Raw genomic sequence first — 53,137 nt, 5'->3', positions numbered from 1 at the left:
TCCATCAGCAGAATGTGGACGACGTCGCTGCCGTCGTCATCGACCGCTTCGACGTCGCTGAGTTGGCTCGCGTCGACCGCGGCTTCCAGTACGTCAAATCCGTTTTCGGTCAGTATCCTCTGTAACCCGTCCAGAGCTATCCGATTGGGCCCGAGCAGGGCAATCTTGATGCGAGGTATCATTTGGGTCACCCCTCCAATATGAGTTCCGCGCCATCGATCCCCGCAAAAGATTGGCGTTTCTGATCACTTATCATCGGCCGCAAGGCGGCTAGTTAATGATTAGATAATCAACCGGTACAATTAGACGTCAATTCAGCCAAAAGTACTATCCATTATGGACTAATCTGTTATTGCGCCTCCCTCAGAATGTATATATCCTTCGGTGTGCAGCTCTGTGCGACCCTGAGTTTGCCGACTTTTGGTGGCTTCCGTCTAGCCCCGATGGCTAATGATCTGAATTCTACGCGACTTCCCGAATGGAGCGTGATCAATCGTTCCTTAGATGACGCCCGATGTTGAAATCGCGGCGTCGGGATTTGGGGGGCGTCGATGCGTATCCTGATCACCGGAAACATGGGGTATGTTGGCCCTTCGGTCGTGCGACAGTTGCGGCGAATCTATCCCAAATCGCGGATCGAGGGATTCGACTCGGGCTTTTTCGCCCATTGCCTCACGACACCACACGACGTTCCCGAGCGCCGGCTCGACGCCCAGCATTTCGGCGATGTGCGATCGTTCGACGCCCGGCTGCTCGATGGCTGCGACGCGGTGATCCTTCTGGCGGCGGTTTCCAACGACCCGATGGGCGCCCGGTTCGGTCGAGTGACCGAGGAAATCAATCAGGACGCCGCCGTTGCTATCGCCCGGCAGGCCAGCGCCGCGGGTGTTCGAAACCTGGTCTTCGCGTCGAGTTGCAGCGTTTACGGCGTCGCTGAGGGCGGCCCCCGCAACGAGGATGACCCGCTCAATCCGATGACTGCCTACGCTTCCTCCAAAATCGGGGCGGAGCGGGCGCTGGCGACGCTGGCTGGCGACATGACCGTTACTTGCCTGCGCTTCGCGACCGCTTGCGGCATGTCGGATCGGCTGCGGCTCGACCTCGTGCTCAACGATTTCGTCGCCTGCGCGCTCACGACCGGACAAATCTCGGTACTGTCCGACGGGTCGCCCTGGCGGCCGTTGATCGACGTGCGGGACATGGCGCGGGCGATCGAATGGGCCGCGACCCGGTCGCCCGACAATGGCGGCCGTCTGCTGACTGTCAATGCCGGGGCCGATAGCGCCAATTACCAGGTTCGCGATCTCGCCGAGGCCGTCGCGCGACAGGTGCCCGGCTGCAGGGTGTCGGTCAATCGCGATTCGCCGGCGGACTCGCGGTCCTATCGCGTCGATTTCTCGCGTTTCGCGGCACTGGCGCCACACCATCAGCCGCGGATGAGCCTCCAGGATTCGGTCGCCGGCCTCGTCGCCGGATTGCGCGACCTGCATTTCGCCGATGCCGATTTCAGGAATTCATCGCTGATCCGCCTCCACACGCTGAAGGCGCTGATCGCCGAGGGGCGGCTGACAAACGATCTGGAATGGGCCGACCGCCTCGCGCCGGTCGTGCGAAACCCGAGCGAGGAGGTCTTGGTATGAAGGCCGTGATCCTGGCGGGCGGCTTCGGCACTCGTCTCAGCGAAGAGACCGCCGTCACGCCCAAGCCGATGGTCGAAGTCGGCAACCGGCCGATCCTCTGGCACATCATGAAGATCTATGCGCATTACGGTATTCGCGACTTCGTGATCCTGGGCGGATACAAGGTCGACTATATCCGTGCCTATTTCCTCAACTATCAGGCCCGCAGCTGTGACGTTTCGATCGACCTGGGCAGCGGCAGGATCGACTGGCTGAGCCGGTCGGACGACGACTGGCGGGTGACGATCCTCGATACCGGTATCGACACAATGACCGGGGGACGGCTGAAGCGCGCGCGGCATTTGCTCCAGGACGGTCCGTTCTGCCTGACTTATGGCGACGGTGTCAGCGACGTGAACATCGCGGAATTGGTCGCGGCGCATGCGGCATCGGGCGCCTGGTGCACGCTGACCGGTGTCGTCCAGCCCGGCAGGTTCGGCGCATTGCGGCTCAGCGATGACGGTAGCGAAGTGCATGGCTTCAGCGAGAAAGGCGCCACCGACGGCGGTGTCATCAACGGCGGCTTCTTCGTTTGCGAACCCGAAATTTTCGACGTGATCGACGGCGACGAGACGGTGTTCGAGGCTGACCCGATGAACCGGCTGATCGCACGCAACAAGCTCGGCTGCCATATTCATTCGGGCTTCTGGCAGAATATGGACACGTTGCGCGACAAGCACGTGCTGGAGACGCATTGGCACGGCGGTAATGCCCCCTGGAAGATCTGGCCCGATGCGCCGGCGCCGGGCGTCGCTTTGTTGAAGCGCACGGCATGATCCTGGTCGACACGGCGCTGGCGCGGCTCGAGGCGACCGGCTGGCCGATCCGGGTGGGGCTGGTCGGGACCGGCTTCATGGGGGCGGGGATCGTTCGCCAGATCGTCACGGCTACACCCGGCATGCGCATTGTCGCGGTGGCCAACCGTCATATCGAGAGCGCGATCGCCGCGATCGCCGATGTCGGGTTGACCCCGGTCATCTGCGATACGCGCCGGGACATCGAGCGGCGCATCGCCGCCGGCGGGGTCGCCGTCACCCAGGATGCCGAAGCGCTGGCGACCGCTGACGGCATCGATGCCGTGGTCGAGGTGACCGGTTCGATCGAGCATGGCGCGCGCGTGGTCATGGCCGCGATCCACGCCGGCAAGAACGTGATCCAGATGAATGCCGAACTCGACGGCACGGTGGGCCCGATCCTGCGGCGCAAGGCCGAAGAAGCGGGGGTGATCTACACCTTTTCCGATGGCGACCAGCCGGGCGTGCAGATGAACCTGGTGCGCTTCGTGCGCGGTATCGGAGTGACCCCGGTGCTCTGCGGCAACATCAAGGGCCTGCACGATCCGTATCGCGACCCGACCACGCAACAGGCGTTCGCCGCCAAATGGGGACAGAAGCCGGTCATGGTCGCCTCGTTCGCGGATGGCACCAAGATCTCTTACGAACAGGCGATCGTCGCGAACGCCACCGGGTTCCGCGTAGCGCGGCGCGGCATGACAGGCCTCGACTTTTCTGGCGGAGACCCCGAGGCGCCGCTGGTGCCGCTGGAGGAAGCGGTCGAGCCATTGGGCCGCGTGCTCGACGAATACGGGCACGGCCTGGTCGACTATGTCGTCGGGGTAAGGCCCGGGCCGGGCGTGTTCGTGATCGGCACGATCGAGGACCCGCGTCAGCGTCACTTCCTCAACCTCTACAAGCTCGGCACGGGCCCTTATTACTGCTTTCAGACCCCATATCACCTCTGCCATTTCGAGGTGCCGACCTCGATCGCGCGCGCCTGCCTGTTCGGCGACACGGTGTTGGCGTCGATCGACGGACCGCGGGTCGGCGTGGCGGCGGTGGCCAAGCGCGATCTGGTTCCGGGTGACCGCATCACCGAATTCGGCGGCTACGAGACCTATGCCCTCGCCGAGAATTACGACGTGATCGAGCACGAACATTTGCTGCCGCTCGGGCTGGCGCTCGACTGTACGATCCGGCGGCCGGTCGAGCGCGATACGGTGCTGACCTTCGCCGATGTCGATATTCCGCAGGGACGGCTGGTCGACGCGCTCTACGCCGAGCAATCGCGACGATACGCTCCGTCGTTTCTGAGTGCCGCGGAATGATTTTCGAAGAGACCGCGATCAGCGGTTGCTTCGTCATCACGCCCGAGCCGCGCGGCGACGAGCGAGGACGGTTTGCGCGGACCATGTGCCGCACCGAGTTCGCTAATCACGGGCTGTCAGCCGACTTCGTCCAGCAGAATATGTCGGTGACAGCGCAGGCCGGGACTATCCGCGGACTTCATTTCCAACGGCCGCCGCATGCCGAAGCCAAGCTCATCCGTTGCGTGCGCGGCGCCGTGCTCGACGTCGTGGTCGATCTGCGCAGCATGTCGGCGACCCGCTTGACCGTCGTGCAGGTCGAGCTAAGCGATACCAACTGCCGCCAGATCTATGTGCCGCCCGGCTGCGCGCACGGCTTCCAGACGCTCGGAGATGACGTCGAGATGACGTATCTGATGTCCGCGGCGCACGCTCCGGAATTCGAGGGCGGGCTGCGCAACGACGATCCGGTATTGGCGATCGACTGGCCGCTTCCGGTGGCGCAGATTTCACAACGCGACGCGGCGTTTCCGTTGATCGACTCCGATCACCTGCCCCGCCTGTAGTCGCGGGCATCGATCTGGGGGACGTATGGCGGATATCGACGTACTGGTTGTCGGCGCCGGCGTGGTCGGGTTGGCCATCGCCCGGCGGCTGGCGCTCGCCGGCCTCACCACAGTGATCGCCGATTGCGAGGACATGATCGGCACCGGCACGAGTTCGCGTAACAGCGAAGTGATCCATGCCGGCCTGCATTATGACGGCCTTCCTCTCAAGGCGGCGTTGTGCGTGGCGGGACGCCGCCAGCTTTATCGTTTTTGTGCCGAGCATGACGTGCCGCACCGCCGTTGCGGCAAGCTGATCACAGCCTTTTCGCCGGCGGAAGTGCCGACGCTCATGCGGATCGCCGCCGCGGGGGAGCGCGCGGACGTGGACGATCTCGAACTGCTGTCCGGCGAAGAGGCGGCGCAGCTCGAGCCTGCCATCGCTTGTGAAGCGGCGTTGCTGTCGCCTTCGACCGGGATCATCGACAGCCATGCTTTCATGATCGCGCTGCTCGCCGACGCCGAGGCGGCTGGAGCTGTCTTTGCCCGACGCACCAGGGTCGATCGCCTGACCCGTACAATGGCGAGGGACTGGGCGATCCATCTTGCCGGTGAAAGCGGCGCTGCCGCGACGGCGAGGATGGTGGTGAATGCAGCAGGTCACGGAGCGCATGCGATCGCGATGCGCACGGAGGGCCTGCCGTCCGAATGCGTGCCGCAACCCCATTATGCGCGGGGCGTCTATTACGTCTACCAGGGCGCGGCGCCGTTCACGCGACTGATCTATCCGGTGCCGGTCCCCGGCGGGCTGGGCACGCACCTCACGCTCGACATGTCGGGTTCGGCGCGCTTCGGCCCCGATGTCGAATGGATCGATACGCTCGATTATGCGGTGGCGCAGGATCGGCGGGACGCGTTCGCCAGCGCGGCGCGCCGGATCTGGCCGACGCTTGATGCGAAGCGCCTGGTGCCGGGCTATTGCGGCGTCCGTCCCAAGATTTCCGGGCCGGGCGAACGCAATGCCGATTTCATGATCGCGGGCCCACGCGAGCACGGTGTCGATCGGATGGTGCTGTTGATGGGGATCGAGTCGCCCGGTCTCACCGCGTCGCTGGCGATTGCGGATCGGGTCGCGACCGATCTCGGCGTCGGGCGGGCACCGCGCGTCTAGCGAGCCTTGGTAAAGTGACACGACGACGCCAGTGGCTCCAAGGGGGAGATGGATGCGCGTCCAGCGCCGTCGTGCCCGGCCCGCGCAAGCGCGAGCCATCTCGAGTTGATCGGCTGATGAATGAACTCAGCCACCCGGTCTCGTCCGAGACCGTACGGATCGGTCGTTCCCTCTCCGCCCATCACTGGTAAACGATTCGGTCACCGCGCCGGCAACAACTCCGAGCATCATCCTTTGCCGACGATTGCTCCCGAACGGGCGATAGGCCTGCCTATTCGAGTGGGTGAGGGCGGGGACGCGCAATCGAGCGGCAGGTCGTTCGCCGTGATGAGCAATCGCCGTCCGGCCGGCGGCATGACCTGGAAGACCTCTGTCGCGGCGCGGTGCACCGCGGCTTCGTTTTCGAAAAAGATGTCGAAATCATATTCGGGGCCGCGCGCCGGCGCGCCGCTCAGCTTCGCCAAAGCTTCCTCGGTGATGACGAAGCGTAGCGAACAACCGTTCGCGCTGCCGATGAATTCCATGCCCTGGTACTCGGCCGACCAGCGCGCGACACCGGTCAGAAAGGAAAGGTGGGACTGCATCATCATACCCCCAGGGTGGCCGCGACCAGAAGAGGTCGCGCTGTTTCCTGCGCGAACGCTGTAACGGAGGTAAGACGAAGGCGAATCGGCATTGGTGCTACCGCGAAAGAGTGGCCTCGCGGTACTGGATGACCGGAAGAGATCACGACCTTTCAGCTAAACTACTCGCATGGTCTCCATGCGATGCGACCGTGGCTACAAAGTAGTGCGGCTGACGAGCAAGAGCCAAGCAACATGTCTTGATCTATTGACCTTGCGGATGCGGGGTTCCTCTTAGCCCCGCCGGACGCGGGAAAAGGGGGGGGCATGGACACAGTCGCAGAGCGCCGGTGCCGGCATTGCAGTGGCAAGTTCACCGCGACGCTGGCGCGACTGGGACGGATGCCCGTCGCCAATGATTATGTCGATCCGGCTGCGCCGCCGCTATCCGATCCGCGAGTCGAACTGACGGTAATGGTCTGCGGCGACTGCCGGCTGGCACAAACGCTCGACTTCAAGGATTCGGCCGACCTGTTCCGGGCCGATTACGCCTATTTCTCCTCGGCTTCGACGGCATGGCTCGATCATGCGCGACGTTATGTCAATGCGATGATCGCGCGTTTCGAGCTGCTCCCCGGCGCGCGGCATGTCGAACTCGCGAGCAACGACGGCTACCTTCTCCAATTCTCCAGAGCCATGGAGCTAACAGTACTCGGTGTCGAGCCTTGCAGCTCTGTGGCGCAGGCCGCGAGCGTGCTCGACATCGAGACCAGAATCGAGTTCTTCAGCCAGGACTGTGCCAAGCGGCTGGTCGATCAAGGCTGGCGGGCCGATCTGGTCACGGCAAACAACGTCTTCGCCCACGTCCCCGACGTCAACGATTTCGCGCGCGGCATGCGCGACCTGCTGGCGCCGCAGGGAGTCGCGACGATCGAGGTTCAGCACCTGCTACGCCTGATGCAGCGCAACCAGTTCGACACGATCTATCACGAGCATTTCTCTTATTACTCGCTGCTGGCGGCGAAGCGCGTGTTCGAAGGTGCGGGCCTGCGTCTGTTTGATGTCGAGGAACTTGACACGCATGGCGGTTCGCTACGCTATTTCGTGTGCCGCGCCGAGGCGAAGCATGTCGACACGCTCGCGGTGCAGCGCGTTCTCCAGGAGGAACTCGCTTACGGGCTCGACACCGATGCAGTGTACGACCGGTTCGCGGAACGTATCATCAGGGTGCGTCAGGGCTTTCGCGACTTGCTGTTGCGACTGAACGCCGAAGGGCGGTCGGTTGCCGCTTATGGCGCGCCCGCGAAGGGCGTCACGCTGTTGAATTTCTGCGGGGTCGGGCCCGATCTGATCGCGTTCACGGTGGACAAGGCGCCGTCCAAACAGGGACGCTTGATTCCGGGCGTGCGCATTCCGATCCTGCCGCCCGAGGCGCTGACCGAGGCACGGCCCGACTATGTCGTCATCCTGCCCTGGAACTTGAAGGACGAAATCATCGAGCAGCTCGCTGCCACAGCGGACTGGAAACCCGAATTCATCACCGCGATTCCCGAACCGATGATCATCGACCGCGCCGCGCCGGGCGGCCGTCGTCATGTCGCCTGAGGCGGTCGCGGGTTTCGCCCCGCAGGAGGTGTGCGCGGTTGTCCTGACGTACAACCGCAAGGATATGCTCGAACGTTGCCTCGCCGCCCTGGCGGCGCAGACCCGGCGTTGCGACCGCATCATAGTGGTCGACAATGCCAGTATCGACGGCACCGCGGCGATGCTCGGCGACCGCTGGCAACATCTGGTCGATATCTACAGTCTGCGCAGCAATGTGGGCGCGGCGGGCGGGTTCAACATCGGCATGCGCCTGGCGTACGGCCTGGGCGCCGACTTCATCTGGTCGATGGACGACGACGTCATCTGCGAGCCCGATGCGCTCGAACAGCTTCTCCTGGCGCACGACCTGCTCGATCGGCGCCAGATCGCACCGCCCTATCTGGTGTCGGTGCCGCGCTCGACCACCGGTCAGCTCACCGAAGTTCCCCATATCGACCAGCGCAGGAACGTGCTGGGCTTTCCGAACTGGCCTGAGCTTCTCGATCACGGCCTGGCGCCGACGCTCGGCGCGACGTTCGCGTCGATATTGTTGCCGCGCGAGACATTGCGCGTGCACGGCTTGCCGATCGCGTCGATGTTCATCTTTGGCGAGGATCGCGAATTCACCGTCCGCGTCACGCGGCGGACGCCCGGCTATCTGGTCGGGGCGTCACGCGTCCTGCACGCGCGCAAGCTGGAAGGCGTGCTCAGCACGCTCAACGAAACCAGCGCGGTGCGGCTCGGATACCATTATTACCTGCATCGCAATACGACGTCGACGGTGCTCCGCTATGACGATTGGCCGCGTATCGGGCTGCATCTCTGGCGGCAGACGGCGATGCTGCTCAAGCTGCTGGCACGCGGCCAGTTGCGCCGAGCGTGGATCTTGGCGGTGGGGACGGCCGTTGGCGTCTTTTATCGGCCGCGCCCGGAGCGAGCCGACGCTGCACTCGACCCATCCTGTCTGCGCGCCGCTCCGCATGTCGCCGCGGACGAGCCCGAGCGGGACGAAGTCGCGCAGCAGGATGAGATCCGACGATTCGAAAAGGGGTGTGCCGCCGGTTCGAACGCATTGCCGATTGCGGCATCGACCTCGCTCTAGAGCAAAGCCGGGCTCTTTTGAGCTCGGCTTTGCTCCATTTTTCCTTGGATTGTCGTGATTTCGGTGCCGGCGGGAGCGCCCGGCTCGAATTCGCTCTAGCGCGCCAGCAGCTCGCGCCACGCCGCGGCGAAGGCCGGGCGCGAGAACCTGACCAGCGATGCCTGCATACTGGCGAGCCGCGTGCGGCGCTCGGGCTCGGGCATGGCGACGAGATCGATCATTCCGTGGGCGATGGCGTCGAGATCGTCGCTCGGCACCACGACCGCGCCCGCCCCGGCGACTTCCTCGAGCACGCTGCCGCGCGTGATCAGCGGCACGAGGCCGCGGCTGATCGCTTCGGCGACGGGAACGCCGAACCCCTCCAACTGGCTGACCAGTGCAAAGCCGCTCGCATTGGCATAGAGCCAACTGAGCTGGGCGTCCGACACATAGTCGAGGAGGCGGACGCCGGGCGTATCGCGGGCGAGCCGGTCGATCGCTTCCGCGCCCGGTTCCCTGGCGCCGCACAGGACGTAGCCGATGCCGCGTTCCGCGAGCCCGGACCGCGCAAAGGCGCGGATCATCGTCGCCTGGTTCTTGCGGGCGCCGAGGCTGCCGACGGTGAGCAGAAATTGCCGGTCGAGCCCCGGAATGGGTGCCGTCGCCAGGCTGTCGATTTCCGCCCGCAGCGGCGGATAGATGACGCGCATGTCAGGTGCCTCTCCATAGAGGCGGACGAATTCACGCCGCGAATGCTCGCTGATGAACACCATGCGTGGTGCCGCGCGCGCGATGCGGCGATAGGCGCGCTGGTAGAGCCGCGCGACCCAGGGCCGGAACAGGGCCGGATGCGTGATCGGGCCGAGATCGTGGCACAGGACGACGTCGCGTTCGCTGATCGCCGTGTGGATGACGCTGTGCGGATCGAGGTGCAGCGTGGGTTGGTTCGGACGCCGCAAGGGAAAGGGGGAAATCCCTGCCGCGCCCGCCGCGCGCACCTCGATCCGCATGCCCAGCCCGAGCACCCTCTCCAAGAACGGGCTGGGGAGACGATATGTGCCATGCCGCCAATAATAGACCTGATTGATCAGGTTGCCCTGATCGTGAACCAAGTCGCGGCCGATGAAATATTTGCCGGTCTTGTTCTCCAAAGCGCACGAGAATTCGACGTCCCAGAGGCAAGGGACGACCGGGCGGCAGGCCGATGGATCTGACGTGCGTTGCAACATCGATGCCCCTCCAGACGATGCGCCATGCTTCGAACCGACCCTAGTCGGCACCGGTCGGCCGGGGCGAGCGGCAATTCAGACTACCCCCAATGCACCACGCGGATCGGGACGCACGGTGTCGATCCTGGGGCGAACTGCCCTTTCGCTCCGCTTTCGACGCTTGGGCGCGGCGGTGGTCGGCAATTGGAGTAGCTCTTCTCTTCCGTTCGCGAACGGCGGGCACGCGGCTAATGCCGGCGAAAGATTACGCCTCGGGACGATCGTGCTGTGGGAATGGTTGAACGCTTGCTGCCCTGGCGGCGCCATCGCCTCATCCGCGAATTGCTGATGCTGTATGGCATCGACATGCCGCCCGAGGTCGTCGTCGGCAAAGACCTGCAGCTCATCCATCGCGGCATCGGCAGCGTCTTTCATCCCGACACGAGCATCGGCGACCGCGTCCAGATTTATCATCAAGTAACGATCGGCCGCTCCGACGCGCATCTGCCGCACGAGCGGATCAGGCCCATGCTGATCGAGATCGGCGACGATGTTGTCATCTATCCGGGCGCCAAGGTGCTGTGTCGGAGCGGCGTGTTGCGGATCGGCAACGGCACGATCATCGGCGCCAATGCCGTCGTCACGCGGTCGACAGGAGAACGTGAGGTCTGGGCGGGAATACCTGCGCGCTGCGTCGGCCAACGAAAATAGGCGAGTTGGCGCGCAGCGGGCAACCGCCACTCGGCGGTAAAGGCGGGCGCGAGCCGCGACGGCGCTTGCAGCGGGTCATGAGGAAAGTGTGGATGCGACCGGTGCGCCTGCACGTCCGGCCACCGACCGATACGCGATGCGGTTCGCCCCGTCGGGTCGGCGATCCTTGTTCCGCCGAGCAACGGACCGAACTGGCGGCCAGCTGCGCCGTGCTGAAGAGCATCAATGCGTCCGTGGCGGCGCGCTCATGGGTCTACGACCTGATGTGTCTCGGACTGAATGCAACTTATTCGTGTCGAGTATTTCGCGAGATCGCCACTTCTACTCCGAAATGATCATGGCCCTGCAATAAAGCGTCATCCCTCTGCATAGTGGCGCTGGGCGGCGGATCATGTCTCTAATGCGCCAGCTTGATCGTCATGAACAGCTGGGTTCAAGAGGGGGAGGCCGATATGAAGGTTGTCCTGTTTTGTGGTGGGTACGGCACGCGGATGCGCGGCCAGATTCCCAATAAGCCCAAACCATTGGTCGATGTCGGCGGTCATGCCCTGATGTGGCATGTCATGAGCTATTACGCCCATCACGGACACACGGATTTCATCCTTTGCCTGGGTTATGGCGCGGATGCCATTACGGAATATTTTCTGGAGCAGGGCGCAGAAGTCCTGCCCACGATCTCGACTAGACGACGCGCGCAATCCTTTCTGCTGCCGGATGAGGACAAGGGCCATTGGAACGTCACGCTGGTCGATACCGGCATCGATGCGAGTATCGGGCAGCGCTTGAAGGCGATCGAATCCTATGTCGAATCCGACGAGATGTTTCTGGCCAATTATGCTGATGGCCTGACGGACCTTCCGCTTCAGGACATCATCGACTGCCTGGTCCGCAAGCCTGCCTTCGTGGGCGCGCTGGTGGCGGTCAAGCCCACGCTCAGCTTCCATTATATTCGTCACGATTCTGACGGCACGGTAACCGGCGTCGAGTCGTCCACCGACATGGATGTCCGCATCAATGGCGGCTACTTCGTCTTCCGGCGGGAGATTTTCGACTATATTGGTGAGGGCGATGACCTTGTCGAGCAACCCTTCCATCGGCTGATCGGCGAGCAGCGGCTCCTGGCGCATCCCTATGACGGCTTTTGGCGAGCCTGCGACACGTTGAAGGACGTGCATCTGCTGGAAGAGGTGCAGCGCAAGGGCAAGGCTCCCTGGGAGGCCTGCCGCGAGGCTTCCCCGGATTCCCTCTCCGTTCACTTCACGGCCGGGGCTCCGACGCTCGGCGCCGCCAGCGCTTCGCCCGCGGCGTGAAGCGAAAGATCGCCGGTACGGACAAAGGGAGAGACCGGGGGATATGATCAATCTGGCGTTCGCGGATACCGGCGCAAAGACGCAGCGGGTGCTGTGCCTCGGTGCGCATGCCGACGATATCGAGATCGGGTGTGGCGGCACGCTGCTCAATCTCGTCGCGAACGTATCGCGGCTGACGGTGCAGTGGGTCGTGTTCAGCGGGGACGAGCGCCGCGCCGAGGAGGCGCGGCAGAGTGCGGCGGCGCTGCTCGGCAACGGGTGCGAGCAGATCGTGGAGGTGCTGGACTTCCAGGACGGGATCTTTCCGCACGAAACGCCGCGCATCAAGAATGTCTTCGAGAGGATCAAGGCAGGACCCACACCCGACCTCATCCTCACCCACATTGCGAGCGACATGCATCAGGATCATGCGGTGATCGCGGCGCTCACCAACAACACCTTTCGCAACCACCTGATCCTCGGCTACGAGATCCCGAAATATGACGGCGATCTCGGTCGCTCGAACGCCTATGTCCATCTTTCCGAGGAGGTCGCCCGGCGCAAGGCGGCGGCAATCTACGAGGCGTTCCCGAGCCAGCGCCACCGCGCCTGGTTCAATCCCGACACCTTCCTCTCGCTCGCCCGCATCCGCGGGATCGAATGCAATGCGCCTCACGGATTCGCCGAGGCTTTTCGTGCGGAGAAGATCGTGCTCGGCATGTGAGCTTGTGCGTTGGCGTTGGCGGGGCCGCTCGGGCCACCGAAACAAATCCCCTCTAAAGATGGATGATCCCACGCCGCGCCGCATGCGCCACCGCATCCGTGCGCCCGGTCGCGTCGAGCTTGTCGATCAGACGGCCGACATGGAATTTGGCGGTGTCGGGCGAAATGCCGAGCCGCTAGCCGATCGCCTTGTTGGACAGACCTTCGGCAGGCAACGCGATCACGTCGCGCTCGCGCGGCGTCAGGTCGAACCCGTGCGCGCCCGCGTCGGACGCGCTGAGGACCAGATCCGACGCGTCGTCGGCGCCCACAATCCGCAATTCCGGGATCCGGCCCAAGGTTCGCTTGAACAAGGCGGAAGTCCGGGGGGTAGATTCGCGACATCCCTGAAACGGCCCCATTGAGACATTGGTGGGGCCGTCGCCATCCGCTGCTTCGTGAGGGAGCAAATGAACGAGCGACAAAACACGAACGCGGCAATATAGCCTGAAAATCAGTGGCTTAATTGAAGATTGCTGGATGCCCCGTGAGGATTCGAACCTCAATTGACGGAGTCAGAGTCCGTAGTCTTACCTTTAGACGACGGGGCAACAGGCGGCGGGCTCTAGGCGGGCTGGCGCGACCGGTCAAGGCCTTGGGCGCAACCGGCAAGATCGTCGATCGGGCCTTCGCTTGTCGCATCGCACCAGTTCGGTTAGGTTCGGCGCCAAGCAGCGGAGGGCTATGGGCCGGACCGCAAGAATATAAGAGTTACGACGGCATGGGGGACGTTCCCGCCAATATGCCGCACCGGCAGCGCGCCGCCCCGACGGGCAAGCCCGCCGCCCGTCCGGCCCGCATTCCCACCAAACGCTGGGGCGAAGCGCCGCATTATGCCGCGCTCGATCTCGGCACCAACAATTGCCGCCTGCTGATCGCGCGGCCGCAAGGCAACGGTTTTGCGGTGGTCGACGCCTTTTCGCGGATCGTGCGGCTGGGCGAGGGTCTCGCCTCGAGCGGGCGGCTGTCCGATGCGGCGATCGATCGCACCATCGCCGCGCTGAGGATCTGCGCCGACAAGCTGCGTCGCCGCAACGTGCTCGTCGCGCGATCGGTCGCGACCGAGGCGTGCCGCCAGGCGGCGAATGGCGCCGAATTCATCGAGCGCGCTTATCGCGAAACCGGGATCCGGCTCGACGTGATCTCGCCGGAGGAAGAAGCGCGATTGGCGGTGCTCGGCTGCCATGCGCTGATGGAGCCGGGCGACGGGCCGGCGCTGATCTTCGACATCGGCGGCGGATCGACCGAATTGGTGCTGATCGACCTGTCGGGCGATCATCCGCGCGTGCTCGACTGGCATTCGGCGCGCTGGGGCGTGGTGTCGCTGACCGAACATGCCGGCGGCGGCGATAGCGCCGAGGCGCTGGGCGAATCCTATGCGCGGATGCGCGCGCTGGCGACCGAGAGCTTCGCCGCTTTCGCCAGGCGCGTGCCGGCGAAGTTGACGGCGCCGCGACTGCTCGGGACCAGCGGGACGGTGACGACTTTGGCCAGCGTCTTCCTCGAACTCGATCATTATGACCGCGCCAAGGTCGACGGGCTGATCGTCCCGACCGAGTCGATGCGCCGCATCTCGGCCGAATTATCGGGCATGTCGGTCGCCGAGCGTTCGCGCCTCCCCTGCATCGGCGGCGAGCGCGCCGACCTGGTCGTGGCGGGCTGCGCGATCCTCGAATCGATCCTCGATCTGTGGCCGGCCGAGCGGCTGGGGGTCGCCGATCGCGGTATCCGCGAGGGCATCTTGCGCCGCCTGATGGGAGCGCAACGGCCATGAGGGGCGGGGGCGGCGGACATACCCGCGTGCGGACGTCGCGCAATCGCACTCCCCAGTCGACGCGCTGGCTCGAGCGGCAATTGAACGACCCGTACGTCAAGCGCGCCAAGGCCGAGGGCTATCGCAGCCGGGCGGCGTACAAATTGATCGAACTCGACGAGAAGTTCGGGTTCCTCAAGAGCGCGACTCGCGTGGTCGACCTGGGGCTGGCGCCGGGCGGATGGAGCCAGGTGGTGCGGCGCCAGGTGCCCAAGGCGGCGATCGTCGGCATCGACCTGTTGCCGGTCGATCCGATCGATGGCGTCACCATCCTGCAGATGGACTTCATGGACGATGCGGCGCCCGATCGGCTGATCGCGGAACTGGGCGGTGCGCCCGATCTGGTGATGTCGGACATGGCGGCGAACACGGTCGGCCACCCGCAAACCGATGCGTTGCGCACCCTGGCGCTGGTCGAAACCGCGCTGGCCTTCGCGATCGATGTGCTCAAGCCCGGCGGGACGTTCGTGTCGAAAGTGTTCGCCGGCGGTGCCGATTCGACGCTGGTCGCCGAAATGAAGCGCAATTTCGCGACGGTGAAGCACGCCAAACCGCCATCGAGCCGCAAAGGCTCGGTGGAATGGTTCGTGGTGGCGCAGGGGTTCAAGGGTCGCGCGGCGGAATAGCCGCGCTATTCCGCGAGTCAGCGCGACCCCGGCCGGCGGGGCCGAAAGGCGCCCGACCGACGAGCTTCAGGGGCGGGATGCCCCGCATCCCGCAGACCATGCCGGGGGCATGGTCGACCTGAAGCTGCTTTGCCGCGACGGGGAGGCCTTACTCCGGATGTCGTTAGTTAGGCGGAAAGCCGCCACCGCCTTTAAATTCGGGCTCGTGCTGTTGAGCGAAGCGCTCGCGGTTCCGCCGTCGCGAATTGCTCCGCAGCCTTTAGCGGAAGTTAGTAACCGGGTGATACGGTCGGAAGCACAGAACCGGGAAGGGGCTGTCGTGCCGAAAGTTATATTGGATCGCGCCAACCTCATCGCGTTTGCTAGCGTATCCGGCTTCCTCGACGCTGAGCAAATCTTGAACCTCACCGCTCAGGTGGACGAAGCCGTCCAAGCGTTCGGTGATCAAATTGCGCTGCACGGACGCCTATTCGATCTGACTAATGCTAAAGTGGCGTCACCGTTATCGATCGATGCCCTACGCGACAAAACCATCGATCCATCCCGCATCTTGTTGCGGGCCAACCGGGTTGCGTTCTTCGGAGCCTCACCGTTGCTCAAAGTTCAAATGCAGCGCATTTGTGCGCTTCGACCGAACCATGCGATGTTCGACGACCGTCGCCCGGCATATGCGTGGGCAATTGGAGGGCGGTAGCCACATCGCAACACGTCCGCTTCCGGGCGATAGCGGACTTACCCGCGGTCTACCCAAAAGCTCCCGAGGAACGCCCTGCAACTGCCGTTTCGGGTAGACCGCTGAAACCTTTTGGACATCCTTTCAGCGCCATACAAAGCCACCGACAAGGCCGGCGCCCGTCGACCTGCCGGAACGGAGTGCGACGAGAGTGAGCTATGCCTTGCCCCTGACCCATAGCTGGCCCCTGTTCGAGCAACATCAGCGTTTCGACCTCGGTTGCCTGCTTGAGGAGCGGAGCGATGCCCCGGTCGCCTCCGAACATCATCCCGAGCTCCTGGCGGCGCGCGGCATCGGACTGTGGGAATGCACTCTGTCCGACAATGCGCTGAGCTGGACGGACGGGGTGTTCGACCTGTTCGGCCTGCCGCGCGGGGTCCCGATCGAACGGGATGAGATCGCCGCTTTGTATTCCGAACCATCGCGCTGCGCGATGGAACGGCTGCGCGCTTATGCCATCAAGCACCGGCGCGGCTTTACCCTCGATGCCGAAATCGTGCCGGTGACCGGGTCGCCGAAATGGATGCGCCTGATCGCCGCGCCGGTCTGTGTCGGGCGTCAGGTCGTTCGGCTCCATGGCATCAAGCAGGATGTCAGCGCCGCCTACGTCTAACGACAATTCGAAGCGATAGCGTCGCGTCCGCTGCGACGGATTGGCGCGGGGGACGTCCGCCACCGCGCGCATTGCCGCCCACGCCCACTCGCCCTAAGTCGCGGGCATGACCGTCACCCGTTTCGCGCCGAGTCCGACCGGCAATCTCCATATCGGCAATATCCGCACCGCGATCCTCAACTGGCTGTTCGCACGGTCGACCGGCGGGCGGTTCGTGCTCCGGATCGACGATACCGATGTCGAGCGCAGCGAGGAGCGCTATGTCGAGTCGATCCGCGCCGATCTCGCCTGGCTGGGGCTGACACCCGATGAGGAGGTGCGGCAGTCCGAGCGGTTCGCGCTGTACGAGCGCCGCTTCGACGATCTGCGCGCGGCGGGACGGATCTATCCGGCCTATGAAACGCAGCAGGAGCTCGAGCTCAAGCGCAAGATCCTGCTCGGGCGCGGTTTGCCGCCGGTCTATGATCGCGCCGCGCTGGCGCTCAGCGACGCCGATCGGTCCAAGCTCGAGGCCGACGGCATCCGCCCGCATTGGCGCTTCAAGCTCGATCCGGGCGCGATCGAATGGAACGATCTGATCCGCGGTCCCCAGCATTTCGACGCCGCGACGATGAGCGATCCGGTCATCCGCCGCGCCGACGGGTCGTGGCTCTATATGCTCCCTTCGGTGATCGACGATGTCGACATGGGCATCAGCCATGTCGTGCGCGGCGAGGATCACGTCTCCAACACCGCGCTCCAGTTGCAGATGTTCGTCGCGATGAACGCGCCGCTGCCGACCTTCGCGCATGCCGCGCTGCTGACTGGAGCGGAAGGCAAATTGTCGAAGCGATTGGGCTCGCTCGGCGTCGAGCATTTCCGCGGCGAGGGGATCGAGCCGCAGGCGATCGTCGCGTTGCTCGCGCGGATCGGCACCAGCGATCCGGTCGAGCCGTTCGTCGATCCTGCGCCGTTGATCGCCGCGTTCGACTTTTCGCGCTTCGGCCGCGCGCCGGCGCGGTTCGATGAGGGCGAGCTCGCCCAGCTCAACGCGCGGATCGTCCACCAGCTCGATTTCACCGCGGTCGCCGATCGCCTGCCCGCCGGAATGGACGATGCGGCGTGGTATGCGATCAGGCCCAATTTGACGATCATCGCCGGTGCGGCCGATTGGTGGCATGTGGTCGAGGGGCCGATCTCCACCACCGTCGATCCCGAGGATCGCGAGTTCCTGGCCACCGCGCATAGCATCGCCGGTGAGATCGACTGGACCGGGGATCCCTGGCACGCGCTGACCAACGCGCTCAAGGACGTGACCGGGCGCAAGGGCAAGCAGCTTTTCCTACCGCTGCGTCGCGCGCTGACCGGGATGGATCACGGCCCCGACATGGCCGCCTTGCTGCCGCTGATCGGCCGCGACCGCGCGTTGGAGCGGCTCGCGTCCGGGTGATCGCCGAATATCTTGACTGCTTGATGTAATGTTGTATCATCTCTGAGTTGCGGCATCCGAGACCGTGAAAGGAGAGACGATATGGCGACTTATGGCGATCGTTATGGCGCGGGCCCGGCATTCAAGCCGGGCAGCATGACGCTTGCGCTGGGACTGACCGTGGCCCCCATCGCTGCGCTGGTGATGGGACTGCAGATCACCCACGTAATCCCCACGACGACGATCATCGAAGCTTATCCTGTCCCACCCGATCGGCCGCCGCCTCCGCCTGATCCCAAACCGCGGCCCAAGACCGACGCGCCGACTGAACTGGTCTATACTCCTCCCCATCCGCTGGTCCCGGTGCCACCGGTCGATACGCTTCCGACGACCGAGACACCGCAGCCGCCGCCGACCGAACCCACCGTTGGAAAGGCGCCCGATCCCGGCCCGGTGTTCACCCCAGCCGTGGTCGCCAAGCCGGTCATGGTCGATGCGTTTATCGATCCGCGCTATCAGAGCCTGCTCCAGCCGCCTTACCCGCCCGAGGAACAGCGCGCGGGCAATAGCGGTCGCGTCGTGCTCCGCGTGCTGGTCGGTACCGATGGCCGGGTGAAACAGGTCGAGAAGGTGTCGGCCGCGTCGGACGCCTTCTTCGCCGCCGCGCAGCGCCAGGCCTTGGGCAAATGGCGGTTCAAGCCGGCGACCAAGGACGGCGTGCCGATCGAGCAATGGAAGACGATGAGTCTGCGGTTCGTGCTCAACGAGCAGTGACCGTTTCGGTCGCGGGGCTGGCCTGTTGCCAGTCCCGTGACTATATTAGGGCCTGTACTCAGTTACCGTGAGGATCGTGATTGCCCGCAGGAGCCCGTCGACTAGGAGCGCAGCGCAGTCGCGTAGCTGAAGCTACGCGCAAGCAAGCGACGACGCTCGGCGGGCTCCTGCGGGCAACCGCACAGCGGCGGGCCGATTTTGGCGTCCGGACGTCGTCGCGCGTCGGTCACGATGCTATCAGCATCGCTCCCTCCTTGCTCCTAGCCGGACACCAAAATCGGCTCCGTCACGACCTCGCGGTAACTGAGTACAGGCCCTAGGCCGATGGGAAGTTTCCTCGGCCGCTACAATCCGTTTCGCGCGTTGCTCGACCTGCGCCGCTATCTCGGCACGCGCAAGAAATACGAAATCCTGATCCTGTTCGGCTCGCTGATGCTCTGCATCCTGATCGTCGGGGCCTTCGCCGCCGGTTCGACCGTCCAGCGCGAGTGGCGGCGGCCGACCATCATCTACGTCCAATCGTGGCGCGCCGACCGCAGCAATGCCGAGATCGTCGCGCAGCAGAAGATCGACGGCGAAAAGAAGAGGATCGAGGACGCCAAGCAGAAGAAGGAAGACGACGAGAGAAAGGCCGCGTTCAAGCGCCTGAACGATAAATTGTCGCCTTGGCTGTGAGTCCCGACCCGCGTTTCATGAGCGCCGCCTTGGCGCTGGCCGAGCGCGGACGTGGACGGACGGCGCCTAATCCCAATGTCGGCTGCGTGATCGTGAAGCATGGCCGCGTCGTCGGGCGCGGCTGGACCCAGCCCGGCGGGCGACCGCATGCCGAGGCGATGGCGCTGGCGATGGCAGGCGACGCAGCGGCTGGCGCGATCGTCTATGTGACGCTCGAGCCCTGCGCGCACGATTCGCCGCGTGGGCCGGCGTGCAGCGATCTGCTGGTGGACGCGGGGGTCGCGCAGGTGGTGATCGCGCTCGGCGATCCCGATCCGCGCACCGATGGCCAGGGCAGCGCGCGGTTGCGCGCCGCCGGGATCGCGGTGACCGAAGGGCTGATGACCGAGGAGGCGCGGCGCTCGATGGCCGGGTTCTTCACGCGTCGCGAATCCGGACGGCCGCACGTCACGCTCAAGCTCGCCACTTCGCTCGACGGCTGCATCGCGCGCGCCGATGGCGAATCGAAATGGATCACTGGGGACGCGGCGCGCGCGCATGCGCATCTTGAGCGTGCGCGGCACGAGGCGATCCTGGTCGGCCGCGGCACCGCCGAAGCCGATGCGCCGCGGCTCGACGTCCGGCTCGGCGGGCTCGAACAGCATAGCCCGCGGCGCTTGCTGATGACTCGCCATCGCGGCGACCAGGAGCATTGGGAATGGGTCGACTCGCCCGCGGCGATCGCCGGGCTCGAGCAGATCGATCATGTCCTGGTCGAAGGCGGCGCCGGCGCCGCCTCGGCCTTCCTCGCCGACGATCTGGTCGACCGCTTGCTGCTCTATCGCGCGCCGATCCTGATCGGCGGCGGCCGCCCGGCGCTCGGCGACATCGGGCTTGGCCATCTCGCCGAGGCGCATGGCCGCTGGCGGTTGCACGACGCGCGGATGTTGGGCATCGACCGGCTGGAAATCTACGAACGCACCCGCTGACGATCGTCGGCGCAGCTTGGGAAATTAGCGATGTTCACCGGCATCATCTCCGATATCGGCACGATCCGCTCGATCGAGCATCGTGGCGACCTGCGCGCGGTGGTCGCAACCGCCTATGACACGACTGGGGTCGATCTCGGCGCGTCGATCTCATGCTCGGGCGTGTGCCTGACGGTGATCGACAAGGGGCCGGGCTGGTTCACCGTCGACATATCGGGCGAGACCGTCTCGCGCACCGCGCAGGGGCAGTGGAGCGAAGGACGCAAGCTCAACCTCGAACGCGCGATGAAGCTGGGCGACGAGCTCGGCGGGCATATCGTCACGGGGCATGTCGACGGCGTCGCCGAAGTGGTGCGGGTCGAGCCCTCGGGCGATTCGAAGACGATCGCCTTCCGCGTCGCGCGCGACCTCGCGCCCTATATCGCCGCCAAGGGATCGGTGACGGTCGATGGCGTTTCGCTGACGGTCAATACGGTCAGCGACGGCACGGACGGCACCGAATTCACGGTCAATCTGATCCCGCATACCCAGGCGGTGACGACATTAGGCGCGATCGAGGTTGGGCAGGCGGTCAATATCGAGATCGACGTACTCGCACGCTATTTGAGCCGTATGCGGTCGCTTCTCGAAAAGTAGCGTTTCAATGTGATTAGTGGCTGGACTCATCACATTTCAGTGTGATATTTCACCAATCATGAGCACCATGCTGATCGATCGCGTTCGCGATCTCGTCTCCTCGGGCGGTATTTCGCGCTCGGGGCTTGCCCGCGCTGCCGGGCTGCACGCCAATTCGCTACGCATGCTCGACGAGCCGGAATGGAATCCGACCGCCGATACGCTGCGCAAGCTGGAAGTCTATCTCGACCGGCGCGACAAACGCCCGGCGTTGGTCCCGATCGAGGAGATCATCGAGGAAGCGCGCAACGGCCGCATGACCATCCTGGTCGATGACGAGGATCGCGAGAATGAAGGCGATCTGATCATCCCGGCGCAAATGGCGACCCCCGACGCGATCAACTTCATGGCGCGCTATGGCCGCGGCCTGATCTGCCTGACCTTGACCGAAGCGCGGATCAAGCAACTCGAACTCGAGCCGATGGTGCGCAACAACCGCACTCGTCACGGCACTGCCTTCACTGCGTCGATCGAGGCGCGCGATGGGATCACCACTGGTATCTCCGCGCACGATCGCGCGCGCACCGTGTCGGTCGCGATCGACGCGTCGAAGGGTGCGGAGGATATCGTCTCGCCCGGCCATGTCTTTCCGCTGATCGCGCGCGACGGCGGTGTCCTCGTCCGCGCCGGCCATACCGAGGCCGCGGTCGACGTTGCGCGGCTCGCCGGGCTCAACCCGTCGGGCGTGATCTGCGAAGTCATGAAAGACGACGGCACGATGGCGCGGATGGACGACCTGATCGCCTTCGCGCAGGAGCACAAGCTCAAGATCGGCACGATCCGCGACCTGATCGCCTATCGTCGTCAGCACGACCATCTCGTCGAGCGCCGCGCCGAGGCGCGCTTCACCAGCCGCTGGGGCGGCGAGTGGACCGCGCGGACCTATTACAACAAGGCCACTGGCACCGAGCAGATCGCGCTGATCAAGGGGCATATCGACCCCGACAAGCCGACATTGGTCCGGATGCACGCGATGAGCGTGTTCGCCGATTTGTTCGGGGAGGAAGGCAAGCGTGCCGGCCTGCTCGAACGCTCGATGGAGATCATCGGCAAGGCGGGCGCGGGCGTTGTCGTATTGTTGTCGCCGTCGGGCGCGACCGGGTTCAGCCAGGCGCTGGAGCACAAGGCCGGCGCGCCGATGCCCGACGAATTGCGCGACTATGGTGTCGGCGCGCAAATCCTGACCGAATTGGGGGTCGAGGACATGATCCTGTTGACCAACACGCATCACATACTCGTCGCATTGGACGGCTATGGCCTGTCTATCGTAGGAGAACGCGCGATCGACATTGGGGGACTGGATTGATGGCGCGGATATTGATCGTCGAAGCGCGCTTCTACGACCATCTCAACGACATGCTGCTCGCCGGCGCGCGCCGCGCGATCGAGGAAGCGGGGCATGCGCACGAGACGGTGACCGTCCCCGGCGCGCTCGAAATCCCCGGCGCGCTCGCGCTGGCGGCGGAGACCGGGCGCTATGACGCTTATGTCGCGATCGGTGTGGTGATCCGCGGCGAGACCTATCATTTCGAGATCGTCTCGAATGAAAGCGCGCGCGGCATCATGGCGCTGACGATGGACGGCATCGCGATCGGCAACGGCATCCTGACCACCGAGAACGAGGCCCAGGCGATCTATCGCGCCGATCCCGATCAGGCCGACAAGGGCGGCGGCGCGGCCAAGGCGGCGCTGGCGATGCTCGACCTTCGGCAGAAATTCGACTGACATGCCGTCCGGGCCGCCGCCGTCGCGCTATCGCGTGATCGAGCGCGGCGGCCGGCTGCAGGTGATCGACACCTGGGCGGGGCGGCGGCCGCCGGCGATGGCGGCCTATACCGATCCGGTGCCGGTCGAGGACGTCGACCCGTCCGATCCGCCTTTCGGGGACACGGCGGCGGACGATTGGTCCGACACCGCGCCATCGCCTGGTGATTTTGCCGACAGGTCGGCCCAACCGGGAATGACGCTGGACCCGCCGGTCCCCTCCGCTCTTCCGCAACGCGCCCCCAATCTGGTGGCAGGGCCACCCGAGCTGCTGCGGAACGTCGCCGCCACGGTCTGCAGCGATACCCGCGATAGCGACGGCCGATTGGTGCTCAAGACCGCGCGCTTCTACGACAGCCGCGCGCCGCGGGCGATTGCGCTCGATCCCAACGGCGAGCGCGAACTGGGACTGGCGATGCTGGTCGCGTTGGCGCTGGCGGTCGGTGCTGTGCTGTTCACCGTGACGCTCGGTTGGCCGGGGATCGTGGTCGGGGTGATCACAATCATGCTGGTGCGTCAGGTCAACCTGGTCGCGACGCCGTGGCTCGACCGGCTGGCGGCGCGGACCCGCTGACCGGTCACACCGTCCGGATCACACCGCGCCGGTGCAGATAATCCAGCAACTTGCGCCATAGCGGCATCGACATCAGCGCCGGCTGGCCGAGCCAGGGATTGACGAAGCAGAACAGCAAGCCGGTCGCCGTTCCGAGGATTACCGCCCAGCCGCGCCGCCGGATCAGCGCGGCATATTCGGGGTCGAGATCGTCGGCCGCGACCGGCGGCGCCACCGCCATGCTGTTGTTCCACAGATTGCAGATCGCGACGAGCAGCAGCCAGCCGGAATAGGCGACCGCCGGGACCAGCTTGCCATAATAGTCGCTGACCAGGGCGGTGAAGAATGGCATCCCGGCGACCGAGCATAACAGGAATAGATTGGGCATCAGCAATTTGGGCGACCAATGCCGCGCGCAATCGAATGCGCGGTGATGCCCGCTCCAAAACGCACCGATCACGAAGAACGACACGAAAAAGCCGATGAAATGCGGCGTCAGATGGGCAAGCGCCGCCAGGAAGGCGGTGTCTGATGCGCTGTAGGGCAGCGCCGGCACCTTGAGTTCAATGACGAGCAGCGTGATCGAAATCGCGAACACCGCGTCGGAAAAGAATACCAGCCGTTCTAGCGCATGCGCAGGCGCACCGTGATGCATCGGGTGGTCGTTCGGTCCGTCGCTCATTTGTATCCCCCTGGAAATGCTATCTGGCATGGCGCCGCGGCGCTTGCCAAGCACGCATCGCTGCCGCCAATAGGGAGGGCGTTCGAGCATCGCGCGGAAAAGTGGGCAACGGTTTTCCGCGACGCGATGCGACCACAAACGATTAGGGCGGCATGCCGCCCTAAGGAGAGAGCATGTCCGAGCAGAGCGTCTATCCGGTACCGGCCGATTGGGCCAAGCGCGCGAAGGTCAATCGCGCGGCGTATGAAAGGCTGCACGGGCGCAGCCTGGCCGATCCCGGCACCTTCTGGCTCGAACAGGCACGCCGGCTCGACTGGATCAAGCGGCCGGAAATGGCCGGCGACTGGTCGTTCGGCCAGGACGATTTCCGCATCAGCTGGTTCGCGGACGGCGTGCTCAACGCCTCGGCCAATTGCCTCGACCGTCATCTCGCCACGCGCGGCGAGACGGTGGCGCTGATCTGGGAGCCCGACGATCCCACCGAACAGCCGCGCCGCATCACCTATCGCGAGCTCCACCGCGACGTCTGCCGCTTCGCCAATGCGCTGAAGGACCAGGGCGTCGCCAAGGGCGATCGCGTCACCATCTACATGCCGATGATTCCCGAAGCGGCGGTCGCGATCCTGGCCTGTGCCAGGATCGGCGCGATCCATTCGGTGGTGTTCGGCGGCTTCTCGCCCGAAGCGCTGGCCGGGCGAATCGAGGATTGCGGATCGACCCTGGTGATCACCGCCGACGAAGGCCGGCGCGGTGGCAAGAAAGTCCCGCTCAAGGCCAATGTCGATGCCGCGCGCCGCCATGCGCCGGGGCTGAAAAAGGTCATCGTCGTCAAGGCGACGGGCGGCGACGTCGCGATGGGCGACGGCGATCTGTGGTATCACGACCTGGTCGAGCAGGCGTCCGCCGAGTGCCGGCCCGAACCGATGAACGCGGAGGATCCGCTGTTCATCCTCTATACCTCGGGATCGACCGGCAAGCCCAAGGGCGTGCTCCATACCACTGCCGGCTATCTCGTCTGGGTCAGCCTCAGCCACGAACTGACCTTCGATTACCGGCCCGGTCAGATCTATTGGTGCGCCGCCGATATCGGCTGGGTCACCGGGCACAGCTATATCCTCTATGGCCCGCTCGCCAACGGCGCGACCAGCCTGATGTTCGAAGGCGTGCCCAATTGGCCCGACGCCAGCCGCATCTGGCAGGTCGTCGACCGCCACCAGGTCGAGATCATCTACACCGCGCCGACCGCGCTCCGCGCGCTGATGCGCGAAGGCGACGATTACGTGACGCGGACCAGCCGCACATCCTTGAAGCTGCTCGGCACGGTCGGCGAGCCGATCAATCCCGAGGCGTGGCGCTGGTATCACGAAGTGGTCGGCGAGGGGCGCTGCCCGATCGTCGACACCTGGTGGCAGACCGAGACCGGCGGGCACATGATCACGCCCCTGCCCGGCGCCGTCGACCTCAAGCCCGGCAGCGCGACCTTGCCGTTTCCCGGGGTCGATCCGCAGATCGTCGATACCGACGGTGTTGTCCTCAACGGCGCGGCGGAGGGCAATCTGGTCATCGCCAAGAGCTGGCCGGGTCAGATGCGCAGCGTCTGGGGCGATCACGACCGCTTCTTCCAGACCTATTTCACCACCTATCCGGGCAAATATTTCACCGGCGACGGCTGCCGCCGCGACGAGGACGGCTATTATTGGATCACCGGGCGGGTCGACGACGTGATCAACGTCAGCGGACACCGCATGGGCACCGCCGAGGTCGAGAGCGCCCTGGTGCTTCATGCCAAGGTGGCCGAGGCGGCGGTGGTCGGCTTCCCGCACGACATCAAGGGGCAGGGCATCTACGCGTACGTCACGCTCAATGCCGGCGAAGAGCCGAGCGAGGCGTTGCGCAAGGAATTGGTGCAATGGGTACGGACCGAGATCGGCCCGATCGCCTCGCCCGACGCGGTGCAGTTCGCGCCGGGTCTGCCCAAGACGCGATCGGGCAAGATCATGCGCCGCATCCTGCGCAAGATCGCCGAGGGCGATGTGTCGAACCTGGGCGACATCTCGACCCTGGCCGATCCCGCGGTGGTCGACGATCTGGTGACGAACCGGGTCGGCTGATGCCAGTCGAGGCGGTTCGCGGCGACATCACGCGGCTCGAGGTCGACGCGATCGTCAACGCCGCCAATTCCTCGCTGCTCGGTGGCGGCGGAGTCGACGGCGCGATCCATCGCGCGGCTGGGCCGGAGTTGGTGGCCGAGTGTCGCACACTGCACGGTTGCGATCCCGGCCAGGCCAAGGCTACCAGCGGCTACCGCCTACCGGCGCGTTACGTGATCCATACCGTCGGACCGGTGTGGAACGGCGGCGACAAGGGCGAAGCCGAGACGCTGACGAGTTGTTACCGCGAAAGCCTGAGGGTTGCCGAAGGGCTGGGCGTGCGCACGATCGCGTTTCCGGCGATCAGCACCGGCGTTTACGGCTATCCGCGCGAACAGGCGGCGGCGATCGCGGTGCGCGAGACTGTGGCTGCGGCGGACCGCTTTGACCGCATCCTGTTGGTGGCGTTCGATGAGGAGACGTTCGATCTCTACCGAGCGGGCCTGGACGAGTAGTTGGGCGGACTGACGGTGCCATCCTGAAAGTCGTCACCCCGGGCTTGTCCCGGGGTCCACTCCTCCACCATCGAGCTGAGGCGATGCTGCGCGGTGGATGCCGGGACAAGCCCGGCATGACGCTTGGTGGGTGGGTTTCCACCGCCACCTCAAACTCACGGCGCGGTCAGGTCTTGAACAAAGCGACATACTCGGCTGTCTCGCGCCGCAGGATCGTGGCGTTGGCGTAGAGCGGGATTGCGCCTTCCTTCCAACGACCCAACCGAATACCGGCGACGCGCCCGCGCTCGAACGCGACGGTGGCACGCGCTTCCGGCATCTCCAGGAAATGGATGTTGGACGGTGCCGGCGAGGCCCGGCGCTTCGCCAGCTTCTCGTGCTCGAGCGCCGTCATCAATTCGTCGACCCGGGCGTGCGCGCGCGCGATCGCCGCCGGGAACGTCTTGAGACCGTCGAGCGCCAGCAGCGCCGACGCCCAGCCCTGATAAATCATCCCGCCATAAAGATGCCGCCACTCGCGGGCGCGGGCGATATCGGCGGCGGTCCCGGCGAGCACCGCGCCGAACGGTGCGCCGAGATATTTGTAGAGCGAGACGTAGACGGTATCGAACGGCGCGGCATAAGCTTTCACGTCGATCGACGGTGGCGCCAGCAGCAATCGCGCGCCATCCAGATGCAAGCGCGTACCGTGCGCCTTGGCCAGTGCGGCGATCCCCGTCAGGTCGGCTGGCGCGATCATCTGGCCATCGAGCCGGCGCACCGGGCTTTCGAGCGAGATCGCGCCGACCTTGAGCGGAAAAGGCCCTTTCTCGGCCGCGTCGAACGCGGCGGCCAGCTCGGCGATCGTCGGCGCGGCGTGGCCGGGCCCGAGCGGCACCAGATTGATCCCGGACAGCCGCTGCGCGGTATCGCTTTCGTCGCGATAGAGATGGCTGTCGGCCTGGCAGAAGGCATGTGGATGCTCGCCGCACAGCACGCGCAATGCGACGTTGTTGGCGAGCGTCCCGGTGGGCAGGAAGGCGCAGGCCTCCTTCCCGAGCAAGGCGGCAAATGCCTGCTCGAGATCCTCGACGGCGCCGCCTGTCAGGTAGGAATCGCGAATCTTGCCTGGTTTGCCTGCCAGTGTTGCCAACTGGGCGACGGTGTCCGACGGGCTGCGCGACGCATCGTCGCCCACCAGCCAAACGCTGCGCGCGTCGACCGGGGGGAAATCGGCCGGCTTGGCTGCGGCGCCGTAATTCTGAGCGCGCAGCGGGACGGCAATGCCGGCAGCGAGCGCGGCCTGGAGCAGATGGCGTCGATCGAACAGCATGGAGGCTCCCCGGTACAAAACGGTGCGGAAACGTTATTTTGGGTGAATGTACGGCCTCGAATGACGAAGGCGAGCGCGATTATTGGGGAAGCCGATCGCTTCACACGAAACAGGCAATCTCGCCCATGTCGCGCGGGATCGGATAGCCGGTCACCTTGACTCCCGCCGCGTCGAGCCAGGCATGGGCATCGATCGCGCGTTTGTCGTTCGGGCGTGCGCCGAAATGCATCACGCTGGCGATTCCGCGCCGCCGCAGCATCGTGTGCGCGGCCATCGCCTGTTGCAGGCAGACCGAGCGGAACGGCATGAACGGAGCGGCCGAGCGGACTGCCCAGCCGATCGTGCGCGCGGTCGCCGCCTGGTCCGGGGTGGTCGCCGCCGCGCGCTGGGCGACGCGCGGGTCGGCGGGGGTGACGAAGTCGCCCAGCCGCCGCGCGACTCGCGAAAACGGCAGGACGAGCAAGAGCATCCGCGCCGCGAACATGCTGGCGCAGGCCTCCGCGACCAACAATTGGCGCCGCCACCCCACCCCCGCCAGCGTCTTCATTTTGTGCAGAATATCGCGCGCCATGATGCCGATGACTGACAGGGTTTGTTGGCGAAGTCGATTGCGCGCGCTTTGGCCCGCCGCTATATTTGGATAATACACGTAGGGCGGGAGTTTTCATAAAATGAACAAGAAGGTTTTGGGCCGGCTGGCGATCAGCGCCGCGGCGCTGGCGATCGCGATTCCGGCAGTGGCCAAGATGACGGCGACGCCGCGCTACGGCGCGTTCGGCATCGACCTCACCACGCAGGATAAAGCGGTCAAGGCCGGCGACGATTTCTGGACCTACGCCAATGGCGCCTGGGCCAAGCGGACCGAAATCCCGGCCGACAAGGGCTCGGTCGGTTACGGCAACATCCTGAGCGACGAGGCCGAGGTCAACGTCCGCAAGATTCTCGACGACATGGCCGCCAATCCCGCCAAATACGGCGCGACCGGCAAGCAGGTCGGCGATTTCTACGCGAGCTGGATGGACGAAGCCGGCATCGAGGCCAAGGGCACCGAGCCGCTCAAGCCCTATCTCGGCAAGATCGCGGCGGTCAGCGACCTGACCGGCCTGCAGACCCTGTTCGCGTCGACCGGTTATGCCTCGCCGGTCGAACTCGGCACGATCCCGAGCCTGTCGGATCCCGAGCATTATACCGCGGTCGCGGGCCAGGGTGGCCTGGGCATGCCGCGCGATTTCTACCTGCTGCCGGGCGAGAAGTACGACGCGTTCCGCAAGGCGTATCGCGCCTATATCCAGCAGATGCAGGAACTGGCCGGCATTCCCAACGCGGGGGCCAAGGCCGATGCGATCTTCGCGCTCGAAACCGCGATGGCCAAGGAGCAATGGTCGCCCGAGCAGAGCCGCGACATCGCCAAGCTCAACGACCCCGAGGATCTCGCCGGGCTCAAGGCCAAGGCACCAGAGTTCGACTGGGCGCTGATGCTCAAGACCGCCGGGCTCGAATCGTCGCCCAAGGTGCTGATGACCAACAACACCGCGCTGACCGCGATGGGCAAGATCATGACCGCGACGCCGCTGCAGACGTGGAAGGACTATCTCGCCTTCCACTTCGTCAGCGACCACGCGACCTTCCTGCCAAAGGCGTTCGACGACGCGCGGTTCGACTTCTATTCGAAGACGCTGTCGGGCGTGCAGGTCAAGCGCGACCGCTGGAAGCGCGGCGTGCAGATGACCAATGGCGCGCTCGGCGAGGCGGTGGGCAAGCTCTATGTCGAGCAATATTTCCCGGCGTCGAGCAAGGCCAAGATGGCCGAGCTGATCGAGAATCTGCGCGCGGCTTATGGCGAAAAGATCGCCAAGTCGGCCTGGATGGATGAAGCCACCCGCAAGGCGGCGCTGGTCAAGCTGACCGCGTTCGAACCGCGCATCGGCAACCCGGACAAATATATCGATTATTCGTCGCTCCGCGTCGATCGCGGTGACCTGCTCGGCAATGCAATGCGCTCGGCCGAGTTCGATCATCAGCTCGACCTGCAGCGTTTCCCCAAGCCGGTCGACCGCAGTTTGTGGGGCATGACGCCGCAGACGGTGAACGCTTATTACAACCCGCTCGCCAACCAGATCACCTTCCCGGCGGCGATCCTGCAGCCGCCCTATTTCGATCCCAACGCCGATGCGGCGGTCAATTACGGGGCGATCGGCGCAATCATCGGCCACGAAATGGGCCATGGTTTCGACGATCAGGGCAGCCAGTTCGGCCCGACCGGCAAGTTCGAGAATTGGTGGACCGACGGCGCGAAGAAATCCTACACAGAACACACCGCCGCGCTCGCCGCGCAATATGACGGTTATGAAGCGATCCCGGGGACCAAGATCAACGGCAAGCTCACGCTCGGTGAGAATATCGGCGATCTGAGCGGCGTCGAAACCGCTTACGCCGCTTATCAGCTCTATCAGGCGAAGCACGGCAAGGCGCCGGTGATCGGCGGCCTGACCGGCGACCAGCGTTTCTTCCTCGCTTATGCCCAGGCCTGGCAGGCGAAGCTGCGCGAGGGTCTGCAGCGCCAATTGCTGCTGACCGACCCGCATTCGCCGGCCAAGTACCGCGTCAACGGGATCGTCCGCAACGTCGACGCCTGGTACAAAGCGTTCGACATCAAGCCCGGCGACGCGCTGTATCTGCCGCCCGAAAAGCGCGTCCATATCTGGTAAGCATTCGAGATATCGAGCTTAAAGGGGGCGTCCGCGATCCGATCGCGGGCGCCCCTTCTTTATTGGACAGGCCGCCAGTCGCGACGAGGTATCCCGAATGTCGAACAAGGATCGCACGATCATGATCCAGCGCCGCACGCCCGAATCGGCGGCGATGGTGGCGAACACCCAGCGCGCGATGGCGATCACGCCCGTCCTCAACCGCCTGACCTATGCCGATGGCGACGAGATCCGGCGAGTGTTCGGCGACTTGATCGGCCGCCCGGTCGACGACAGCTTCATGCTGATCCCGCCTTTCTACACCGCGCACGGCAGCGAGATCCGGGTCGGGCGCAACGTGTTCATCAACCAGAATTGTACGATCTACGACCTTGGCGGAGTCGATATCGGCGACGATGTGCTGATCGGACCCAATGTCAGCATCATCACCTCGGGCCATCCGCTCGAGCCCTCGCGGCGCCGCGACGGCGTGACCGCGGCGCCGATCGTGATCGAACGCAATGTGTGGATCGCCGCCGGCGCGACGATCATCGGCGGCGTCACTGTCGGCGAGAATTCGGTAGTCGCGGCGGGAGCGGTTGTGACCAGGGATGTTCCGCCGAACAGTCTGGTCGCCGGCGTGCCGGCCAAGGTCATCCGTTCGCTTGACGGCTGAGCAGGCGTCGTCGATCCGATAGCGATGCAACGCCGGAGATTAGCTCTTCAAGCCGGTGGCCGTCGCGCCGTGATCGCAATCCACGGTCCCTGACCGCCTTCGTATCCGCCGCCGATATAGTCGGTGACGGACAGGACATCCCAATCGCCCGAACGAGCATAAGCCGCGGTCAGCGCGGCCCGGTCGGGATAGTTGAAATATCGCCCCAACCCGTCGCGACCGGCGGTCCCGCCGGCTTTGTAATTGGCGAAGTGCAGCCCTCCAGGTTTCAGCGCGCGAAGGATCAGCGCGAGGATATCGGCGAGTGCCGGGGAAGGTACATGGAGCAGGCTGGCATTGGCCCAAACCGCATCATAGCTGCTCACGTCCGAAAGCTCGTCAAACCGCATGACCCGGACCGGTCGCCCCAATCGCTCGGCGGCCTTGGCGGCCATTGCCGGCGTCCCGTCCGTCGCATCGACGTCGAAGCCGCGCGCCAACAGCGCTTCGGCATCCCTGCCGCCGCCGCATCCAAGCTCCAGGACGCGAGCGCCGACCGCTAGAGCGTCAGCGAAACCGTCGAGCCACCGGCTGACTCCGTCTTTGCCGCTCGCGACATAAACCGGCGCTTCGTCGGCGTAGAAATTCAGTGTCGCCTGGTCATAGGCGTTCGACGGGTCAACCGGTTGATCCATATCGCCGGAATAGCAAGCGGAGGGTGCTGCGCAAATGACTCGGTCGGGGGAGAGTCCTTCGTCTTTCTGAATCAGGTGCTTGACTCATATGTAAGTCATGACTTACCGTAAGTCATGGCTAACCGAATCGCCGTCGCGCTCAACGCGCTCGCCGACCCCACGCGCCGGGCGATCTTCGAGCGCGTCGGTGCCGCTCCCGGCGCGGTGGGCGAGATCGCCGCCGGGCTGCCGGTGTCGCGGCCGGCCGTGTCGCAGCATCTCAAGGTGCTGAAGGAGGCTGGGTTGGTGACCGACACGCCCGACGGCACGCGCCGCGTCTACCGCCTCGATCCGCGCGGGCTGGGCGCCTTGCGCGACTGGCTCGACCTTTTCTGGGGCGACCAGCTCAGCGCCTTCAAGGATTTTGCCGACCAGCAGGAGAGCCCCGAATGAGCATTGCCCCGATCGTCCAGTCGGTGACCGTCGCGGTGCCGCCCGATCGCGCCTTTGCCCTGTTCACCGGGTCGATCGGCCGCTGGTGGAAGCGCGGCATGACGATCGGCGCCAAGCCGCACGAGGAGGTGGTGATCGAACCGCGCGCCGGCGGGCGCTGGTTCGAGCGCGACGAGGATGGCGTCGAGACCGAATGGGGCAAGGTGCTCGCCTGGGAACCGCCCGGTCGCGTGTTGCTCGGCTGGCAGATCGATGCCGCGTTCAAACACGATCCTAATCTCACCACTGAAGTCGACGTGACGTTCGTGCCCGACGGAATCGGCACGCGCGTGACGCTCACCCACAGCCGGCTCGAACGCTTCGGCGAGTCGGCCGAGCGCATCGCCGCGCAGCTCGGCGGCGGCTGGCCGGGCCTGCTGCAATTGTTCGCTGACCTTACCGAAAAGGACGCATGATGACCGACTTCGTGATCCACGGCATTCCCGGCAGCCCCTATGTCCGCGCGCCCTTGCTCGCGCTGGAGGAAAAGGGCCTGCCCTGGCGGCTTGATCCCTTGCCGATGGGCGGCAATCGGACGCCCGATTACAAAGCGCGGCTGCATCCCTTCGCCAAGATCCCGGTGCTCGATCATGGCGATTTCCGTCTCTACGAAACGCGCGCGATCCTCGATTATATCGATCAGGTCGCGCCGGAGCCGGCGCTGACGCCGGTCGATTGCAGGCTGCGCGCGCGGATGAACCAGGTGATCGGGATCGTCGATTCCTATGTCGCGCCGCGGCTCAGCGGGGCGGTGACCTTCCCCCGCCTCGTCGCGGCGCGGTTCGGCATGGCGGTCGACGACGCCGCGGTGGTGGCCGCGATCCCGGCCGCGCAGGAAGTCGTGGATGAGCTAGCGCGTCTGCTCGGCGACCAGGCCTATATCGCGGGGCCGGCGCTGAGCCTGGCCGATCTGATGCTGATCCCGCACCTCGCCTTCATGCCCGATTTCACCGAAGGCGCGGCGATGATCGCGCCCCATGCCAATCTCGCCGCCTGGATCGAGTGGGTGAAAGCGCGGCCGAGCATGGCCGCGACCGATTGGGCCGTGCTGCTCGATCGGTTCCCAATGCCGGAAGCAGCTTAGTTCCAACGGCTGCGTCGTTCGCCCTCTCCCGCAAGCGGGTGCGCCGGGTCGGTCATGCCCCCGGCATGACCTGAACAGCGCGGGGCGCTGTTCACCCGGTGCAGGTTGGGTGGGGGTCTTCTTCCTTCTTCCAAGCGGTTGACGCCCAAAAAGAAGAAAGAAGACCCTCACCCTCCCACCGCCTTACGGCGGCGGGCCCCTCCCTCTCCCGCAAGCGGGAGAGGGCTAAGTACGCAGGTGGCGGAGCCAGTAGCCGCCCACGCTTAACAGGCGGGGCCGGGCGAGTTCAGTTCGGCACGCCCCACAGGGTGGCGCGGTCACGCGCGAGCGATTTCATGAATTGGTCGAGATCGATCAGCCGCGTCTCGATCTCGCCGGCGTCGACGCCGCGCCACACCGAAATATCGTAGCCGGCCCTGGCTTTCTTGAGGTCCTGGCCGGCACGATAACGGTCGGTGATGTAGAGCAGTTCGAGCAATTCGGTGGGCCGATGGCGTTTGTCGGCTTTGATGACCCCGTATTTGACGAAATATTCCGTCATGATCCCGTCGTTCGATGTGCTGACCATCACCATACCCCTTTTGTATTACGGAGATGGGGGCGCGTGACGGCGAATCCAGACCTGACGTCGGCCTTCGGCAACTTAGAGCGTGATGACGTGAGTTTGACTCGCCGTGATTGCCCGGGCGCGCCCGGGCAACCGCAAAGCGGCGGGCGCCTTTTAGCGCAGCGCAGCGTCTCTCGTCGGTCACGATGCATTTTGCATCGCTCCGCTCCTCGTTCCTCGCCCTGCGCCAAAATCCGCTCCGTCACGGCGGGGCAAACTCACGTCATCACGCTCTAAACCTTCGAAACACCCATTGCGATCAGGCTGTTGGCGGTGTCGACCACGCTGTCGGCGGCGGCGCGCGGGCGCCAGCCGAGCTTTTCCATCGCATGGGTCGGCTCGGCGTGGCGGACCTTGCCGAGCTCGCCGACCAATTGCCGCACCGCGGGGTCGAACAGCGACACGATCCGCATCACCCAATTGGGCATGCGCCGCTTCGGCACCTTGCCGGCATGATCGGGCAGCCGCTCGCGCAGGATCGCGGCGATCTCCATCAGGCGGAGGAAACCGTGCGGCGCCACCGCCATGAAACGCTCGCCGCTGATGTCGGGCGCGGACAGCGCGCGGACATGCAAGTCGGCGACGTCGCGCACATCGACCAGGTTCAGGCCGATATCGGGCAGGGCTGGATAGGCACCCTCGAGCACGCGCTTCACCACTTCGAGCGACGGCGAGAAATCGGTGCCGAGCAACGGCCCCACGACCAGCCCGGGATTGACCGTGACGAATTCCAGGCTACCGCCCTCGGCCGCGATCCAGTCGCGCGCGGCGCGCTCGGCGATCGTTTTCGACTTGGCATAAGCGGAGACCTGCTTGGCAGTTACGTCGGTCCAGTCGGCCTCGGTGAAACTGTCTTTGCCCTCCGCGCGGCCATAGAAGATCGCCGCCACCGAAGAGGTCATCACCAGCCGCGTGACCCCGGCATCGCGAGCGAAACGGAGCGCGCGCAACGCGCCGTCGCGCGCCGGGACGATCAACTCATTCTCGTCCTTCACGTTGTGCAATGGGATGGGGGAGGCCATGTGGACGACATGGCTGCACCCGGCCATCGCCTCGGCCCAGCCGGCGTTGCCGGTCAGATCGGCGGCGAAGAAGGACAGGCGGTCATTGTCGACCTTCAGCCAGTCGCGGACCTCGGCTTCGCGGCCAAGGCTGCGGATGGTGGCGCGGACCGTCCAGCCTTGCTCGATCAGCTGGCGGATGGTGAAGCCGGCGATATAGCCGCTGCCCCCGGTGACCAGAACCACGCCTGCCATATGTCTCTCCTGTTGCACGTCTGGCTAGCAGATTGGTTTCGATCCGCAACGTGTCAGCGATTGACCGGCGCCTGCCCAAGGGGGAGAGCAGGGCGATGAAAGCGCTGCTCGTCTCCGAACTCGGCCCCGATTTCGCCGGCTGCGCGCTGGCCGAGATGCCAGATCCGGTGCGGGCGCCGGGGCACGTGCTGATCCGGGTCCGCGCGGCGTCGCTCAACTTTCCCGATCTGCTGATGACCGAGGGCAGATATCAGCTGAAGCCCGATCTGCCGTTCGTTCCCGGCATGGAAGTCGCGGGCGACGTGGTGGACGCCGATCGCGACAGCGGATTCGCGCCGGGCGACGCGGTGGTCGCGGGGACGCGGCTCGGCGGGTTCGCCGAATTGGTTGCTGTCGATGCACGCAGCGTGCGGCGGCTTCCCGCCAATCTCGATTTCGCCGCGGGCGCGAGCGTCGGGGCTGCCTATAACACCGCTTATGTCTCGCTGGTGCGCTGCGCCAATGTCCAGCCCGGCGAGTGGGTGCTGGTCCACGGCGCGACCGGCGGGGTCGGGCTGGCCGCGGTCGATCTGGCCAAGGCGCTCGGCGCGCGGGTCATCGCGACGTCGCGCTCGCCGGACAAGCTCGCGACATTGGCGGCGGACTATATGGTCGACGCTGCCTTGCCGGCGCCGGGCTTTCGTGAGGCGGTCAAGGAGATCACCGGCAGTGGCGCCGATGTGATCTTCGACCCCGTTGGCGGCGACGTGTTCGACGAAAGCACACGCTGCATCGCGTTCGGCGGGCGGTTGCTGGTGATCGGCTTCACCTCGGGGCGGATCGCGAGCGTCGCCACCAACATTCCGCTGATCAAGGGATTCTCGGTGATCGGCGTACGCGCCGGCGAATATGGCCGCCGCTTCCCCGCGAAGGGCCGCGAGAATCAGGACGCGATCTGGGCGCTGGCGGCGGAAGGCCGCATCCGCCCGCGGGTCGATAGCCGATACGCGCTGGCCGACTGGCGCGCGGCATTCGAGGCGATGCGCGACAGCCGGATGGTCGGCAAGATCGTGATCGAGCCGTAATTAGGTGAACACAAGAAACCCCGGCGGTCGCGAAGACCGCCGGGGTTCGTGGTCGGCCCCGACACCCTGTGAAGGGGGGTTGGTGCCGAGGCCGTACGCCTGTGGCGCTTACGCGCCTCAGCCGCCCAGCAGTTTGAGCACGCCTTGCGAGCTCTGATTGGCCTGGGCGAGCATCGCCGTCGACGCCTGGCTCAGGATCTGGGCCTTGGCGAGGTTGGTCGATTCGGCCGAGAAGTCGGCATCCTGGATGCGGCTGCGCGCATCGGTCAGGTTGGTCGAATTGTTGGTCAGATTGTTGACCGCCGACTGCAGACGGTTCTGCGCGGCGCCGAGGCCGGCGCGGGTCGTCGACACTTCGGCGATCGCATCGTCGAACGCGCTCAGCGTCAGGCCAGTCTTCATCTTGTTGGCGGTGAAGTCGACGACGGCCGACAGCTTGGTCGTCGCGGCGTTGAGCTGGCTGAACGACATCTGGACGGTGTCGCTCGAATTGGCGCCCGCCTGGATCGTCACGTTGTTCGTCGCGGTCGCGAACAGATTCTTGCCGTTATAGCTGGTGTTGGCGACGATCGAGCTGATCTGCGCGCCCAGGGCATCCTGCTCCGCCGTGATGTTGGCGGCGTCGGTGGTCGAATAGGTGCCGTTGGCGCCCTGGACCGCGAGCTCGCGCATGCGCTGGAGCATGTTGGTGACTTCGTCGAGCGCGCCTTCGGCGGTCTGCGCCATCGAGATGCCGTCATTGGCGTTGCGCACGCCCTGGTTCATGCCGCGGATCTGCGAGGTCATCGAGGCCGAGATGGCGAGGCCGGCGGCGTCGTCCTTGGCCGAGTTGATGCGCATGCCCGTGGACAGGCGGTTCATGGCCGTCGACAATGCGTCGTTGGCTTTGGTCGAAGCATTCTGCGCTCGAAGCGCGGAAATATTGCTACCGATAACGGTCATAATGGTCTCCGTTGCTGACGCTCCCCGCCACCCCCAAGGCAGAAGGTCGAGCCGTCGACAGCAACGAACGACCGCTTTCGCGACCGTTTAAGTAAATTTTTTCGTCACCATGAAAATCCCGGCGGCGGTTGGGCCGCCGGGATCTTCTGGTACGCTTCACTCGAAGCCTGTCCTGCCCAGCCCTCGGGGGGATGGGACTGGGCAGGATCCTTCATTAGCCGAGCAGCTTGAGCACGCCCTGCTGCGACTGGTTGGCCTGGGCCAGCATCGAGGTCGACGCCTGGGCGAGGATCTGCGCCTTCGCCAGGTTGGTCGATTCCGACGAGAAGTCGGCGTCCTGGATGCGGCTGCGCGCGTCGGTCAGGTTGGTCGCGTTGCTGGTCAGGTTGTTGACCGCCGACTGCAGACGGTTCTGGCTGGCACCGAGACCCGCGCGGGTCGTCGACACTTCGTTGATCGCGTCGTCGAACGCGCTCAGCGCCAGGCCGGTCTTCATCTTGCTGGCCGCGAAGTCGACCACGGCCGACAGCTTGGTCGTGCCGGCGTTGAGCTGGGTGAAGTCGACCGAGATCGCGTCGGCCGTGTTGGCGCCGGCCTGGACCGAAACGGTGTTCGACGCAGTGGCGAACAGGTTCTTGCCGTTGAACGCGGTGTTGGTGATGATCGAGCCGATCTGAGCGGACAGAGCGTCCTGCTCCGCCGTGATGTTGGCGGCGTCGGTGGTCGAATAGGTGCCGTTGGCCGACTGCACCGCGAGCTCACGCATACGCTGCAGCATGTTGTTGACCTCGTCCAGCGCGCCTTCACCGGTCTGCGCCATCGAGATGCCGTCATTGGCGTTGCGCACGCCCTGGTTCATGCCCTTGATCTGGGCAGTCATCGAGGCCGAGATGGCGAGGCCGGCGGCGTCGTCCTTGGCCGAGTTGATGCGCTGACCGGTCGACAGGCGGTTCATCGCCGTCGAGAGGGCCAGGTTCGCCTGGTTAGAGGCATTCGTCGCACGAAGCGCCGAAACGTTGCTTCCGATAACAGTCATGTCCGTGTCTCCACTTGCTACGACGATCCCCGCCTCTCCCCCGAATAGTGCGAGGGGCCGAGCCGTCTGAACCGGAGAACGGCAGGTATTTGCCGGGCTTTAGGCAAAAAATTGCCGGTCCTTTGCCGGTCACCCCCATTTCGGGTCGCCGCGCGGTAATTTTTTGCCGCCGTTGCCGGATGGTTTACGTCTCGTTTACCAAGTTCCGGGCATGTCCCTCTTCGACGAAGGGGGAATACATGCGTTCGATCTTTCCATCCGACCTGGTGATGCGGCAAAAATATGCCTTGGTCTCTTCGCTGCGTGCGCAGGGCCTGGCGGTTGCCGAGGGCGATGCCCGGCCGCAGGCGAGCGACGTCTTCCTGGTGATGGAAGGCGAGACGCCGCCGATCGCCGACCGCACTCTGGTCATCGGCAGCGAAGGGCGCGGGTTCCGGCGCGGAACGGGCGGTACGCCCACGCGCCTCTCTTTCGGTCCGGCCGACAATGCGATCGGATCGGCTTTCGCTTATGCTTATGCCGCCGGCCCCGAGGCGCCGACCGCCGCCGACCCCGAGAGCCTGGCGCTGTTCGCGCTGGCCGAGCGCGTCGCCGATGCCGACATCACGGTATTGATCAACGGCCCGACCGGCACCGGCAAGGAAGTGCTGGCGCGCACCATCCACCTGAAATCGCGCCGTCGCGACAAGCCGTTCGTCGCGATCAATTGCGCGGCGCTCCCGGAAACCATGCTCGAAGCCTTGCTGTTCGGCCATCAGAAGGGCGCCTTCACCGGCGCCAGTGCGGCGGGCGAAGGCTTTTTCCGCGCGGCCGAGGGCGGCACCCTGCTGCTCGACGAGATCGCCGAGATGCCGCTTCAGCTCCAGTCCAAATTGCTCCGCGTGCTGCAGGAGCGCGAAGTCATCCCGATCGGCGCATCGACGCCGATCCCGATCGACGTCCGCATCATCGCCTGCGCCAACCGCGACCTGCACGAGGAAGTCGCCGCCGGCCGCTTCCGCTCCGACCTTTATTACCGTCTGTCGGTATTCCCGCTGACCACGCGCTCGCTGGCCGATCGCCCGCAGGATATCCCCGCGCTCGCCGCCGCGATGATCCTACGCCATTCGGGCACGCGCCAGTCGATCCCCTGGCCTGACCAGGGCGCGATCGACACGCTGATGGCGCACGACTGGCCGGGCAATGTCCGCGAACTCGAAAATGTGATCCAGCGCGCTTTGCTGTTTGCCGCCGGCGACACGATCGGCGCCAACCATATCGTGTTCGACCGCCGTCCCGAGCCCAAGGCCGATCCGGTCCCGGGGCGCAGCGCCGACACGCTCGCCAATGTCGTCCAGTTCAGCGAGTTCCAGGCGATCCGCGAAACGCTTGCCGCATGCGGCGGCAGCCGGATCGAGACCGCGCGCCGGCTGGGCATTTCCGAACGCACGCTTCGCTACCGTCTCGCCAGAGCGCGCGAGCAGGGTGAAGATATTACGAGGATGTGGGCATGAGCGGCATCAATGGCATTGGCGGCGCGATGAGCGTCGACCGGGTGATGGCGCTGCGCGCGCAGATCCTGGAGCGCAATACGGCGCTGGCGCGTGCCGGGGCGGCGGGGCCGACGGCCGCGCCCGCCACGGTCCAGCCGGCCGGACCCGCCAGTTTCGCGGACTCGCTGACCAGCGCGCTCAACAGCGTCAACGACAGCCAGAACCGCGCGTCGGACATCTCCGCTTCGTACGAACGCGGCGAGACGATCGACATCGCCAAGGTGATGCTGGCCCGCCAGGAGGCGTCGGTCAGCTTCGAAGCGACCTTGCAAGTCAGGAACAAGCTCTTGTCCGCTTATAAGGACATTATGAGCATGCCGGTTTGAGATAGGCCATGAGCAACGAACTCACCCAATCCGCCCCGCTCGCCGCCGAGCGTTTCGCCAATCCGCTGAAGCAGGTCCAGGGCTTGCTCGGTCAACCCGCGATCCGCCGCAGCTTGCCGATGATCCTGATGGTCGGGCTGATCGCGTCCGCCGCGCTCGCCTGGTTCATGCTGTCGACGCCGACGCAGAAGACTCTGTTCACGGGCTTGCCCGACAGCGACAAGTCGCAGGTCATGGCCGCGCTCAAGACTGGCGGCATCACTGGCCGGATTGATGAATCGACCGACGCGCTGACCGTCAATGAGGACGAATATTCCAAGGCGCGGATGCTGCTCGCCGGCCAGGGGCTGCCCAAGGCGGCGCCGGGCGGCTACGCGATCCTCGACAATCTGCCGATGGGTGTCAGCCGCGCGGTGGAAGGCGAACGGTTGCGCCAGGCGCGCGAGACCGAGCTTGCCCGCTCGATCCAGGATATCGACGCCGTTGCCGAAGCGCGGGTGCATCTCGCCGTGCCGGAAAACACTGTGTTCGTGCGCGACAATGCCGCGCCATCGGCCAGCGTCATGGTCAAGCTCCAGGCCGGCCGCGCGCTCAGCGACGCGCAGGTCTCGTCGATCATCAATCTCGTCGCCTCGTCGGTGCCGGGGATGAAGCCCGACGACGTCACCATCGTCGACCAGATGGGCGCGCTCTTGTCCAAGCCGGGCGCCGGCAGCGACAGCAACGACGCCGCGGTGCGCTACCAGCGCCAGGTCGAACAGAAATATCGCGAGCAACTGACCCAGTTGCTGACGCCGTTGGTCGGCGCCGGCAATTTCACCGCCGAAGTGACCGCCGACGTCAATCTCGACGACACCAGCTCGACGCGCGAAAGCTATGACAAGGCCGGTGCGCTGCGCGCCGAGCAGGGCAATTGGACCAACAAGGACGCCCCCAGCGCGCAAGCGCCGGGCGGAATCCCGGGGGCATTGTCGAACACCCCGCCGCCGCCGACCACGGTCGCGACGCCGACGCCCACGCCGACCCCCGCTCCCGGCGCGACGCCGGCGGCCGGAGCGGCGGGCGCGCCTGCCGCCGCGGCCGGTGCCGCCAACTCGCCGGTGATGCCCGACACGGCCAAGGCGAGCGACAGCTATGCCCGTGCCTATGATCTCGGCCGCGAAGTCTCGGTCACCCGCAATGCCCCGGGCGCGCTCAAGCGCTTGTCGGTGGCGGTCGTGCTGCGCGACGTCGAAGGATCGAAGCCGCGCTCGCCGGTCGAGATGCAGCAGATCACGCAATTGGTGAATTCGGCGGTCGGCGCCAACACCGCGCGCGGCGACCAGGTCACCGTGATCAGCCGCCGCTTCGCCGCGGCGCCCGATCTCGGCGGTGGCCAGCCCTGGTACGAAAGCGGCTGGCTGGCGATGGTCCTGCGCAACGTTACCGCGATCGTCATCGCCTTGCTGGTGCTGATGCTCGGCGTTCGCCCGCTATCCAAAGCGCTGATGAAGAAGCGCGACGATGCCGGGCGCGGTGGACGTGACCTCAATGCGACCTTCGGGATCGGTTCGCCGATGGCGGCCGGCACCGGCAGTGGCCCCAACGGCCAGCCGGTCAGCATCGACGCGCTCGAAAGCGCGCAGAATTTCGACGACCGGATCGGGATGGTCCGCGGCTTCACCCGCGACAACCCGACGCGCGCCGCGCTGGCGGTGCGTGACATGATCAAATCGGACGCCCGCTGATGAACGCTCCCGCCTCTTTCCGCGCCTATTCGGGCGTCGAACGCGCCGCCGTGCTGATGATGCTGGTCGGCGAGGAGGAGGCCGCGGCCATCCTCCAGAAGCTCGACCCCGAGGAAGTCCGCCAGCTCGGCAAGGCGATGTTCGCCGTCGCCGATGTCGGCGAGCCCGAGGTGCAGATGGTGCTCGACGATTTTGTCGGCAAAGCACGCGATCGCACCGCGATCGGGTTCGACCCGAAGCCGCTCATCGAGACGATGATGACTCGCGCGCTCGGCCCCGAAAAGGCCGACAGCGTGCTGGCGCGGATCACCCCGCCCGACGCGCAATGCCAGATCGACCTGCTCGACTGGATGGACGCGGCCGAGATCGCGGCGATGATCGAGAAGGAACATCCCCAGATCGCTGCCGTGGTGATCGCCAATCTCGACCAGGACGTTGCCGGCCAGGTGCTCGAATTGCTGCCCGATGCGGCGCAGCCCGAAATCCTCCACCGTGTCGCGCGGCTGGGGCCGATCACGCCCGAGGCGGTCGATACGCTCCGCACCATGCTCGCCAATCGCAGCGGCGCCGGTGGCCAGTCCGCAGGCGTGATGCTCGGCGGCACCAAGGAAGCCGCCCGCATCCTGTCGGGCGCGCGCAAGACCACCGAACAGCGCGTCATGCCCAAATTGTTCAAGATCGACCGCGAAGTCGCCAAGGCGATCGAGGAGGCCTTGTTCGTGTTCGAGAATCTGCTCGACATGGACGACAAGAATCTCGGTACGCTCATCCGCAATATCGACAGCGACTTGCTCACGCGCGCGCTCAAGGGCGTGGACGAGGCGACGCGCAACCGCTTCCTCGGTTGCATGTCGTCGCGCGCCGCCGACGGTATTCGCGACGAGATGGAAGCGCGCGGCCCGATGAAGCTCAGCGAAGTGCTCGACGCGCAAAAGGCGATCATCCAGCTCGCTCGCGCGCTGGCCAAGGACGGCACGATCATGATGGGCGGCGACGACGATTATGTCTGACCGCCCGCTCAACGACTTCGTCGCCGGGTTCGCGAGCCGCCACGACCAGGCGGGCGCCGCGCTGCGCCGCGCCTTCGCCGCCAAAAGCGAGGCGTTCTCGCCGCGCGACATGACTCCCGAGCCGCCGCCGGCGCCCGATGCGCGGCCGCGGCATTTCGAGCCGGCGGATCGCCAGGAGGATCCGACCGAGGGCTGGGATCCGTTCGACGCCACGCAACAGCCGTCAGGCTTCGTCGATCCGATCGCGACGGCCAGGGCTGCCGGCTATGACGAAGGCGTCGCCGCAGCGATGGCCCAGGTCGCCGCCAATGCGGCACGCGACCGCGCGCTGATCGATGACCTGATCGCCGCGATCAACGACGATCGCCGCATCGATCGCGACCGGCTGGCCGGACATCTCCGCCAGACCGTGATGCAATTGGTCCGCCACATGGTCGGCGAGGCCGGCGTCGACGCCGATCTGCTCAATCGCCGCGTCGCGGTCGCCGCCGGCATGCTCGCCGACGACGCCGAATCGGCGGTGCTGCGGCTCAATCCCGAGGACATGCCACTGGTTGACGGCCATCTGCCGGCCAACATCTTCGCCGCCGGCGATATCAAGGTCGAACGCGGCCATTTCGTGCTCGAATCCGCGGCGACGATCGTCGAGGACGGGCCGGACCTGTGGATCGAGCAACTCGCCCAGGCAATCGACCGCGCGGCGTTGCCGGAATGATGATCGTTTCGCAAATCCTCCCCGGCACGGGGAGGGGGACCGCGCGCGCTAGCGCGTGGTGGAGGGGGTTCTCCTCGCCTACATCGCTTGGGGCTCGCCCCCTCCACCAAGCCGCTGCGCGGCTTGCGTTGGGGCGAGATCGTGTCCCCCGGACACGATCTTGGTTCGCCGGGGGCGAACCAAAGTCCCAGCGCCCTCCCCGTAAACGGGGAGGATTTTAAGATGCTGAACCGCTTCGCCGAAGACTATCTCGAAAGCCTTGGCACCGCCGACTTCGTGCCGCAGCCCAAGATATCGGGCCGCCTGGCGTCGTTCGACGGGCTGCTGATGGAAGCGGTCGGGCTCAACCTGTCGGTCGGCACGGTGTGTCAGGTCGGCGCCGCCGGCGGCGCCAAGGTCGAGGCCGAAGTGATCGGCTTCCGCAATGGCCGCACCTTGCTGATGAATCTCGGCGGTCCCGCCGCTTTGCTCCCGCAATCGCCGGTCCGCCCGGTCGGCGCGCCAGGCGCCGCCGAAGTCGGTGCCGCATTGCTCGGCCGCGTGGTCGATGGCGCGGGCAAGCCGATCGATGGGCTGGGGCCAATCCGCGGCGCCCAGCATTGGCCGCTAGCCGGCAAACTGCAAGGTCCGCTCGATCGCGGCCGCGTGCTCCAGCCGATGGACGTCGGCGTGCGTGCGATCAACGGACTGCTGACGATCGGCCAGGGCCAGCGCGTTGGCATCATGGCCGGATCGGGCGTCGGTAAATCGGTGCTGCTCGGGATGATGGTCCGCGCCGCGCAAGCAGACGTCGTCGTCATCGGCCTGATCGGCGAACGCAGTCGCGAAGTTGCCGATTTCCTCGAGACCAAGGTCGCCGGAGAGGCGCGCGCGCGCTCGGTCGTCGTCGCGGTGCCCGCCAACCATTCGCCGGTGCTGCGCATCCGCGGCGCGCTGCGCGCTACCGCGATTGCCGAAGGCTTTCGCGCCGAGGGCAAGAAAGTCCTGCTGATCATGGATTCGCTGACTCGCGTGGCGCATGCCGGGCGTGAGATCGGCCTCGCCTTGGGCGAGCCCGCCTCCGCGCGCGGCTATCCGCCATCGGCGATCGCGATGCTGCCCAATCTGATCGAGCGCGCCGGCACTGACGTCAATACCGGCGGATCGATCACCGCTATCTATACCGTGCTCGCCGATGGCGACGACGGCAACGATCCCGTGGTCGACAGCGCGCGCTCGATCCTCGACGGCCATATCGTGCTGAGCCGCGCGCTTACCGAACGCGGCGTGTATCCGGCGATCGATCTCGGCCCGTCGGTCAGCCGGGTGATGACCGACATCGTGCCGGCCGAGCATATCGCCGCCGCGCGCATCCTGCGTCGCCACCTCGCCACCTATGAGGAAAATCGCGACCTGGTGCTGATGGGCGCCTATCGCGGCGGGGTCGATCCGGAGATCGACGCGGCGATCGCCTATCATCCTGCCGTGATGGAATATATCCGCCAGGACGCCGACACCAAGGTCTCGTTGCCCGACGCGGTCGCCGAATTGATCGGCGTCTTTGGAAATGTTTGATATGAGGGCGGTGCCGGCCCGCACCCCCACCCGGCCGCCCAATACCATTATTCTATGGGCGGCCGGGTGGGGGTGCGGGCCGGCACCGATGCACTTCCATGCATAAAAAACGCCAACTCGATCGCATCTTGCGGGTCCGCACCCTTCAACTGGGCATGACGCGCGCCGAGGAAGTCCGCGCGCACGCCAAGATCGCCAGCGAGGCCGATCTCGCCAAGCGCATCGCGTCGCTCGCCGACAGCGTCGCGCCGACGCCGACCGAAGCGGGAAGCGGCTTCTCGCTGGTCGCGGCCGCACATTTCCGCTCGCGCCTCCACCAATCGGCCGAGATGGCCGAGCATCGCCTGCGCGCCGCCGAAGCGGCCGCCGAACGTGCCGCCGAGGCGACGCGGGAGGCGAAGCGTGACCAGTCGGCCGTCGAGAAATTGATGGTCCGCGCCGACCGCGAAGCGGCGCTCAAGGCAATCCGCGCGCTCGAGGCGGCACCGGCCGTCCGAAAGATTCGGCACGATCCTTGCTAAATACCCCGCGGGGGCAGTGCACGCCTCCCGCACGAGGGGTTCATGACCGGTTTGACTCTATCCGTTTCCACGACTGTCGCGCTGCCCGCAAAGGGTGCCGCGTCCTCCCTGCTTGCCCCCGGCACGGTCGCCGATGGCGCTACGGGCGTGCCGAGCCTGGCCGCTTTCGTCGACCTGATGATCGGCAAGACGACCATCGCGCCCAAGGACGGGCAGACCGGCGGCGAGCGGCAGGATGATGCCACGACCGGCAATTCCTTGCCGCAACAGGACGACGACAAGAGCGATCCCGCGCTTGCCTGGTTGCTCTCGGTAGCGCCGATCGCTCTGCCCGCCGCTCCTGCGAATCCCATTGCGACTGGCGCGGTCACCGCGCCGCTTACCCCGCTCCCGCAGCCTGCCTTGCCCCCACTGCCGCTGGCGGTCGCGAGCGACGCAGGGCGGGCCAAGCCTGGCGCGGAGCCTGCGTCCCCGCAGATCCTGTCCGAGACGCAATCGCAGCCGGCGACCACGCCGATCCCGGTGGCGCTCCAATCGAATACCGCCGCGCCGATCACGGTCGACCCGGCCCTTGCCGCAGCCGCCGACGCGCAGAGCAAGACATTAGCTGCCAAACAGCAGGCCCTTGCCGCCGACCGCTCCCCCGGATCGCAGGCCGCCGCACAGCCGATCCGCATCACCATGCCGCAAGCGGCACCCGTGACCCTGGCCTCGCTGGCCTCGGCCAACGCGCCGATGCCCGCACTGTTCGCGCTGGCGATGGCGCCCGAGCGCAAGCCCGCTGGCGAGGGCAGCCAACCCGGGGACCTGACCGCCGCCGCGACGCTGTTGACGCCGGCCGATGCCGTCCAGCTGGTCGCCAAGCCGGGTCAGGCTGAGCGCCAGGCGCTCGACATGGGTCGCCAGGATTGGCCGCAAAAGATGATCGACCGGATCGAGGCGCTGCGCGACGACGCCAATGCCAATGATACCTCGATCCGGCTCAAGCCCGACGCGTTGGGGCGAATCGACGTGTCGCTGCGCACGCATGCCGATGGCGCGGTCACCGTCCGCTTCGCCGCCGAGCAGCCGACCACGCGCGCGCTGCTCGCCGATGCCGCGCCGCAGCTCAATGCCGCGGCCGAGGCACGCGGCATCCGGCTGACCGGGACCAGCGTCGACCTGAGCGGCTCGGGCATGACCGGAGGCGATCGCCCGCGGCCGCAGGTCGAGGTCAGGCAGGACAGCAAGAATCGCCTCGCGACTGGCGGGGATGACGACATTCGGGCCGTCGATGACGGCCGTGTGGCTTGAACGGGGAAATGAACGATGAGTGACGAAACCAAGGCCGACACGCCCAAGAAAAAGGGCAAAGGCAAATTGATCATCCTGATGCTCCTGGCCGTGCTCCTGGTGGGTGGCGGCACGGCGGGCGGCCTGTGGGCGGCCGGCATGTTGGGCGGCGCCAAGGCGGCTGGGCCCGAAGGCCCCAAATTGGTGCCCAAGAGCGAGCAGAAGCGCACCAGCGGCGACGGCAAGGAAGGCGAGGGCGCCACATCGGTCGGCACCAAGCCGCCGTCGGGCAGCGGCGGCGACAAATATGCGTCCAATTATTACGCGATCGACAAGGACTTCACGTCGAACCTGCGCGACAGCCCGCATTACGTCCAGATCGGGATCGCGGTGTCGACGCCGTACGACGATTCGGTGATCGAGAACCTCAAGACCAACGAGATCGCGGTGCGCTCGGCGGTGCTGATGGCGCTCGGCGATTCGACCGAGGACGAGGTCACGACCGGCGACGGCAAGAAGCGCCTGGCGCAGCGATTGGTCCAGGCAATCAACGCCACGCTCAAACAAAAAGAGGGATTTGGCGGGATTAGTAACGTCTACTTTACCAATTTTGTTGTTCAGTGACCGGGCATGGTTAACGGCTCGTCATCCATATCCGACACGGACCGGCGCGAACGCCCTCGCGCGGCGGCGACACACGCCCCCGCGCTGGGCGGCGCCAATCTGAATCCGTTCGGCGATCTGCACACGCTGCAGCATCTCTCCGCTCGTCTCGCGCGGAGCCTGCGTGGCGTGTTCGAGCCGTTGTTGCGCCAGGAAGTCCGCTTGTGGGCGGAGCCGCTGGTGGTGCAGCGCTTCACCGATTACCGCGCCGAGCGCCCCGACGGCCTGACCGCCTGGGTGCCGCTGTCGATGACGCCGGGCACTGGCCAGGCGCTGTTGGTGGTCGACGGCAAGTTCGTACTCGAATTGCTCGACATGTTCTTCGGCGGCACCGGCGCCGCGCCGCACGACATGCCGAGCGAATTCTCGCCTGCCGCGGAAGCGATGATCGGGCACCTCGCCGCGATCGTCGCCGAGCCGATGACGACCTCGTGGGAGCCGCTCGCCAAGGTGAGCTTCTCGCCGGGTCGGGTCGAGGCCAACCCGTCGATGGTCGCCGGGCTCGATGGCGACGATCCGATGGTCGTCACCCGTTTCGGCATCGGCAAGCATCACGGCAAGCCGATCTTCATCGACATCGTCTATCCGGTGCAGTCGCTCAAGCCGTACACGCCCTCGCTGAATGGCAAGGTGCTCGGCGCCGCGCCCGACCCGGCATGGCAGAACGGGCTCGCCAAGGCCGTGATGACGGTGACTTTCCCCGTTCGCTCGGTGCTCGCCGAGCCGGTGATCAGCCTCGCCAAGCTGATGGAACTCAAGGAAGGCGACGTGATCCCGATCAGCGTCGCCGCCGACGTGCCGGTGATGGTGGCCAATGGCCGCCTTGGCACCGGTACCGTCGGCACGTCCAATGGACGCGCCGCGATCAAGCTCAATTCGCTCTCTCTCAATGTCGAGGAACTCGCATGACCGATTTGTCCGGGACCTTCCCGGTCGACGCCAATATGGCCGCCAATTACCGGCTGCTGCAGGATGTCGACGTCAAGCTCACGGTGGAGATCGGCCAGACCCGGCTGACGCTCCGCGAACTGCTCGCTCTGGGCGAAAGCTCGGTGATCGAGCTCGACCGCCAGGCCAACGAGCTGCTCGACGTGTTCGTCAACGGCACGCTGATCGGCCGTGGCGAAGTCGTCACCGTCGGCGAGCGCTTCGGCGTTCGCCTGACCGAGTTGGTCAGCCCAGAGAAGCGCGGCTGATGCTCTGGACGTATATCCTCAAGCTGTTCGTGCTGCTGCCGCTGGTCTGCGGTCTGATGGTCGGCTGTCTGTGGCTGTGGCGACGGCTCGAGAGCCGGATGCCGGGCCAGCCGGCCAACCGCACGATCAAGGTTCAGGAAACGATGATGCTGTCGCCGGGCCTGCGCCTCGCGGTGATCGAGTTCGAAGGGCAGAAATTGCTCGTGTCGGTCGGTCGCGGCGGCGTGCAGCTGATCGACAAGGCAGGGGGGCTGCCCAAGTGACGACGATCCGCCGCCTGAAGCAAGACGGCCCTTCGCTGTTCCGCGCGCCGGTCCCCGCCGCGCCGCGCCCGAAGAATGTCCAGCTGATGAAGCTGGTGCTGATCCTGCTCGCCTTCGTCGCTCTGCTGAGCGTTGCGATGCCGTCCTTCGCCCAGAGCGCGCCCGCCGCGCCGGCGGCGACCACCGCTTCCTCGGCGCCGGCCGCCGCGGCCAAGCCCGGCATCGGCGACGCCGTCGACCGCGCGCTCGGCCAACTCGGCGGACCGGGGGCGGCTGCCGCGACCAATGGCGCGGGCAAGGCGCCGCTGTCGCTCAGCCTGCAAGTCCTCATCATCATGGGCCTGCTCACGATCCTGCCCGGGATCCTGCTGATGATGACCAGCTTCACGCGGATCATCATCGTGCTGTCGATCCTGCGCCAGGCGCTGGGATTGCAACAGACGCCGCCCAACCAGGTGCTGATCGGCCTGTCGCTGTTCCTGTCGCTGTTCGTGATGGCGCCGACGATCAACCAGATGAACACCCAGGCGATCCAGCCTTATTCCGCCGGCCAGATCGGCGGGACCGAGATGATCCAGCGCGCCGGCCAGCCGCTCCATGCCTTCATGATCAAGCAGACGCGGATGAAGGACCTCAAGATGTTCGCCGACATGGCGCATTCGGGCCCGTACAAGAGCTCGGTCGACGTGCCCTACACCGTGTTGCTGCCGGCCTTCGTCACCAGCGAATTGAAGACCGCGTTCCAGATCGGCTTCCTGATCTTCCTGCCGTTCATCGTTATCGACCTGGTGGTCGCGACCGTGCTCATGTCCTTGGGCATGATGATGATGTCGCCGACGATCATCTCGATGCCGTTCAAATTATTGCTGTTCGTGCTGGTCGACGGCTGGGCGATGATGATGGGCAGTCTCGCATCGAGTTTCGCGACATGATGCCCGCCTGTCCGCCGCCCGCGCCGAACCCGTTCCGCGCGCCGCCGCCCGCCATGCCGAGCCGCAGGCCGATGCTGTGGCTCGCCTCCCACCGTCATGCCAGCGCAAGCTGGCATCTCGTGGAGGGAAATACGGCACAAGACCCCAGCGTTCGCTGGGGTGACGATGTTTCGAACTGGATCAACTGACGATGGACGCCGACTATTTCATCGGAGTGGCCGATCAGACGATGTGGGTGCTGGCGCTCGCCGCCGCCCCGGTGCTGATCCCGGCATTGCTCGCCGGCCTGATCCTGGGCATGGTCCAGGCGGCGACGTCGATCAACGAACAGACGCTGACCTTCGTCCCCAAGCTCGCGGTCGTCGGCCTGTCGCTGTTGATCTTCGGCAGCCTGATCATGGGCCTGTTGACCGACTTCACGATCGATATCTTCCAGCGCATCCCGGATCTGGTGAGGTGATCCAGGTTGAGGCTCCTTGCTCCCTCTCCCCTTGTGGGAGAGGGAAGGGGCCCGCGCGCGCAGCGCGTGGGAAGGGTGAGGGGGAGTCACAGGCGATATCGCTCGTGACTCCCCCTCACCCTTCCGCGGCTTCGCCGCTCCCTCCCTCTCCCACAAGGGGAGAGGGATAACGTGCTCGGCCTCGGCCTGAATATCGAGGCGCAGCTGTGGGCGCTGCTCTTCGTGATGATCCGGATCGGCGCGGCGTTCGTCGCGGCGCCGGTGTTCGGCGCGGTGGCGGTGCCGTTGCCGGTGCGCGTCGCGCTGTCGGGCGCGATCGGCGTGCTGGTGCTGGCGGTCCATCCGATCGTCCCGCCCGCCGACATCTTCTCGATCGCCACCATCTTGAGCGCGGTCGCCGAAGCCCTGATTGGCCTCGCGATCGGCTTCATCCTGCAGATCGCGTTCGCCGCTCCCGCGGTTGCCAGCGAAGTGATCGGCACGTCGATGGGGATCGGTTTCGCCTCGGCGATCGACCCGCAGAACGGCCGCTCGACCCCGGCTTTGGGCAATTTCCTGTCGGTGCTGATGACGCTCCTGTTCCTGTCGGTGAACGGGCACCTCGTCCTCGTCGACATGCTGGTGCGCAGCTATACCGTGCTGCCCCCGGGTGGCGCCTGGCTGTCGCCCGACCGGCTCAAGGACATCGCGTTCTTCGGCGGCTATACCTTCGCCGCCGGCTTGCTGCTCGCGCTTCCCGTCGGGTTCCTGCTGCTGTGCCTCAACATGATCGTCGGCATGGTCAGCCGCGCCGCGCCCAGCCTCAACCTGTTCGCGATCGGCCTGCCCGCCAGCCTGGCGGTCGGCGTGGTCGCGCTCGCGCTCGCGATGCCGGCAATGGGTGATTACATGCTCGTCATCGTCCAGGAAGGACTCGATGCCGCGCAAAGCCTGGTGTTCGGCTGATGGAATATGAAGGCGACAAGACAGAAGCGCCAACAGCCAAGCGTCGCAAGGACGCGGTCGAGCGCGGCGATGTCCTCAAGTCACGCGAGTTTGCGACCGCGTTGATCGTGCTCGCCGGCTGCGGCTGGATCGCGATGCTCGGACCGCAAATGGTCAAGGCGTGCGAAGGGCTGATGACCGCGAGCTTCCGCTTCGGCCGCGCCGATATCGAGGATTGGTCGCCGATGCGGCCGCTGATCCAGGCCGGCCTGGGCTTCGCGCCGACGGTCGGCGGGCTGTTCCTGATCGCGATGATCGCGGCGGTACTCAGCCAGGCGGCGTTGGGGTCGTTCCGCTTCAACGGTACCCTGCTCCAACCCAAATTCTCGCGGGTCAACCCGGCGTCTGGGTTGAAGCGGATCTTCGGTCCGACCGGCTGGATCGAACTCGGCAAGTCGCTGCTCAAGGTCGCCTTGCTCGGATCGATCGGCGCCTGGCTGATGTGGAAGACCGCGCAGCCGACTTTGGGCCTGTCGACCTCGTCCGACGTCGCCGGCGTGGTCGGCAATCTCGGCGGGACGTTCGTGTGGATCCTGTTCACGATGGCGGGTGGGCTGGTGCTGATCGCCGGCGTCGACCTGCCGATCCAGATCATCCGGCTGCTCGGCAAGCTCCGGATGAGCAAGCAGGAAGTGCGCGACGAGAACAAGGAAACCGAAGGCTCGCCCGAGGCCAAGCAGCATCTCCGCCAGCGTCAGCGCGAGATGAGCCGGCGGTCGGTGCGCAAAGCGGTCGCCACTGCCGACGTCGTCCTGACCAACCCGACCCACTTCTCGGTCGCGCTGCGCTACGACCGCGTCAACGACACTGCGCCGGTGGTGGTGGCCAAGGGCCGCGGCATCACCGCGCTGGCGATCCGCGACGTCGCCGGCGACGAGAAAATCCCGATCCTCGAATATCCGATGCTCGCGCGCGCGGTCTATTATACCAGCCGCGAAGGGCAGGAGATCCGCGACGATCTCTACCCCGCCGTCGCTACCGTGCTCGCCTTCGTGTTCGGCCTCAACCAGCGTGCCGGCACGGTGCCGCCGGCGATCGACGTGCCGACCACGGCGCGGTTCGACGAAAACGGCGTCAAACAATGACAGCTGAAACAGTCGCCGATCCAGCGAAGCTGAAAAAACGACCCTAAATTTCGTTCCGGCCCGGTCGTTATATGATCTGACGCGCGCGGAGTAACGATCATGGTGACGACCAGCTCGACGACGAGCACCCCGACCCCGAGTCCTACGCCGAGCCCATCGGCGTCGAGCGTGATGGGTTCGGCCGCGCAGGCGCTGTTCAATTCGCTGTCGACCGGATCGGGCGTCGATACCGCCTCGCTCGTCACCTCTTTGGTCCAGGCGCAATTCGCCACCAAGACCGACGCGCTGACTGCTCAGGCCGACGCGCTGACCGCGCAGATTTCGGGCGTCTCGACGCTCAAGAGCACGATCCAGCAATTCGCCACCGCGCTCAAGACGCTGACCACCAACGGTACCTTGCAGTCGCAGCCGCAAAGCTCGAACAACAATGTGCTGACCGCCAGCGCCCAGACCGGCGCGGCGCTGAACGGCCTGACTTCCTCGATCACCGTCAGCCAGCTCGCCAGCGCGCAAGTCGCGACGA

General features: G+C 65.6%; 60 protein-coding genes and 1 tRNA gene (1 of these 61 cut by a window edge). 47 read left to right on the top strand and 14 right to left on the bottom strand.

Annotation, left to right across the window (positions count from 1 at the left end):
* A partial coding sequence (locus tag AC1DRD_RS18225; RefSeq protein ID WP_478042474.1) for a hypothetical protein occupies positions 1–182 on the bottom strand: 182 nt, incomplete at its 3' end.
* A 369-nt stretch (positions 183–551) separates the two neighbouring features.
* On the opposite strand from AC1DRD_RS18225, the gene AC1DRD_RS18220 reads away from it, so the two are divergent.
* The 5 genes from AC1DRD_RS18220 to AC1DRD_RS18200 are packed head-to-tail and all read left to right on the top strand — an operon-like array spanning position 552 to position 5,478.
* Positions 552–1,640, top strand: a complete 1,089-nt coding sequence (locus AC1DRD_RS18220; protein ID WP_478042473.1) for an NAD-dependent epimerase/dehydratase family protein — start codon at positions 552–554, stop codon at positions 1,638–1,640.
* Positions 1,637–2,455: a glucose-1-phosphate cytidylyltransferase gene (gene rfbF / locus AC1DRD_RS18215; protein WP_478033149.1), complete on the top strand. Its 819-nt coding sequence runs from the start codon at positions 1,637–1,639 to the stop codon at positions 2,453–2,455. The genes AC1DRD_RS18220 and rfbF overlap by 4 nt, the downstream gene beginning before the upstream one ends.
* The gene (locus AC1DRD_RS18210; RefSeq protein ID WP_478042472.1) at positions 2,452–3,783 is read left to right on the top strand and encodes an NAD(P)H-dependent oxidoreductase; all 1,332 of its coding nucleotides are present in this window, start codon (positions 2,452–2,454) and stop codon (positions 3,781–3,783) included. The genes rfbF and AC1DRD_RS18210 overlap by 4 nt, the downstream gene beginning before the upstream one ends.
* Complete coding sequence (locus AC1DRD_RS18205; RefSeq protein ID WP_478042470.1) at positions 3,780–4,328, top strand: dTDP-4-dehydrorhamnose 3,5-epimerase family protein; 549 nt, start codon at positions 3,780–3,782, stop codon at positions 4,326–4,328. The genes AC1DRD_RS18210 and AC1DRD_RS18205 overlap by 4 nt, the downstream gene beginning before the upstream one ends.
* A 25-nt stretch (positions 4,329–4,353) precedes the next feature.
* Positions 4,354–5,478, top strand: a complete 1,125-nt coding sequence (locus AC1DRD_RS18200; protein ID WP_478042469.1) for an NAD(P)/FAD-dependent oxidoreductase — start codon at positions 4,354–4,356, stop codon at positions 5,476–5,478.
* Between the two features lie 227 nt (positions 5,479–5,705).
* Here the strand turns inward: AC1DRD_RS18200 and AC1DRD_RS18195 are convergent, their stop codons facing one another.
* Complete coding sequence (locus AC1DRD_RS18195) at positions 5,706–6,062, bottom strand: hypothetical protein (RefSeq protein ID WP_478042468.1); 357 nt, start codon at positions 6,060–6,062, stop codon at positions 5,706–5,708.
* Positions 6,063–6,368: 306 nt separating this feature from the next.
* Between AC1DRD_RS18195 and AC1DRD_RS18190 the strand changes: the two genes are divergently transcribed.
* Entirely contained in the window at positions 6,369–7,646 is a 1,278-nt protein-coding gene (locus tag AC1DRD_RS18190; protein WP_478042467.1) for a class I SAM-dependent methyltransferase, read from the top strand.
* Positions 7,636–8,727: a glycosyltransferase family 2 protein gene (locus AC1DRD_RS18185; RefSeq protein ID WP_478042465.1), complete on the top strand. Its 1,092-nt coding sequence runs from the start codon at positions 7,636–7,638 to the stop codon at positions 8,725–8,727. Before AC1DRD_RS18190 ends, AC1DRD_RS18185 begins: the two co-directional genes overlap by 11 nt.
* A 95-nt stretch (positions 8,728–8,822) precedes the next feature.
* Here AC1DRD_RS18185 and AC1DRD_RS18180 read toward each other — a convergent pair whose 3' ends face one another.
* Positions 8,823–9,935 carry a glycosyltransferase gene (locus AC1DRD_RS18180; RefSeq protein WP_478042463.1) on the bottom strand — a complete coding sequence of 371 codons (1,113 nt, stop codon included), beginning with the start codon at positions 9,933–9,935 and terminating at the stop codon, positions 8,823–8,825.
* A 273-nt stretch (positions 9,936–10,208) separates the two neighbouring features.
* Between AC1DRD_RS18180 and AC1DRD_RS18175 the strand changes: the two genes are divergently transcribed.
* The 3 genes from AC1DRD_RS18175 (at position 10,209) to AC1DRD_RS18165 (ending at position 12,638) form a co-directional block, all read left to right on the top strand.
* A complete protein-coding gene (locus tag AC1DRD_RS18175; protein WP_478042462.1) occupies positions 10,209–10,625 on the top strand; it encodes an LbetaH domain-containing protein in 417 nt (138 codons plus the stop codon).
* A gap of 452 nt (positions 10,626–11,077) precedes the next feature.
* On the top strand, positions 11,078–11,935 hold the full coding sequence (locus AC1DRD_RS18170; RefSeq protein ID WP_478042460.1) for a sugar phosphate nucleotidyltransferase: 858 nt from the start codon (positions 11,078–11,080) through the stop codon (positions 11,933–11,935).
* A 43-nt stretch (positions 11,936–11,978) separates the two neighbouring features.
* Positions 11,979–12,638, top strand: coding sequence for a PIG-L deacetylase family protein (locus AC1DRD_RS18165; RefSeq protein WP_478033138.1), 660 nt, complete (start codon positions 11,979–11,981; stop codon positions 12,636–12,638).
* 52 nt (positions 12,639–12,690) lie between these two features.
* Here the strand turns inward: AC1DRD_RS18165 and AC1DRD_RS18160 are convergent, their stop codons facing one another.
* The 3 genes from AC1DRD_RS18160 to AC1DRD_RS18150 form a co-directional block, all read right to left on the bottom strand.
* Positions 12,691–12,804: a hypothetical protein gene (locus tag AC1DRD_RS18160; RefSeq protein WP_478042481.1), complete on the bottom strand. Its 114-nt coding sequence runs from the start codon at positions 12,802–12,804 to the stop codon at positions 12,691–12,693.
* Positions 12,805–12,813: 9 nt separating this feature from the next.
* Positions 12,814–12,957, bottom strand: a complete 144-nt coding sequence (locus AC1DRD_RS18155; RefSeq protein ID WP_478042459.1) for a hypothetical protein — start codon at positions 12,955–12,957, stop codon at positions 12,814–12,816.
* Between the two features lie 196 nt (positions 12,958–13,153).
* Positions 13,154–13,227 (bottom strand) — tRNA-Gln (locus AC1DRD_RS18150).
* 170 nt (positions 13,228–13,397) lie between these two features.
* Between AC1DRD_RS18150 and AC1DRD_RS18145 the strand changes: the two genes are divergently transcribed.
* The 12 genes from AC1DRD_RS18145 to AC1DRD_RS18090 all read left to right on the top strand — a co-directional run bounded on the left by AC1DRD_RS18145 (position 13,398) and on the right by AC1DRD_RS18090 (position 23,299).
* Positions 13,398–14,450, top strand: coding sequence for a Ppx/GppA phosphatase family protein (locus AC1DRD_RS18145; RefSeq protein WP_478042458.1), 1,053 nt, complete (start codon positions 13,398–13,400; stop codon positions 14,448–14,450).
* On the top strand, positions 14,447–15,115 hold the full coding sequence (locus tag AC1DRD_RS18140) for an RlmE family RNA methyltransferase (RefSeq protein WP_478042457.1): 669 nt from the start codon (positions 14,447–14,449) through the stop codon (positions 15,113–15,115). Before AC1DRD_RS18145 ends, AC1DRD_RS18140 begins: the two co-directional genes overlap by 4 nt.
* A 109-nt stretch (positions 15,116–15,224) precedes the next feature.
* Positions 15,225–15,809: a hypothetical protein gene (locus AC1DRD_RS18135; RefSeq protein WP_478042456.1), complete on the top strand. Its 585-nt coding sequence runs from the start codon at positions 15,225–15,227 to the stop codon at positions 15,807–15,809.
* 190 nt (positions 15,810–15,999) lie between these two features.
* Positions 16,000–16,461: a hypothetical protein gene (locus AC1DRD_RS18130; protein ID WP_478042455.1), complete on the top strand. Its 462-nt coding sequence runs from the start codon at positions 16,000–16,002 to the stop codon at positions 16,459–16,461.
* Positions 16,462–16,567: 106 nt separating this feature from the next.
* Positions 16,568–17,890, top strand: coding sequence for a glutamate--tRNA ligase (gene gltX / locus AC1DRD_RS18125; protein ID WP_478042454.1), 1,323 nt, complete (start codon positions 16,568–16,570; stop codon positions 17,888–17,890).
* Positions 17,891–17,971: 81 nt separating this feature from the next.
* Entirely contained in the window at positions 17,972–18,643 is a 672-nt protein-coding gene (locus AC1DRD_RS18120) for an energy transducer TonB (RefSeq protein ID WP_478042452.1), read from the top strand.
* A gap of 324 nt (positions 18,644–18,967) precedes the next feature.
* The gene (locus tag AC1DRD_RS18115) at positions 18,968–19,318 is read left to right on the top strand and encodes a hypothetical protein (RefSeq protein ID WP_478032983.1); all 351 of its coding nucleotides are present in this window, start codon (positions 18,968–18,970) and stop codon (positions 19,316–19,318) included.
* A 17-nt stretch (positions 19,319–19,335) separates the two neighbouring features.
* Positions 19,336–20,286, top strand: coding sequence for a bifunctional diaminohydroxyphosphoribosylaminopyrimidine deaminase/5-amino-6-(5-phosphoribosylamino)uracil reductase RibD (ribD, locus tag AC1DRD_RS18110; RefSeq protein ID WP_478042451.1), 951 nt, complete (start codon positions 19,336–19,338; stop codon positions 20,284–20,286).
* Positions 20,287–20,316: 30 nt separating this feature from the next.
* Complete coding sequence (locus tag AC1DRD_RS18105; protein ID WP_478042450.1) at positions 20,317–20,922, top strand: riboflavin synthase; 606 nt, start codon at positions 20,317–20,319, stop codon at positions 20,920–20,922.
* A 58-nt stretch (positions 20,923–20,980) separates the two neighbouring features.
* Entirely contained in the window at positions 20,981–22,267 is a 1,287-nt protein-coding gene (gene ribB / locus AC1DRD_RS18100) for a 3,4-dihydroxy-2-butanone-4-phosphate synthase (RefSeq protein WP_478042448.1), read from the top strand.
* On the top strand, positions 22,267–22,686 hold the full coding sequence (ribH, locus tag AC1DRD_RS18095; RefSeq protein ID WP_478042447.1) for a 6,7-dimethyl-8-ribityllumazine synthase: 420 nt from the start codon (positions 22,267–22,269) through the stop codon (positions 22,684–22,686). Before ribB ends, ribH begins: the two co-directional genes overlap by 1 nt.
* A 1-nt stretch (position 22,687) precedes the next feature.
* Entirely contained in the window at positions 22,688–23,299 is a 612-nt protein-coding gene (locus AC1DRD_RS18090) for a hypothetical protein (protein WP_478042445.1), read from the top strand.
* Between the two features lie 4 nt (positions 23,300–23,303).
* Here AC1DRD_RS18090 and AC1DRD_RS18085 read toward each other — a convergent pair whose 3' ends face one another.
* Entirely contained in the window at positions 23,304–23,960 is a 657-nt protein-coding gene (locus tag AC1DRD_RS18085) for a TMEM175 family protein (protein WP_478042444.1), read from the bottom strand.
* Between the two features lie 173 nt (positions 23,961–24,133).
* Here AC1DRD_RS18085 and acs point away from each other — a divergent pair, with 173 nt between their 5' ends.
* A complete protein-coding gene (gene acs, locus AC1DRD_RS18080; RefSeq protein WP_478042443.1) occupies positions 24,134–26,071 on the top strand; it encodes an acetate--CoA ligase in 1,938 nt (645 codons plus the stop codon).
* The gene (locus tag AC1DRD_RS18075; protein ID WP_478042441.1) at positions 26,071–26,565 is read left to right on the top strand and encodes an O-acetyl-ADP-ribose deacetylase; all 495 of its coding nucleotides are present in this window, start codon (positions 26,071–26,073) and stop codon (positions 26,563–26,565) included. The genes acs and AC1DRD_RS18075 overlap by 1 nt, the downstream gene beginning before the upstream one ends.
* Before the next feature lie 166 nt (positions 26,566–26,731).
* On the opposite strand, the gene AC1DRD_RS18070 is transcribed toward AC1DRD_RS18075, so the two are convergent.
* Positions 26,732–27,877: a threonine aldolase family protein gene (locus tag AC1DRD_RS18070; RefSeq protein WP_478042440.1), complete on the bottom strand. Its 1,146-nt coding sequence runs from the start codon at positions 27,875–27,877 to the stop codon at positions 26,732–26,734.
* Positions 27,878–27,977: 100 nt separating this feature from the next.
* Complete coding sequence (locus tag AC1DRD_RS18065; protein ID WP_478032995.1) at positions 27,978–28,448, bottom strand: lasso peptide biosynthesis B2 protein; 471 nt, start codon at positions 28,446–28,448, stop codon at positions 27,978–27,980.
* Between the two features lie 100 nt (positions 28,449–28,548).
* Here AC1DRD_RS18065 and AC1DRD_RS18060 point away from each other — a divergent pair, with 100 nt between their 5' ends.
* Both AC1DRD_RS18060 and AC1DRD_RS18055 read left to right on the top strand, forming a co-directional pair.
* The gene (locus AC1DRD_RS18060; protein ID WP_478042439.1) at positions 28,549–30,585 is read left to right on the top strand and encodes a M13 family metallopeptidase; all 2,037 of its coding nucleotides are present in this window, start codon (positions 28,549–28,551) and stop codon (positions 30,583–30,585) included.
* 97 nt (positions 30,586–30,682) lie between these two features.
* Positions 30,683–31,240: a sugar O-acetyltransferase gene (locus AC1DRD_RS18055; RefSeq protein ID WP_478042437.1), complete on the top strand. Its 558-nt coding sequence runs from the start codon at positions 30,683–30,685 to the stop codon at positions 31,238–31,240.
* Positions 31,241–31,287: 47 nt separating this feature from the next.
* On the opposite strand, the gene AC1DRD_RS18050 is transcribed toward AC1DRD_RS18055, so the two are convergent.
* Entirely contained in the window at positions 31,288–31,914 is a 627-nt protein-coding gene (locus AC1DRD_RS18050) for a class I SAM-dependent methyltransferase (protein WP_478042435.1), read from the bottom strand.
* A gap of 114 nt (positions 31,915–32,028) precedes the next feature.
* On the opposite strand from AC1DRD_RS18050, the gene AC1DRD_RS18045 reads away from it, so the two are divergent.
* The 3 genes from AC1DRD_RS18045 to AC1DRD_RS18035 are packed head-to-tail and all read left to right on the top strand — an operon-like array spanning position 32,029 to position 33,469.
* A complete protein-coding gene (locus tag AC1DRD_RS18045) occupies positions 32,029–32,346 on the top strand; it encodes an ArsR/SmtB family transcription factor (protein WP_478042433.1) in 318 nt (105 codons plus the stop codon).
* Positions 32,343–32,801, top strand: a complete 459-nt coding sequence (locus AC1DRD_RS18040; protein ID WP_478042432.1) for an SRPBCC family protein — start codon at positions 32,343–32,345, stop codon at positions 32,799–32,801. The genes AC1DRD_RS18045 and AC1DRD_RS18040 overlap by 4 nt, the downstream gene beginning before the upstream one ends.
* Positions 32,801–33,469, top strand: coding sequence for a glutathione S-transferase family protein (locus AC1DRD_RS18035; protein WP_478042430.1), 669 nt, complete (start codon positions 32,801–32,803; stop codon positions 33,467–33,469). Before AC1DRD_RS18040 ends, AC1DRD_RS18035 begins: the two co-directional genes overlap by 1 nt.
* Positions 33,470–33,755: 286 nt before the next feature.
* Here AC1DRD_RS18035 and AC1DRD_RS18030 read toward each other — a convergent pair whose 3' ends face one another.
* Both AC1DRD_RS18030 and AC1DRD_RS18025 read right to left on the bottom strand, forming a co-directional pair.
* Positions 33,756–34,037 (bottom strand): hypothetical protein, encoded by a 282-nt coding sequence (locus AC1DRD_RS18030; protein ID WP_478033003.1) that lies wholly within the window; start codon positions 34,035–34,037, stop codon positions 33,756–33,758.
* A gap of 272 nt (positions 34,038–34,309) precedes the next feature.
* Positions 34,310–35,332: an NAD-dependent epimerase/dehydratase family protein gene (locus AC1DRD_RS18025; RefSeq protein ID WP_478042428.1), complete on the bottom strand. Its 1,023-nt coding sequence runs from the start codon at positions 35,330–35,332 to the stop codon at positions 34,310–34,312.
* Between the two features lie 95 nt (positions 35,333–35,427).
* Here AC1DRD_RS18025 and AC1DRD_RS18020 point away from each other — a divergent pair, with 95 nt between their 5' ends.
* Positions 35,428–36,396 carry an NADPH:quinone oxidoreductase family protein gene (locus AC1DRD_RS18020; RefSeq protein ID WP_478042426.1) on the top strand — a complete coding sequence of 323 codons (969 nt, stop codon included), beginning with the start codon at positions 35,428–35,430 and terminating at the stop codon, positions 36,394–36,396.
* 117 nt (positions 36,397–36,513) lie between these two features.
* Here AC1DRD_RS18020 and AC1DRD_RS18015 read toward each other — a convergent pair whose 3' ends face one another.
* Together AC1DRD_RS18015 and AC1DRD_RS18010 are read right to left on the bottom strand one after the other, a co-directional pair.
* Positions 36,514–37,338, bottom strand: coding sequence for a flagellin N-terminal helical domain-containing protein (locus tag AC1DRD_RS18015; RefSeq protein ID WP_478033007.1), 825 nt, complete (start codon positions 37,336–37,338; stop codon positions 36,514–36,516).
* Positions 37,339–37,552: 214 nt separating this feature from the next.
* The gene (locus AC1DRD_RS18010) at positions 37,553–38,374 is read right to left on the bottom strand and encodes a flagellin N-terminal helical domain-containing protein (protein ID WP_478033008.1); all 822 of its coding nucleotides are present in this window, start codon (positions 38,372–38,374) and stop codon (positions 37,553–37,555) included.
* Between the two features lie 239 nt (positions 38,375–38,613).
* Here AC1DRD_RS18010 and AC1DRD_RS18005 point away from each other — a divergent pair, with 239 nt between their 5' ends.
* The 17 genes from AC1DRD_RS18005 to fliD all read left to right on the top strand — a co-directional run.
* Positions 38,614–39,867 carry a sigma-54 interaction domain-containing protein gene (locus tag AC1DRD_RS18005; RefSeq protein WP_478033009.1) on the top strand — a complete coding sequence of 418 codons (1,254 nt, stop codon included), beginning with the start codon at positions 38,614–38,616 and terminating at the stop codon, positions 39,865–39,867.
* Positions 39,864–40,232 (top strand): flagellar hook-basal body complex protein FliE, encoded by a 369-nt coding sequence (gene fliE, locus AC1DRD_RS18000; protein ID WP_478033010.1) that lies wholly within the window; start codon positions 39,864–39,866, stop codon positions 40,230–40,232. The genes AC1DRD_RS18005 and fliE overlap by 4 nt, the downstream gene beginning before the upstream one ends.
* A gap of 8 nt (positions 40,233–40,240) precedes the next feature.
* The gene (gene fliF / locus AC1DRD_RS17995; RefSeq protein ID WP_478042424.1) at positions 40,241–41,959 is read left to right on the top strand and encodes a flagellar basal-body MS-ring/collar protein FliF; all 1,719 of its coding nucleotides are present in this window, start codon (positions 40,241–40,243) and stop codon (positions 41,957–41,959) included.
* Positions 41,959–42,969: a flagellar motor switch protein FliG gene (gene fliG / locus AC1DRD_RS17990; RefSeq protein WP_478042423.1), complete on the top strand. Its 1,011-nt coding sequence runs from the start codon at positions 41,959–41,961 to the stop codon at positions 42,967–42,969. The genes fliF and fliG overlap by 1 nt, the downstream gene beginning before the upstream one ends.
* Positions 42,962–43,684, top strand: a complete 723-nt coding sequence (locus AC1DRD_RS17985) for a FliH/SctL family protein (protein WP_478042421.1) — start codon at positions 42,962–42,964, stop codon at positions 43,682–43,684. Before fliG ends, AC1DRD_RS17985 begins: the two co-directional genes overlap by 8 nt.
* A 222-nt stretch (positions 43,685–43,906) precedes the next feature.
* Positions 43,907–45,238: a FliI/YscN family ATPase gene (locus AC1DRD_RS17980; RefSeq protein ID WP_478042419.1), complete on the top strand. Its 1,332-nt coding sequence runs from the start codon at positions 43,907–43,909 to the stop codon at positions 45,236–45,238.
* 98 nt (positions 45,239–45,336) lie between these two features.
* The gene (locus AC1DRD_RS17975; RefSeq protein WP_478032941.1) at positions 45,337–45,759 is read left to right on the top strand and encodes a hypothetical protein; all 423 of its coding nucleotides are present in this window, start codon (positions 45,337–45,339) and stop codon (positions 45,757–45,759) included.
* 42 nt (positions 45,760–45,801) lie between these two features.
* A complete protein-coding gene (locus AC1DRD_RS17970) occupies positions 45,802–47,052 on the top strand; it encodes a flagellar hook-length control protein FliK (RefSeq protein WP_478042418.1) in 1,251 nt (416 codons plus the stop codon).
* 15 nt (positions 47,053–47,067) lie between these two features.
* The gene (locus AC1DRD_RS17965) at positions 47,068–47,655 is read left to right on the top strand and encodes a flagellar basal body-associated FliL family protein (RefSeq protein WP_478032939.1); all 588 of its coding nucleotides are present in this window, start codon (positions 47,068–47,070) and stop codon (positions 47,653–47,655) included.
* 6 nt (positions 47,656–47,661) lie between these two features.
* Positions 47,662–48,603, top strand: a complete 942-nt coding sequence (locus AC1DRD_RS17960; RefSeq protein WP_478032938.1) for a flagellar motor switch protein FliM — start codon at positions 47,662–47,664, stop codon at positions 48,601–48,603.
* Positions 48,600–48,890 carry a flagellar motor switch protein FliN gene (gene fliN / locus AC1DRD_RS17955; RefSeq protein ID WP_066588837.1) on the top strand — a complete coding sequence of 97 codons (291 nt, stop codon included), beginning with the start codon at positions 48,600–48,602 and terminating at the stop codon, positions 48,888–48,890. Before AC1DRD_RS17960 ends, fliN begins: the two co-directional genes overlap by 4 nt.
* Positions 48,890–49,153 (top strand): flagellar biosynthetic protein FliO, encoded by a 264-nt coding sequence (locus AC1DRD_RS17950; RefSeq protein WP_066588835.1) that lies wholly within the window; start codon positions 48,890–48,892, stop codon positions 49,151–49,153. Before fliN ends, AC1DRD_RS17950 begins: the two co-directional genes overlap by 1 nt.
* Positions 49,154–49,239: 86 nt before the next feature.
* The gene (gene fliP / locus AC1DRD_RS17945) at positions 49,240–50,085 is read left to right on the top strand and encodes a flagellar type III secretion system pore protein FliP (RefSeq protein ID WP_478042480.1); all 846 of its coding nucleotides are present in this window, start codon (positions 49,240–49,242) and stop codon (positions 50,083–50,085) included.
* A gap of 190 nt (positions 50,086–50,275) precedes the next feature.
* Entirely contained in the window at positions 50,276–50,545 is a 270-nt protein-coding gene (gene fliQ, locus AC1DRD_RS17940; RefSeq protein WP_066812386.1) for a flagellar biosynthesis protein FliQ, read from the top strand.
* A gap of 171 nt (positions 50,546–50,716) precedes the next feature.
* Positions 50,717–51,490, top strand: a complete 774-nt coding sequence (fliR, locus tag AC1DRD_RS17935) for a flagellar biosynthetic protein FliR (RefSeq protein WP_478042417.1) — start codon at positions 50,717–50,719, stop codon at positions 51,488–51,490.
* Positions 51,490–52,614 (top strand): EscU/YscU/HrcU family type III secretion system export apparatus switch protein, encoded by a 1,125-nt coding sequence (locus tag AC1DRD_RS17930; RefSeq protein ID WP_478042415.1) that lies wholly within the window; start codon positions 51,490–51,492, stop codon positions 52,612–52,614. The genes fliR and AC1DRD_RS17930 overlap by 1 nt, the downstream gene beginning before the upstream one ends.
* 99 nt (positions 52,615–52,713) lie before the next feature.
* Positions 52,714–53,137, top strand: the start of a protein-coding gene (fliD, locus tag AC1DRD_RS17925) for a flagellar filament capping protein FliD (protein WP_478042414.1). The gene runs 1,088 nt beyond the window's last position; the window shows 424 of its 1,512 coding nt (coding positions 1–424); its start codon is at positions 52,714–52,716; the stop codon falls past the right edge of the window.

This window comes from Sphingomonas sp. P4_G2 (assembly GCF_056401155.1).
This window is presented reverse-complemented; position numbering and strand designations above follow the sequence as displayed.

What these genes read in the sequence shown, in the direction of transcription:
- AC1DRD_RS18220 (WP_478042473.1), top strand. Translation starts at nt 552, where the DNA reads ATGCGTATCCTGATCACCGGAAACATGGGGTATGTTGGCCCTTCGGTC.
- rfbF (WP_478033149.1), top strand. Translation starts at nt 1,637, where the DNA reads ATGAAGGCCGTGATCCTGGCGGGCGGCTTCGGCACTCGTCTCAGCGAA.
- AC1DRD_RS18210 (WP_478042472.1), top strand. Translation starts at nt 2,452, where the DNA reads ATGATCCTGGTCGACACGGCGCTGGCGCGGCTCGAGGCGACCGGCTGG.
- AC1DRD_RS18205 (WP_478042470.1), top strand. Translation starts at nt 3,780, where the DNA reads ATGATTTTCGAAGAGACCGCGATCAGCGGTTGCTTCGTCATCACGCCC.
- AC1DRD_RS18200 (WP_478042469.1), top strand. Translation starts at nt 4,354, where the DNA reads ATGGCGGATATCGACGTACTGGTTGTCGGCGCCGGCGTGGTCGGGTTG.
- AC1DRD_RS18195 (WP_478042468.1), bottom strand. Translation starts at nt 6,062, where the DNA reads ATGCAGTCCCACCTTTCCTTTCTGACCGGTGTCGCGCGCTGGTCGGCC.
- AC1DRD_RS18190 (WP_478042467.1), top strand. Translation starts at nt 6,369, where the DNA reads ATGGACACAGTCGCAGAGCGCCGGTGCCGGCATTGCAGTGGCAAGTTC.
- AC1DRD_RS18185 (WP_478042465.1), top strand. Translation starts at nt 7,636, where the DNA reads ATGTCGCCTGAGGCGGTCGCGGGTTTCGCCCCGCAGGAGGTGTGCGCG.
- AC1DRD_RS18180 (WP_478042463.1), bottom strand. Translation starts at nt 9,935, where the DNA reads ATGTTGCAACGCACGTCAGATCCATCGGCCTGCCGCCCGGTCGTCCCT.
- AC1DRD_RS18175 (WP_478042462.1), top strand. Translation starts at nt 10,209, where the DNA reads ATGGTTGAACGCTTGCTGCCCTGGCGGCGCCATCGCCTCATCCGCGAA.
- AC1DRD_RS18170 (WP_478042460.1), top strand. Translation starts at nt 11,078, where the DNA reads ATGAAGGTTGTCCTGTTTTGTGGTGGGTACGGCACGCGGATGCGCGGC.
- AC1DRD_RS18165 (WP_478033138.1), top strand. Translation starts at nt 11,979, where the DNA reads ATGATCAATCTGGCGTTCGCGGATACCGGCGCAAAGACGCAGCGGGTG.
- AC1DRD_RS18145 (WP_478042458.1), top strand. Translation starts at nt 13,398, where the DNA reads ATGGGGGACGTTCCCGCCAATATGCCGCACCGGCAGCGCGCCGCCCCG.
- AC1DRD_RS18140 (WP_478042457.1), top strand. Translation starts at nt 14,447, where the DNA reads ATGAGGGGCGGGGGCGGCGGACATACCCGCGTGCGGACGTCGCGCAAT.
- AC1DRD_RS18135 (WP_478042456.1), top strand. Translation starts at nt 15,225, where the DNA reads ATGGTCGACCTGAAGCTGCTTTGCCGCGACGGGGAGGCCTTACTCCGG.
- gltX (WP_478042454.1), top strand. Translation starts at nt 16,568, where the DNA reads ATGACCGTCACCCGTTTCGCGCCGAGTCCGACCGGCAATCTCCATATC.
- AC1DRD_RS18120 (WP_478042452.1), top strand. Translation starts at nt 17,972, where the DNA reads ATGGCGACTTATGGCGATCGTTATGGCGCGGGCCCGGCATTCAAGCCG.
- AC1DRD_RS18115 (WP_478032983.1), top strand. Translation starts at nt 18,968, where the DNA reads ATGGGAAGTTTCCTCGGCCGCTACAATCCGTTTCGCGCGTTGCTCGAC.
- ribD (WP_478042451.1), top strand. Translation starts at nt 19,336, where the DNA reads ATGAGCGCCGCCTTGGCGCTGGCCGAGCGCGGACGTGGACGGACGGCG.
- AC1DRD_RS18105 (WP_478042450.1), top strand. Translation starts at nt 20,317, where the DNA reads ATGTTCACCGGCATCATCTCCGATATCGGCACGATCCGCTCGATCGAG.
- ribB (WP_478042448.1), top strand. Translation starts at nt 20,981, where the DNA reads ATGAGCACCATGCTGATCGATCGCGTTCGCGATCTCGTCTCCTCGGGC.
- ribH (WP_478042447.1), top strand. Translation starts at nt 22,267, where the DNA reads ATGGCGCGGATATTGATCGTCGAAGCGCGCTTCTACGACCATCTCAAC.
- AC1DRD_RS18090 (WP_478042445.1), top strand. Translation starts at nt 22,688, where the DNA reads ATGCCGTCCGGGCCGCCGCCGTCGCGCTATCGCGTGATCGAGCGCGGC.
- AC1DRD_RS18085 (WP_478042444.1), bottom strand. Translation starts at nt 23,960, where the DNA reads ATGAGCGACGGACCGAACGACCACCCGATGCATCACGGTGCGCCTGCG.
- acs (WP_478042443.1), top strand. Translation starts at nt 24,134, where the DNA reads ATGTCCGAGCAGAGCGTCTATCCGGTACCGGCCGATTGGGCCAAGCGC.
- AC1DRD_RS18075 (WP_478042441.1), top strand. Translation starts at nt 26,071, where the DNA reads ATGCCAGTCGAGGCGGTTCGCGGCGACATCACGCGGCTCGAGGTCGAC.
- AC1DRD_RS18070 (WP_478042440.1), bottom strand. Translation starts at nt 27,877, where the DNA reads ATGCTGTTCGATCGACGCCATCTGCTCCAGGCCGCGCTCGCTGCCGGC.
- AC1DRD_RS18065 (WP_478032995.1), bottom strand. Translation starts at nt 28,448, where the DNA reads ATGGCGCGCGATATTCTGCACAAAATGAAGACGCTGGCGGGGGTGGGG.
- AC1DRD_RS18060 (WP_478042439.1), top strand. Translation starts at nt 28,549, where the DNA reads ATGAACAAGAAGGTTTTGGGCCGGCTGGCGATCAGCGCCGCGGCGCTG.
- AC1DRD_RS18055 (WP_478042437.1), top strand. Translation starts at nt 30,683, where the DNA reads ATGTCGAACAAGGATCGCACGATCATGATCCAGCGCCGCACGCCCGAA.
- AC1DRD_RS18050 (WP_478042435.1), bottom strand. Translation starts at nt 31,914, where the DNA reads ATGGATCAACCGGTTGACCCGTCGAACGCCTATGACCAGGCGACACTG.
- AC1DRD_RS18045 (WP_478042433.1), top strand. Translation starts at nt 32,029, where the DNA reads ATGGCTAACCGAATCGCCGTCGCGCTCAACGCGCTCGCCGACCCCACG.
- AC1DRD_RS18040 (WP_478042432.1), top strand. Translation starts at nt 32,343, where the DNA reads ATGAGCATTGCCCCGATCGTCCAGTCGGTGACCGTCGCGGTGCCGCCC.
- AC1DRD_RS18035 (WP_478042430.1), top strand. Translation starts at nt 32,801, where the DNA reads ATGACCGACTTCGTGATCCACGGCATTCCCGGCAGCCCCTATGTCCGC.
- AC1DRD_RS18030 (WP_478033003.1), bottom strand. Translation starts at nt 34,037, where the DNA reads ATGGTCAGCACATCGAACGACGGGATCATGACGGAATATTTCGTCAAA.
- AC1DRD_RS18025 (WP_478042428.1), bottom strand. Translation starts at nt 35,332, where the DNA reads ATGGCAGGCGTGGTTCTGGTCACCGGGGGCAGCGGCTATATCGCCGGC.
- AC1DRD_RS18020 (WP_478042426.1), top strand. Translation starts at nt 35,428, where the DNA reads ATGAAAGCGCTGCTCGTCTCCGAACTCGGCCCCGATTTCGCCGGCTGC.
- AC1DRD_RS18015 (WP_478033007.1), bottom strand. Translation starts at nt 37,338, where the DNA reads ATGACCGTTATCGGTAGCAATATTTCCGCGCTTCGAGCGCAGAATGCT.
- AC1DRD_RS18010 (WP_478033008.1), bottom strand. Translation starts at nt 38,374, where the DNA reads ATGACTGTTATCGGAAGCAACGTTTCGGCGCTTCGTGCGACGAATGCC.
- AC1DRD_RS18005 (WP_478033009.1), top strand. Translation starts at nt 38,614, where the DNA reads ATGCGTTCGATCTTTCCATCCGACCTGGTGATGCGGCAAAAATATGCC.
- fliE (WP_478033010.1), top strand. Translation starts at nt 39,864, where the DNA reads ATGAGCGGCATCAATGGCATTGGCGGCGCGATGAGCGTCGACCGGGTG.
- fliF (WP_478042424.1), top strand. Translation starts at nt 40,241, where the DNA reads ATGAGCAACGAACTCACCCAATCCGCCCCGCTCGCCGCCGAGCGTTTC.
- fliG (WP_478042423.1), top strand. Translation starts at nt 41,959, where the DNA reads ATGAACGCTCCCGCCTCTTTCCGCGCCTATTCGGGCGTCGAACGCGCC.
- AC1DRD_RS17985 (WP_478042421.1), top strand. Translation starts at nt 42,962, where the DNA reads ATGTCTGACCGCCCGCTCAACGACTTCGTCGCCGGGTTCGCGAGCCGC.
- AC1DRD_RS17980 (WP_478042419.1), top strand. Translation starts at nt 43,907, where the DNA reads ATGCTGAACCGCTTCGCCGAAGACTATCTCGAAAGCCTTGGCACCGCC.
- AC1DRD_RS17975 (WP_478032941.1), top strand. Translation starts at nt 45,337, where the DNA reads ATGCATAAAAAACGCCAACTCGATCGCATCTTGCGGGTCCGCACCCTT.
- AC1DRD_RS17970 (WP_478042418.1), top strand. Translation starts at nt 45,802, where the DNA reads ATGACCGGTTTGACTCTATCCGTTTCCACGACTGTCGCGCTGCCCGCA.
- AC1DRD_RS17965 (WP_478032939.1), top strand. Translation starts at nt 47,068, where the DNA reads ATGAGTGACGAAACCAAGGCCGACACGCCCAAGAAAAAGGGCAAAGGC.
- AC1DRD_RS17960 (WP_478032938.1), top strand. Translation starts at nt 47,662, where the DNA reads ATGGTTAACGGCTCGTCATCCATATCCGACACGGACCGGCGCGAACGC.
- fliN (WP_066588837.1), top strand. Translation starts at nt 48,600, where the DNA reads ATGACCGATTTGTCCGGGACCTTCCCGGTCGACGCCAATATGGCCGCC.
- AC1DRD_RS17950 (WP_066588835.1), top strand. Translation starts at nt 48,890, where the DNA reads ATGCTCTGGACGTATATCCTCAAGCTGTTCGTGCTGCTGCCGCTGGTC.
- fliP (WP_478042480.1), top strand. Translation starts at nt 49,240, where the DNA reads ATGAAGCTGGTGCTGATCCTGCTCGCCTTCGTCGCTCTGCTGAGCGTT.
- fliQ (WP_066812386.1), top strand. Translation starts at nt 50,276, where the DNA reads ATGGACGCCGACTATTTCATCGGAGTGGCCGATCAGACGATGTGGGTG.
- AC1DRD_RS17930 (WP_478042415.1), top strand. Translation starts at nt 51,490, where the DNA reads ATGGAATATGAAGGCGACAAGACAGAAGCGCCAACAGCCAAGCGTCGC.